This is a genomic window from Salinicola rhizosphaerae (assembly GCF_014652715.1).
GTDB classification, from domain to species: Bacteria; Pseudomonadota; Gammaproteobacteria; order Pseudomonadales; family Halomonadaceae; genus Salinicola; species Salinicola rhizosphaerae.
The window spans coordinates 192,934-246,759 of record NZ_BMZI01000002.1 but is presented as its reverse complement, the minus strand read 5'-3'; the positions used below and the strand labels follow the sequence as shown (position 1 = coordinate 246,759).

The window sequence follows — 53,826 nt, the reverse complement described above, 5'->3', positions numbered from 1 at the left end:
CGATGCCGAGCCGGACGCGATGTCCTATGGAGCTCTATGTCCACGACTCGTCAAATTCCCGTCAATGCTCCCATGCAGAGCCTCAAGGACTATTTCCTGCTGGCGCTGCCGCACCTGGAAGACCCCAACTTCGCGGGAACGCTGACCTATCTCTGCGACCACGATGACGACGGCACGCTCGGCGTGATCGTCAATCGCCCCTCCGAGATGACGCTGGATGGCCTGTTCGAACAGCTCGATATCGAGTCCGAACCCGGCCCTCACAATGAAGTGCTGGTCTATGACGGCGGCCCGACCTATCGCGATCGAGGTTTCATTCTGCACCGCGGTAACGCCAGCGACTGGGACTCGAGCATTCAGATTGCCGAAGGGCTGGCGCTGACCACTTCGATGGATATTCTGCAGGCGATCGCCCAGCGTCGCGGACCGGGGCACTACCTGGTGATGCTCGGCTGTGCGGGCTGGAAGTCCGGCCAGCTCGAGGACGAACTCAAGCAGAATAGCTGGCTGACCGTCGAGGGCGATGCCGCGATCCTCTTCGACCGCCCTTCGGAACAGCGGCTCTCCGCGGCGGCCGGCATTCTCGGTGTCGATCTCAATCTGATGACCCGCGACGCCGGGCACGCCTGATGGCCACGCTAGGTGGCAAGGCGGACGCCGAGATCGGTCAGCGCCTGATCATGGCGTTCGACTACGGTACACGGCGCATCGGGGTCGCGGTCGGCAACGAGATGCTTGGCTCGGCCAGCAGCCTCGAGCCGCTGACGGCGCGAGACGGCATACCGGACTGGAACGTCATCGAGCGGCTGTTGAACGAGTGGCGACCGGATCTGCTCGTCGTCGGCCTGCCGATCCACGACGACGGCAGCGAGTCGGATATGAGCACGCGCGCTCGCAAGTTCGGTAACCGCCTGCACGGGCGCTTCGGCAAACCGGTCGAGATGTTCGACGAGCGCGGCACCACCCGCGCCGCCAAGACTATCGCCCAGGCCCAACGCCACAGGGGCAACTACCGGGATCGCGGGGTCGACGGCATCGCCGCACAGCTGATTCTGGAGAACTGGTTCGCGCGGTAGTCAGCCGCGACGCGTTCTTCTTTCTTTCGCTCGCGATACTCGCTCCAACTGCCGCTTGCTCGGTAGGAGTGAGCTCTGCTCACGAAGATCAGCGTCGCCGAGTCCGCGGCATCATTCGCGAGCAAGCTCGCTCCAACGGGTGAGTTATTCAAATTGGGCGCGGATAACGTTTTTTCGCGTCTCTCTCCACTCCCGACGGGCTTGTCTGCCGTAGAAGTGAGCTCTGCTCACGAAGATCAACGTCGCCGAGCCCGCGGCATCATTCGCGAGCAAGCTCGCTCCAACGGGGGCGTATTGACGGCGTTACGGGTTGTCTCAATGGCCTTTTTCTTCGCAGGTGAGTCATTCGGATTGGGCGTCGGCACTTATGTTATTCCACGCCTTTCTCCACTTCTGTTGGGCTTGTCTGCCGTAGGAGTGAGCTCTGCTCACGAAGATCAGCGTCGCCGAGTCCGCGGCATCATTCGCGAGCAAGCTCGCTCCAACGGGTGAGTTATTCGAATTGGGCGCGGATAACGTTTTTTCGCGTCTTTCTCCACTCCTGTTGGGCTTGTCTGCCGTAGGAGTGAGCTCTGCTCACGAAGATCAACTAATGTTCTTCCACGCCTTTCTTCACTCCCGGCGGGCTTGTCTGCCGTAGGAGCTAGCTCTGCTCACGAATGTTTTGAAACCCCGCAGCGGCTCGCACTCAGTTCTCCACCTTCAGCTCTCGGTCGTCCACGCCGAAGCTCGCCGGCACGAACCAGCGCACGTCGCGCAGATCCTTCTCGATCAACGCTTCCACCTGCAGCAGGTGGGCGAAGATCGCCATGCGCATGGGAATGCCGTTGTCGGTCTGGCGGAATATCGCCAGGCGCGGATCGCCGTTGAGATCGGTGGAGAGGTCGTTGGCGCCGGCGCGGCTGTCGCGGGGTAGCGGGTGCATCACCACGGTAGTCGGCGCACAGCGGCGGTCGAGGAAGCCTTTGTCGACGACGAAGTCCGAGGTGAGTTCGGTGAAGTTCTCCGACATTTCGGCAGTGAAGCGCTCGCGCTGGATGCGCGTGGCGTAGATCACGTCGACATCGTCGAAGTTCTCGGCCAGGTTCGCGCGCGTGTCGACACGATGCCCCCGCGAGGCGACCAGATCGACCAGGTGCTGCGGCATCTCCAGCCCCGGCGGGGAGACCAGCGTGATACGCAGCGGATCGTAGAGCGAGAGCAGCTTGATCAGCGAGTGCACCGTGCGGCCGTGACGAAGGTCGCCGGTCAGCAACAGGTGCGCGCCAGCCAGCGGCTTGCCGAGCCGAGCGAACTCCTTGGTGATGGTGTAGATGTCGAGCAGCGCCTGACTGGGATGCTCGCCCGGGCCGTCGCCGCCGTTGATCACCGGCACCTGCGTCGCTTCGGCGAACTCCGCCACCGAGCCCTGCTCCGGGTGGCGCATGACGATGGCATCGACATAGCCGCCCATCACGCGGCTGGTATCGTAAAGCGACTCGCCTTTGGCCATCGACGAGAAGGTGAAGCCGGTGGTGTCGCAGACGCTGCCGCCGAGCCGGCAGAAGGCGGCATTGAAGCTGATGCGGGTCCGCGTACTGGCCTCGAAGAAAAGATTGCCGAGCACCGCGCCCTCGAGCACGCGAGTCACCTTGCGCCGCTGGGCGATCGGTTCCATGCGCTCGGCGATGCGGATCAGATGGTCGACGCCGTCGCGGGAGAGCGAATCGACGGTGAGCAGGTGCGAAGGCATGGGCAGGTCCTCGTTGGCGGCGGTGACGGAAGGCATCTGGGCCGAAGGGTGACCGGGGCATGGGCGACTGGGCCATGGGCACCAGGTGCGCGGCCTAGTCGCCCTTGACCCGTCGCGTCCGGTCCGGCCGGGCGACAGTGTAGCGTCGCTGGCGATTCGCTTCACGCTCTAAGCCACGAAGAGGAGGTGCCAAGTCGGCAGCGACGGCAAGCCCGTTGTTAACATAAGTTAATTTTTTAAACCTGGGTTTGCCTGAACGGCGAAACACTTTCTATGCTCATGAGAACGCTTCGGCCATGAAGTGTTTCTTGCGTCAGTTTCTGTCAGGCAGCTCGCTGTCGACAGACAGCCATTCGTCGATGTCATTCAGGAGGGAGTCGGAATGTCACAATCGCATTTTCCGCCGCAGCACCAGAACCATCAGCCTGGTGACGAGCACCGCATGCAGCCCGAGCCGGAATTCATTCGCGCCGACTATCAGGGCAGCGGCAAGCTTCAGGACAAGGTTGCACTGATCACTGGTGGCGATAGCGGCATCGGCCGCGCGGTGGCCCTGCACTTCGCCCGCGAGGGCGCCGACTGCGCCATCGTTTACCTCGATGAGCAGCGCGATGCCGAGGATACGAAAGCGCTGGTCGAGGCTGAAGGGCGTCGCTGCCTGCCGATTCAGGGCGACGTGGCCGACTCAGCCTTTTGTCGAGAGGCAGTCGAGCGCACGCGTCGCGAACTCGGCGGGCTGAACATTCTGGTCAACAACGCTGCCGAGCAGCACGACTGGAACGATGTCACCGAGATTACCGATGAGCAGCTTCAGCGCACTTTCGCGACCAACATTTTCAGCCACTTTTATCTGGTTCGCGAAGTGGTACCTCATCTCGGTGCCGGGGACACCATCATCGCCACCTCGTCGGTCAATGCTTTCAAGGGCAACAAGACACTGATCGACTACTCATCGACCAAGGGCGCGATCCAGGGCTTCGTGCGCTCGTTGGCGCAGTCGCTGGTGGAGCGAGAGATTCGCGTCAACGCGGTAGCGCCGGGGCCGGTGTGGACGCCGCTGATTCCGGCCAGCATGGATGACGAGAAGGTCGAAGGTTTCGGGGGGCAGGTGCCAATGCAGCGTGCTGGCCAGCCGAGCGAGATGGGGCCGGCCTATGTCTATCTGGCCAGCCAGGAGTCTTCTTACATGACGGGCCAGACGATTCATCTCAACGGAGGCGTGATCCTCAATACGTAAAGGGCTACGCCTACGCCGGCAGATCGGTCGGCAGCTTGCCGCCGATACGGGCGGTGATCTCGGCGGCGGTTTCGGCGACGAGCCGCGCCAGCTCCGGCAAGCGAGAGTCGTCGATACGCGCGACCGGGCCGGAGACGGAGATCGCCGCCAGTGGCAGGCCACTCTCGTCGTGCAGCGTGGCGGCGACGCAGTTGAGCCCGATGGCATGCTCCTCGCGGTCGACCGAATAGCCCTGCCGCCGCACTTCCTCCAGCTGACGCTTGAGGGTGGGAATATCGGTCAGGGTGTTGGGCGTTTCCCCTTCGAGTTCGCGATGACACATGATCGCCTCGAACTCGGCTGGCGGCATCCACGCCAGCAGCGCCTTGCCGATACCGGCGGCATGCAGCGGCGCGCGGGAGCCGAGCCGCGTGATCATGCGCATCATCTGCTTGGATTCGCTCTGGGCGAGATAGACCACCATGCCGTCGTCACGAATGCCGAGATTGGCGGTCTCGCCGGTGGTCGCCGCCAGCCGTCGCAGATAGGGGCGCGCGGTGGCGACGAAATCTCGCGCCTCGAGAAAGCTCTGCCCGATGCGGAAAGTCTTGACGTCGATCTTCCACAACCCGGATTCCAGGTCTTGAATGAGGAAGCCCTGCTGATGCAGCGCCTGCAGCAGCCGATGTGTGGTCGAGGGCGCAAGGTCGAGCGCTTCGGCGATATCGGAAAGCGCCATGCCTTCCGGCGCCGCGGCCAGCACTTCGAGAATCGTCAGCCCGCGCACCAGAGATTGACTGTGGCCGCCGCTGCTCTTGGCGTTGCCGGCCGGTCTGCCCACCGCGCGTCTTTTTGTGTCCGCCGAAGCCCGTCCTTTCGTGTCCGCCGAGGCCCGTTTCCTGGTGTCCGCAGAGGTCCGTCCTTTCGTATCCGCCGACACTCGTCGCTTGTTCTCCGCCACCTGTCGCTCCCCGCTACCTGGCTGTCCGTGCTCGGTCGGCATTGTGCCGTCTTCGATGCCGGTCAGGATAACGAGTTGGGCGCGCCATGTCTGCGCGCCTAAGGGTGGGGATCGTCGGCGCGCTCGCGCTGCTCGAGTCTAAGCCGGGCGATGCGATGGATCTGTTCGATGGCGGTACGTCGCTCGTCTTCCGGTGTGTGGTCGAGCCGGGTCTCGAAGGCGGTGAGAATATCGTGACGATCGAGGCCGCGCACGGCGATCACGAACGGGAAGCCGAAACGCTCGCGGTATTCGGCGTTGAGCCGCTCGAAGCGGGCGAACTCCGCCGCCGTGCACTGGTCGAGTCCGGCGCCGGCCTGTTCACTGCGCGAGTCTGCGGTCAGGTCGTCGGCGACGGCCGCCTTGCCGGCGAGGTCCGGGTGCGCGCGAATCAGCGTGAGCTGCGTGTCGGCACTGGCAGCATCGACCCGCTCACGCATCGCGGCGGCAAGGCCGGCCGGCGTGTCATGGTCGGTATCGAGCCCTCGCTCCCAGCACTGCTCGGCGACCCAGGCCGAATGTTCGTAGATCTCTCCATAGGCGGCGACGAACGCCTCTCGGTCGAGCTGGCTGGGGCGCGGTGAAAGCAGGGTGGAGGACATGGCAACTCCGGTTGACCTTTGTATACAAAAACAATTGAATGAGGCTAACGCCATCATGGCGAAGCAATCCACCTTTTTCGTCCATCGTCGGTGCGCATGGCCGAGCGATCAGGGAGAGAACGATGAGTGACGCCACCGGATATCTGACCACCCATGTGCTGGACACGGCGCTGGGCCGCCCCGCGGCCGGCCTGCGACTCGAGCTCTATCGCCTCGAGGGCGGCACACGATCGCGTCTGGCCGATGTCACCACCAACGAGGACGGCCGCTGCGAGGCTCCGCTGCTCGAGGGCAGCGACTTTCATGCCGGCGTCTACGAGCTGCTGTTTCATGCCGGGGACTATCTGAAAAAGGCCTCGACGGCGAGCGGCCATTTCCTCGATCGCATTCCGCTGCAGTTCGTCGTCGACTCGCCAGACGAGCACTATCACGTGCCGCTATTGCTCTCGCCATTCAGTTACTCGACTTACCGGGGAAGTTGATGATCACGCTGATCCGCGACGCCGAGCTGATCGCGACCTTCGACGATGCTCAGCGTGAGCTGCGCCATGCCAGCCTGTTGATCGAGGACGATCGAATTGCGGCAATCGGTTCGGCGACGGAGATAACCGCCGGGCTGCATAAGCCGGTCGACCGGATCATCGATGCGCGCGGCCACGTCATCTTGCCGGGGCTGGTCAACACCCACCACCACTTCTACCAGACGCTGACGCGTAACCTGCCGGCTGGACAGAACGCCGAGCTGTTCGACTGGCTGGTCACGCACTATCCGATCTGGGCGCGGCTCGATCCGGAGGCGATGTTCGCCGCGAGCCAGATCGCCGCCGCCGAACTGCTGCTTTCCGGCTGCACCACGGCGGCGGATCACACCTATCTCTGGCCCAATGGGGCGCGGATCGACGACCAGATCGCCGCCGTCTCTGAACTGGGACTGCGCTTTCACGCCTCGCGTGGTTCGATGTCGGTGGGCGAGTCCCAGGGCGGGCTGCCGCCGGACAGCGTGGTCGAGTCGGAATCGGCGATTCTCGAGGACACCCAACGCGCCATCGAGCGCTACCACGACGTGCGCGAGCGGGCGATGACGCGGGTGGTCGTCGCGCCCTGTTCGCCGTTCTCCGTCTCGCGCGATCTGATGCGCGAGAGCGCTGCGCTCGCACGCGAGTATGGCGTGCACCTGCACACCCATCTGGCCGAGACCCGCGACGAGGAAGCCTACTGCCGTGAGCAGTTCGGCTGCACGCCGGTGGAGTATGCCGAACAGGTCGGCTGGGTCGGTCGCGATGTCTGGTTCGCGCACATGGTGCACCCGCATAGTGAGGAGATCACCCGGCTTGGCGGTCACTGCTGCGGCGCGGCGCACTGCCCGAGTTCGAACATGCGGCTCGGCTCCGGCATCGCGCCGGTGATGGCGATGCATCGAGCCGGCATGCGCGTTGGCTTGGGCGTCGACGGCAGTGCCTCGAATGACGGCTCGCACCTGCTCGCGGAGACTCGCCAGGCGATGCTGCTCGGTCGGCTTCAGGGTGAAATGGATGACTTCAACGCCCGCCAGATGCTGTGGTTCGCCACTCGCGGCGGGGCGGCCGTGCTCGGGCGCGACGATATCGGCCAGCTCGCCGTCGGCAAGGCCGCCGACATCATCGGCTTCCGTATGGATTCACTGGCGCTCGCCGGCGGTGCGTTGCACGACCCGCTGGCTGCGCTGGTGTTCTGCCAGCCACCGCAGGTCGATCTCTCCTTCGTCAACGGCATTGCGCGGGTCGCAGGCGGTCGCCTGCTCGGCCATGACCTGAATGCAATGATCGCGCGCCACAATGCTAGCGCCAGACGGATCGTGGAGGCGTGAGCCGGCGGGCCATGGGGCCAACCTGGCTGTTATCTCGTAGCCAGGGATATACAATCGACAACGAATACGGTCGACCATGATCAGCAAGACGGTGACGCTGGGGAAGCAAACGACAATGGCAAAAGGCGCGAACGCAGCGAGCGAGAGCGAAATGCCCGCCAAGGCGAAACGCAGTCGCGGAGCGGGCAAGGCGGGGGATGGTGCCGAGCGCCACGAGACGATCTATCGGCAGATTCGCGAGGCGATCGTCGAGCATCGATTGAAGCCGGGGGCGCGGCTGCGTGAAGACGCGCTCGCCGATGTCTTCCGCGTCAGTCGCACCGGCATTCGCAAGATTCTGCAGCGGCTGTCGCTCGAATATCTGGTCACGCTGACCCCACGCCGCGGCGCGAGCGTCAGCCGCCCCACCATCGAAGAAGCTCGCGATGTCTTCGCCGCCCGCCAACTGGTCGAGTGCCAGCTGATGCCGTGGGTGTCGCGGCGGCTGAAGCCTGCCGACGCCGCCGAGCTGCGTGAGCTGGCGGAGCGCGAGCGCAAGGCGCTGCGCAGCGGTGAACAGAGCCAGGCGATACAGCTCTCCGCGCGTTTTCACCAGCGTCTGGCCGAGCTCTCCGGCAACACGCCGCTGGCGGAGTTCATCGAACGCCTCTGCTCACGCTCATCGCTGATCCTCGCCGTCTACGGCGGCCACGGCCATCTCGGCTGCGAATCCCATGACCACGACGAGCTGGTCGCGTTGCTCGAGACCGGCAAGGAAGATCGGGCGATGGCGTTCATGCAGCGCCATCTCAAGGCAATCGAAGCTTCCCTCTCGATCGAGGAGAGCGATGACGAAACGCCAGATCTTCAGACTATCTTTGGCTGATCTCGCCGCCTTTACTCTCCCCAATCCGCAAACTTGCCCGCAAACGGCTTCGGCCGCGGAAACGCCAGATCGCCGTGCTTGCTGGTGCCGAGCCCGAGTGAGGCGAGCGATTCGGCGAGCTTGACCGCGGCGCTGACGCCTTCGACCACCGGCAGCCCCAGGTCCTGGGCCAGCCGTTCGGTGAGATCGGCCATGCCACCGCAACCCAGCACGATGGCGCCGATGCCATCTTCGTCGCGGGCTCGCTGACACTCTGCCAGCAGCGCCTGATAGGCGTTACCCGCCGGGTTCTCCAGCTCCAATACCGGCAGGTCGGTGGCGCGCACCTGGCGGCAGTGATGGCGGAAACCATACTGATCGAGCAGGTGCTCGGCGATGATCGCGGTGCGCGCAAGCGTCGTCACCACCGAAAAGCGGGTGCTGATCATCGTCGCCAGATGGAAGCCGGCTTCGGCAATGCCGATCACCGGGGCGCGGGTCAGTTCACGTGCGGCGAGCAGGCCCGGATCGCCGAAACAGGCAATGACGTAGGCATCTGCGCCGAGGGCCTCGCCGCGACGAATCTCCTCGAGCACGCCAACGGCGCTGATCGCCTCATCGAAGTGGCTCTCGATGGAGACCGGGCCGCTTTCCGGCTGGCTGACGTGGATCTCGGTACCTGGCGCCGCGACACGGCTGGCGCAGTTGCCGATTTTGTCGGTCATGCTGGCGGTGGTGTTAGGGTTGATGACGTGAATCCGCATCGGTGGCGATACCTCTTGTTCGAACAGCTTGGCGAATCGTCGCATTCGCGGTACGGTTGTTTTGTCTACAAAAATAAACGACTTTGAATACAATATCGATGGCCTGATCGTTCTGGCCGTTCGAACAAGGAACGCCATCCATGCGATTCGACGACTCTGCTCCCAAAGACGCCTCTGTCGGGACGTATCCTAGAGATCTGGTTGGCTATGGCCGCACGCCAGTGCAGGCCAACTGGCCCGGTCAGGCCCGCGTGGCGGTGCAGTTCGTGCTCAACTACGAAGAGGGCGGCGAGAACAGTGTGCTGCATGGCGATACACACTCCGAGCAGTTTCTCTCCGAGATTGCAGGCGCCGAGGCGTATCCTGCACGTCATCTGAGCATGGAATCGATCTATGAATACGGCTCGCGAGCGGGTGTCTGGCGAGTGCTGAAAGAGTTCGAGCGCCGCGACTTGCCGCTGACCGTCTTCGGCGTGGCGATGGCGTTGGAACGCAATCCGGAAGTCGCCCGCGCTTTCCACGAGTTGGGCCACGAAATTGCCTGCCACGGCTATCGCTGGATCCATTACCAGAATGTGCCGGAAGCGCTGGAGCGCGAGCATCTCGAGCGCGCGCTGGCGATTTTCCAGCGCCTTTACGGTGAAGCGCCGCTGGGCTGGTACACCGGCCGTGACAGCCCCAACACCCGCCGCCTGCTGCTCGATCAGGGCGGCTTTCTGTATGACAGCGATTACTACGGTGACGATCTGCCGTTCTGGACCGACGCAATCGACAGTCGGGGCAAGACGCATCGCCACCTGATCGTGCCCTACACCCTCGATACCAACGACATGCGCTTTGCGTCCCCGACCGGCTTCGATCACGGCGAGCCGTTTTTTCAGTATCTGCGAGATGCTTTCGACGTGCTCTACGCAGAGGGCGCGGAAACACCGAAGATGCTCTCGATCGGCCTGCACTGCCGGCTGATCGGCCGCCCTGGACGCTTCCGCGCGCTGCAGCGATTCCTCGATCATCTCGAGGCGCACGACCGGGTGTGGATAACCCGGCGCGTGGATATCGCGCGACACTGGACGCGGGAGCATCCGGCCTGAACAAGTGACAGGCAGGTCGCCAGTGCGCCAGTGCTTTGGTGATCTCGCGCCGGGTTGTGCGACTCGCGCCATACGCTGGTGCGCGGGCGTTTTTCTACGCACCGTTTTTGAACGCCTCGCTGCTTGAGGTGCTCGGAAGATGGCTTGTCGATGCTTCTGGTTGTTTTTAACTCATTGAAAATTCTGAACCTCGACGGTTTCTGGCGCTAAATTTGCGAGCAGTATCGATGAAACGAATGTTTCTCGATGGCTGAGGAAGTCGCCAAACGTTTCTTTCGCGGCATCTTTCAGCCTGCTTGTTCAGTCATAACAATTTCGCCCACGAGAGGCTCGACATGTTCGCTTTTGCCAAGCATCTACCGCTTCGCCAGCTGGCGCTGGCCGCCGCGTGCACCGTCATGACCGCGACCGCGTTCTCCGCCATGGCCAGTGATCTAGACACCGTGCAGCAGCGCGGCACGCTACGTGTCGCCGTACCGCAGGACTTCCCGCCGTTCGGTTCGGTCGGCACCGACCTGCAGCCGCAGGGCTATGACATCGACATGGCGCAGTATCTCGCCGATGGCATGGGCGTGGATCTGAAGCTGGTGCCGGTCACGAGCGCCAACCGGATTCCTTTCCTGCAGACGGACAAGGTCGACCTGGTCATCTCGAGTCTCGGCAAGACGCCAGAACGCGCGGAAGTGATCGACTTCACCGACGCCTACGCGCCGTTCTTCCAGGGCGTGTTCGGCACGCCGGGTGCCGACGCCGTCGATGATGTTTCCGGCCTTTCCGGCATGACCATCGGCGCGACGCGCGGCGCGCTCGAAGACCTGACGCTGAGCGATATCGCACCGAGCGATACCACCATCAAGCGTTTCGAGGACAACGCCACGACGATCTCGGCGTTTCTCTCCGGCCAGGTGAACTACATCGCGACCGGTAACGTGGTGGCGGCTCAGATCGCTCGCCAGAACGAGGATCGCGCGCCGACGCTGGTGTTCAAGATCAAGAATTCGCCTTGCTACGTCGGCCTGAGCAAGGGCAACGAGGCGCTCAAGGCGAAGGTCAACGAACTGATCGAGCAGGCCAAGCAGGATGGCACGCTGGAGTCGATGTCCGAAAAGTGGTTCCAGGCGCCGCTGCCGGATGACCTATCCGCCTGATCGGAGCCGATCATGACGTTGGATTTCTCCTCGCTCCTGCCGTATACGGACCAGATTCTCGAGGGCCTGGTGACGACGGTCTGGCTGACCGTCGTCACCACCGTGGCCGGGATCGCCCTGGCCGTCGTCGTCGCCTATGTGCGCGACGGCGCGCGCGTGCGCGGTGCCAGTCTCGTCAGTCGCCTGCTCGGCGGCTATGTCGAAGTGATCCGTAACACGCCGTTCATCGTGCAGCTCTTCTTTCTGTTCTTCGGCCTGCCCGCCCTGGGCGTGCCGATCAGCGCCACGGTCGCGGCGTTGATCGCGATGATCCTCAATCTTGGCGCCTACACCGCCGAGATCCTTCGCGCGGGGATCGAGTCGACCACGCGGGGTCAGCACGAGGCGGCCCGCGCGTTGGGGCTTTCGCGACTGCAGAGCTTCCGCCACGTGGTGCTGGTGCCGGCGTTCTCGCGGGTTTATCCCTCGCTGATCAGCCAGTGCATCATTGTGATGCTGGGTTCGGCGGTGGTTTCGCAGATCTCGGTGTTCGATCTGACCTACGCGGCGAATTTCATTCAGTCGCGCAACTTTCGCGGCTTCGAGGTCTATCTGGTGGTGACGGCCATCTACCTGCTGCTGGCGGTCGGCCTGCGACTCGTCTTCGAGTTCGTCGGACGACGGCTGTTCGCCTTTCGTCAGGGGGGCTCGGCATGACCGACTTCACGACCTGGGACATCGTCCGCAACCTGCTGCTGGCGGCGCGCTGGACCGTGGTGCTCTCCTTGATCGCCTTCATCGGCGGTGCCGCTGTCGGCCTGGTGCTGACGCTATTGCGCATGGGCGGCCTGCGCCCGGTTCGCTGGCTGGTACGCGGCTATGTCGACCTGTTTCAGGGCACGCCGCTGTTGATGCAGCTCTTCCTGGCCTATTTCGGGGCGGCGGTCCTGGGCTTCGATGTTTCCGCCTGGACCGCCGCCAGCGTGGCGCTGACGCTCTTCACCAGCGCGTTTCTCTGCGACATCTGGCGGGGCTGCGTCGAGGCGGTGCCGAGCGGTCAATGGCAGGCGGCGCGAGTGCTGGGGCTCAACTATCTGCAGTCGATGCGCCACGTGATTCTGCCGCAGGCGCTGCGCCTGGCGGTGCCGCCCACCGTGGGCTTTTCGGTGCAGGTGATCAAGGGCACGGCATTGGCCTCAGTGATCGGCTTCGTCGAGTTGACCAAGGCCGGCACCATGCTCAACAACGCCACCTTCGAGCCTTTCACCATCTTCACCTTCGTCGCGCTCGGTTACTTCATTCTCTGCTATCCGCTGTCGCGCTACGCCCGTTATCTGGAGAGACGACTCTATGGCGCTGGTATCCGTTAAAGACCTGCACAAATCCTTCGGCGAGCTGGAGGTGCTCAAGGGGATCGATCTCGAGGTCGAGGCGGGCGAGGTAGTGGCGATCATCGGTCGCAGCGGGTCGGGCAAGAGCACCTTCCTGCGCTGTCTCAATCAACTCGAGCATCACGACTGGGGCACGATCCAACTGGCCGATCAGCGGCTCGACGGAACATCGATGACGCCGGGCGAGCTGAGCCAGAACGTCGGCATGGTGTTCCAGAGCTTCAATCTGTTCCCGCACAAGAGCGTGATCGACAACGTCATGCTGGCGCCGGTGGTGGTCAAGCAGACGCCGAAGAGCGAGGCGCGCAGGATCGCCGAGGAGGTGCTGGCCAAGGTCGGCATGTCGGACAAGATCGATTCCTACCCGGCGCAGCTCTCCGGCGGGCAGCAGCAGCGCGTGGCGATTGCCCGCGCGCTGGCCATGAACCCCAAGGTGCTGCTGTGCGACGAGGCGACCTCGGCGCTCGACCCTGAACTGGTCGGCGAGGTGCTGCGCGTGCTGGAGGATCTGGCGAAAGAGGGCATGACGCTGATTCTGGTCACCCACGAGATGAAGTTCGCGCGTGACGTGAGCCATCGGGTGGTGTTCATGCACCAGGGGCGGATTCACGAGTCCGGCCCGCCCGAGACGCTGTTCACCCGGCCGCAGACGCCGGAGCTCGCGCAGTTCATCGCCTCGGTGGTTTGAACGCGAAGGAGATTCGATGCCCGCCAGCCGCGATCAGACACCGATCGGTCGTCGCCTGCAGCACCACTTCGATGAGTTGGGGCCGCAGGAGCGCCGCGTGGCGGGTTTCGTTCTCGATCACCTCGAGGATCTGGCGATCTACAGCGCGGCGGATCTGGCGCGACTGTCGGGGGTCTCCAAGGCGACGGTCACGCGGCTGTTCCAGCGCCTGGGCTATGCCGACTTTCGGGCGGTCAAGACGCAGGTGCGGCGGCTGCGCCACTATGGCGTGCCGCTTGCCAGCTCGACGGCCCTGGGCGAGGGCGATGCGCCTTTTCATCGACACGCCGAGCGCGAGCGTGACAATCTGCGTCATTGCCTCGAGGCATTGACGCCGGCCCGCTTCGAGGCCGTGATCGCCGCGCTGGATGACGCGCCGGAGATCGTGATCGTCGGTTACCGCAACAGTTACCCGGTGGCACTGCATCTGCGTCAGCAGCTGCTGCAGGCGCGACCGGGCGTGCGCCTGGCACCGGCGCCGAACCAGTCGCTGGCCGAGGAGCTGGTCGCACTCGAGCCCGAAGCGCTGGTCGTGGCCGTCGGCTTTCGTCGGCGGCCGCGTCTGTTCGGGACCTTGATCGAGACGCTGGCGCAGCAGCCACAGCGAGTGTTGCTGATCGGCGACCCGACGACGACAAAATATGAGAGCCAGGTCGCGTGGCGTCTGGAGTGTCCATTGGAAACGATCTCGGCGTTCGACAGCTACGCGAGCGCGATGAGTCTGGTCAGCCTGATCGCCAACGCGCTCCTGCACCGCCGGCTGGCGGCCGGCCGCGCGCGAATCAGCGAAGTGAGTGAACTATACGAGGCGCTCGACGAGCTTGGCCAATGACCCTCGGTCGATGAAACCGAGCCGGTGAAGATCGAGCGCCAACGCCGACTGGAGAGAGCATGCCGCAAAGACCGCACGATTCGTCCCGTAGAACCTACTACGCCCCTCACGGCGGCCTGCCGCCGCAGAGCCAGCTGATCCACGACCGCGCGGTGTTCACCGAAGCTTACGCGGTCATTCCCAAGGGCGTGATGAGCGACATCGTCATGAGCTTTCTGCCGCATTGGGAGAAGACTCGGCTGTGGGTATTGTCGCGACCGCTTTCCGGTTTTGCCGAGACGTTCTCGCAGTACATCATGGAGGTCTCGCCCGGTGGTGGCAGCGAGCGCCCGGAACCGGATGGCGGCGCCGAGGGCGTTCTGTTCGTGGTCGAGGGCGAGATGACGCTGATCATCGACGGCGACCCACACGCGATGGCGCCGGGCGGCTATGCCTATCTGCCGCCGGGCGCGAGCTGGCAGTTGCGCAACGCGGGCAACGAGCCGGTGCGCTTCCACTGGATCCGCAAGGCGTACGCGTTCGTCGATGGCATCGAGGTACCGCCGGCGTTCGTCACCAACGAGCAGACGATCGAGCCGACGCCGATGCCGGATACCGAAGGGCGCTGGGCGACCACCCGCTTCGTCGAGCCCTCGGATCTGCGCCACGACATGCACGTCACCATCGTCACCTTTCAGCCTGGCGGCGTGATTCCTTTCGATGAGACGCATGTCATGGAACATGGCCTCTATGTACTCGAGGGCAAGGCGGTCTATCACCTCAATCAGGAGTGGGTCGAGGTCGAGGCCGGCGATTACATGTGGCTGCGCGCCTTCTGCCCGCAGTCCTGTTACGCCGCCGGCCCGGGGCCGTTCCGCTACCTGCTCTACAAGGACGTCAATCGGCATATGGCGCTCAACCTCTCCTCGCGCTGAAGTCTCCGAGGCGAAAAAAACCGGCGCTCGATGAGCGCCGGCAAGAGGGAGACAACAGGGGGCGCGGATAACGTCGCCCAAGTCGGGAGAGGCGCTTGCTCTATGAGGCGATCGCAGCGGCGGCCGTTGCGCGGCGCATGGCCATCGCGTAAAAGCCGGCGCCCAGCGCACCGCCGATGAACACCGAGAAGTGGCCGAGATCGCCGAGCGGCAGGAAATTGATCACGATCCCGATGACCGTTGCCGCGACGACCGCCTTCACCGCTGCCGGATTGACACCGTTGCGATACCAGTAGGGGCCGTGCGGGTCGTCGCTGAACAGGCCGTCGACATCGATCTCGCCGCGACGGATACGGTAGTAGTCCATGATGATGATGCCGTAGAGCGGACCGATGGCGGCGGCGAGCAGATCGACCGTGTAATGGATGATCTCCGGGTTGCTGAACAGGTTCCACGGGGTCAGGAAGATCGAGCCCACGGCCGCGATGAAGCCGCCCGCGCGGAAGCTGATCTTGTTCGGCGCCATGTTGGAGAAATCGAACGCGGGGGCGACGAAGTTGGCGACGATGTTGATGCCGATCGTCGTGGTCACGAAAGTAGCGGCACCCAGCACCGCGACGAAGGTGCTGTCGAGACGCGAAACGGTCTCGATCGGATCGTCGATCATCTCGCCAAAGACCGGCAGCGTGGCCGAGACCATCATGACGGAGGATGCTATAGTGGAGAAAACCACAGGCCACGGTGTCCCTTGCCATGGAAGCTTACGCATACGTCCGCTACTCAACCGCCCGTCAAAGCACTGGCGATAGTGTCGAGCGTCAGAAAAGCCCCCTATCACGCTTTGAGGACCGCTATGGTGTCCGAATCAAAGAAACCTTCGTGGACGCCGGGGTATCGTCCTTCCGTGGTGACAATATCAAAAAAGGACAGTTCAGGAGCCTTCTCGATAAGATAGAAAATAAAGAAATTGTTGCTGGCGATTTTATCGTCCTTGAAAGTATTGATAGGGTTTCGAGGCAAGAACTTAACAAAACCGCTAGTCAGCTTTATGCAATTCTTGAAAAAGGGATAAAGATTTACACAACAAATGACGAGAAACTGTATTCATTAGAAGACAAAAGCAGAGACTTAGAAAACTACCTTATGATTGGCTTGATAGCGAAACGAGCCAACGAAGAGAGTGAAACTAAGTCAAAACGCCGTAAATCAGCTTGGCGGAAGGTTCACAACGAAGCAAAAGAGTCAGGTAAGGCTTTTTCAAATAGTCGCGTTCATTATGGTTATAAATTAGTCGACGGAAAATATCAAATTGTTGAAGACGAAGCTGAAGAAATCAGACAGCTTTTTGACCTGATAATCAATGAAGGCGTCTACAACGCGGTTGCTGAGGTCAACAAAACCGCTAAGCGAAAGTGGACAGCTTCAAATGTTTACAAGCTTATGCGTAGCAAAGCTGTGGTTGGCTATCTACGAAGACAAGAAACCGTAGACGGTAAACGCGAGTTTCGCGAATACATTCCCGATTTCTACCCCGCAATTATCGACGAATTCACTTTTCGTCGTGCTGAACAGGCAATAGCAAGAAGAAAAACGAACAAAGTATCTGGCCGAAACACTGAAGCCTACACAAACATTTTTCGCCATACTGCTTATTGCGATAAATGTGGCTCAAAAATGATTTATACTAAAAAACAGAAAGCCAGCGGGAAATATAAATACTATTACCTGTTTTGCAACGAAGGAAAAGAAAAAGGCACAGGCTGTCGAAACACAATCGACTACGCTTATGTTCTTCACAAGTTTTGCGAAAAGATTTTCCTTGCTACCGCATTTAATGCCGAGGACATTCCTTCTCACGCTTCGCTTATCAATGCCCTAGCAAAATTGCTATCAAACAAGAAAGACATTGAGAAAGCCAAGCAACAAAGAGAGCTTGAAAACAAGCTTGCGAAAGAAGAAATGACGGAAGCAAATCTTCAGCGAATGATTGACAACCTTGAAGAGATTCCGCCTAACTATGTGTTGAAAAAGCTTTCGAACACTGAGAAAGAAATCGAAGGCCTAAAAACAAAGCTGACATTGATTGAAGAGCAGGTGGGCTTGGAAATGGATAGCCTATCCGACTTTATGACCATGCTTCGAAGCAAGAAAGGTCGAGCAGATATCAACAACTTTTTGATAGCAAACAATATCACTTTTAGCCTGACATCCGAAAAAGTCGACACCGTAGCAAGAGAATATAGCGACCCGGCCACTCAAAAGCTCTTCTACAAACTCGAAGGTAAAAGAGCCAAGAAAACAGAAATCACTATGAAAATCACCATAGAGGGTGAGACTTTCGTAGATAATTTCTACAAAGAAGACATTGATTTGGACGAATACGCACTAGCTGACATGAGCCAGCTTGAAAAAATATAAAAAACTTACTTCAAATACTGGATGACGCAAATTATCTCTGATATCTTTAACTTGTTCCCAAGCAAAACAGCACCCAGACCAGACCGTAAGGAATAGCACCAATGTCATCGCAACTTGCTAATTACATGCAGAAAGAAGCCCAGCTAGCCCGCCTACAAGCTGAGCTGAAGGAAATGGAAGGTAGCGAGCAATTGAAGCTTGCTAAAGAATACAAGCAAAAGCTCGAAGATCTAATGAAAAAATACGGCCATACAGTCGAAGAAACCATCGACGTACTGGACCCGGAATATAAGCTTCGCGGTCTCCCACCACTGGAATCAGCACCGAAGTCGACTGTTGGGACACGCCGGAAGCGTAAGCTGAAAGTCTACAAAAATCCGAATACTGGTGAAGTCATCGAAACTCGCGGTGGCAACCATAAAGAACTGAAAGCTTGGAAAGACGAACACGGTGCAGAAACCGTTGAAAGCTGGGTTCAAGAAGAAAAAGAGTAAGACCAGATCCAAAGCCCACCAAAGAGTGGGCTTTTTTTTTCGCACGGGGAACTAAAAAAATGAAAATTTTAAAGCTTACAGCCCTTTTTTTGCTGTCAATTCTGATCGTCTCAACTTCCGGCTGTGTCACTGTCACAGGTGAAATGAATCCAGAAAAGTCGTCCTATGAATCGGAGTCAAAAGCCACGCCAGACAACAAGCTTTTTCAGAATGTCAGAATAAACCAAGTCGAAGGATTCGTGGGAACCAGTGCTTTTGCTTTGGCCGGAAAGACTTCACCAAATCTGACGAATGAAACAGCACGCACAGCGGTCGAAAACACTTTGAAGACTGCTAATCTCTTCAATGACAAAGGTTCATATCTACTCGATATCAAGGTCGTTGAAGACGGATCACGAGGCTATTGGGCAGTTGGTGATCCCGGTTATAGGACCACCGAGATCAACTATAAACTAGTCAGTGATAGCCAAACGCTCTATGACAAAGATATTGAGACCGAGGGCAGAAGCGACGGAATGTTCGCTTACTACCTCATTGAAAGGGAAGCAGCAGAACAAGCTATGCGCCGAAATCTCAAAGAGCTTGTAGACGATTTGCTAGCAATCGATTGACAGCAACCACACCCCTAAACCCGCCACCAGTGCGGGTTTTCTGCTTTAGGTGGACTCATGGATAGACTAATCAAGATTGGTTTCGAGAAAGTTGGCAAGTGGATTATTGAAAACGACAAAATCTTTCCTGATCTAGAACGCTATTACACCGCGTCTAATGTCCTGTATGCCTTCATAGTAGACGGTGAGGTTCGATATGTCGGAAAGACTACTACGCCACTGAAGAAGCGTTTTTATGGCTATAGAAGCCCAAATGGAGACCAACCGACTAACAGTAAGAACAACGCCAATATCATGAAATGTCTGCTGGCTGGTGGAGAGGTCGATATCTATGTTTTACCTGATAACGGCCTCATGCACTACGGCATATTTCACTTGAACCTCGCTAGTGGACTTGAAGACAGCATAATCAAAACGCTTGATCCTCCATGGAACGGAAAGCAGAAATTAGTCGAACAGGTAGAAGAAGAAGCAGATTTACAGGTATCCGACTTCCCTACACCTGAAGCGAGCTTCAAGGTGAAGATTGGGACCACTTATTACAACAATGGTTTCATCAATGTACCAACTCAGGCGTCGAGCCTGATAGGTGCTCACAAAGACACTATTGAAATCTATGTCAAAGATTTTGCTCAACCGGTCTACGGGTATATCAACCGAAAAGCTCAGGTCAACGGAGCACCACGTATCTACGGACGCACAGAGCTTGCCAGCCTGTTCCAGCAGGCTTACAGCCTCGGTGACATGGCTACAGTTGAGATTTTATCAAAAGAGGCAATACGGTTCATATAGCACTGCGAGACCTAAATTCTGAGCGAGGTTGGTCGATAAAAGGTAAAACACGGGGGGGATAGAGAGTGGGACCAATCGTATCGCTATTAGAATTTGTCGTCGATAGTTGTAGGACAGAAGTCAAACCAGTAATTGGTAGCGTGGTCTATTGTGATTTGCACTATGGCTGGGCAGAACATTCAGGCATATATGTCGGAAACGGTAAGATTGTCCACCTTAATGGAAAAGGTAGAGTTGAAGCAGTCACGGCAAAACAATTCCTGAAAGGTAAGAGCGGATATAATATTTATGTTTCGTGTAAAGGAACAAAAGCTGTGGGAAGTGCTGAAGTTGCTAAGAGAGCCAAAAACAGGATCGGTAGCATCACGGACTACAACTTCATTTTAGACAACTGCCATGAATTCACTACTGGCTGTATCCTTGATGAGTTCCCAAATTCGAACAACTTTCTTTGGATGTTGAAACATGAAGTGAATCGACATTATGGAGCAGACAACTGGCGTTTCTGGATAAATTACTATCATGACAAACCATTCGACTGAGGCAGAGTTGTAGCAAAGACAACTCATTTTGTGTCCAAGCTGGACATTGAAAAGCAGAAACCAGCCATATTCCCCATAATCAATGACAAGGGGTTTTCTGTATACAGATAACCTACCCGAAAGAAATAAACAGACCTAGAATAGAACTTGCACAGTAAATGTTAACTTGGTCAATTAAACATGAGACAATAGACAGTATGGAAACACAAATCTGATACCCATGTTATAATAGACAATAGAAAGATACTTGAAAATATATTATTTGAAAAACCGACACGGCAATGTCGGTTTTTTTATTTCTCACCACATTTAAAGCACTTCTCCACATACCTCCTTGCCGTCAACGATTTCCACCCCTTGAAAACAAAAATAAATTAACCTATAAAAACTCGGCTATTTGCTAAGCAAGTGGCGATTATTCATGACCTTTAAATATTAAATTGCTAAAAAAGTAAACTTTTTAAGGGATAATATGATATAATTATAAAACAATAACCAAAAAGGAGAATCAAAATGGAAATTATACAAACTATAGCAGTATCAATATTATACGCATTGCTAACAATTCTACCATATCTCGCTGTTACGGTCGTATTAACAGTAGTAGCTTGTTTAGTTAATGAATTGATAAATAAAGCAAAAGCGAAGAAAAATATAGCCCCCTGAGTGGTGGGCTTTTGATAACAACAAAAAGGGGAAACAAGCAATGAATATACTACAAAAAATTGAATCCAAGCTAATACCTACGTTTTCAGATAAGGCAGTGGATAAAGAGCTTGAAGACTTTACAGTTAAGAAAATACAAAAGAAATTATCTTATCAACAACTCAAAATTGATCTCTTGAGTATTGGGTTTGCCATTTCGGGCATTTTAGCAATTTATTTCTTATTTAGAAATGCACATAGTTGGCTTATGCAAGGTATGTATTGCATGGGGTACTTAGTGCCAGCAGACTGCCGAAACCAAGCCGAAGCTCTTTTTCCTTATTATTCAGACCAAACATGGTTAGCTTTTGGTTTGGTCTTATTGGCTTTTGCGTTGGCTATTAAGGTTTATCAGAACTGCAGGATTGAGGAAGCTTTGGAATCAGGCTTGGAAAAAAAGGTGGCAAAGGAGAATATGAAATGAGCTTACAACAAAAAAAAGAAATCAATATAAGACCAAATTGTTCTAATAGCGAAATTGATAGGGAACTAGCAGGTTATACGGTCAATGAGATTGAAAGCAAGAATAAAGCTTACGAAAAAGAGATATTTTACTGTGATATCGGCATAATATTTGGTGGTGGATTAGCGTTTATGGCATTATGTGAAGTCGTTACACCTATACATAATTTAATGAGTAACCCCACTATACACTTAAACAGCAATAATGTACTCGACGCTTTGATATCGAATCCATTATGTTTGTTTTTTTCTTTACTGCTACAAACAATAATGACGGCTCTAATAGCAAAGAATATCAAGCTTAGGTCACTACAAGAGGCTTTGAGGTTAGGGTTAAAAAGAAAGATTGGGGATAGCAAGCAGGAAAGCTGTCCAGTTTCTGAAATAGATAAAGAACTGGCAAAACAAAAAACAGTAGTTCGAATATCTTATTGCTTGTGCATATCCCTTATTTTATTTATATGGAATGCTGATAACCTTTATTACATAGGAATTGCACTCCTAACTATGTTGACAATAGCGAGGTTTAACTCGTTTTTGGAATCTAGTCTGAAAAGGAAAATTGAAAACAATAAGGGGGAAACATCATGAAAATGATATACGCAAAAATAACCCTATGCTTAATAGTAACTGTAATGCTATTGATAGGTTTAATGTTCCTTGTCCTTCCAATAGATTACATTTTAGGTTTTACAATGTTCCTTCATTATTTTGTTAATTCATTACTTCCCGAAACTCATAAAGTCTTCAACTGGGTAAGAGCGATATTTTTATGTACTCTTGGAGTTGGGTGTTTTGTTGCATTAACATTGGACCAATTCCAAGCTTTGAAAGAGCAAAAAGAAATTGAAAATAATAAAGGTGAAAAATATGACTGACGAACAAATCCAACAATCATTCGGCCCCTACGGTGCCTTGGCAGTGTCAAAAGGATTGATAACAAGAGAAAGGCTTATCGAGCTTGCCCGCAAGTATCCGAACTCCCACATAAGCTTCGACCGCGAGAACGGCCACTATCACCTTCATATGCCCAGCCAACGAAGTGCAGGTGTGTTAATCCGAAACCTAAACACTGGACACACCGTCACAGGCCATGGACGTGCGTTGCTTGGCGACAAGAAGCGTAGCAAGGCTGTGAGCTTCAAGCTGACTGAAGGCCAGCACAGGGCGATTTTAGAGCTTGTTGGCAAAGAGGAATCCCCCGGCCAGTTGGCTCGAAGGCTGGTAAGCGAATACTTGGAACAGCACGCATAAAAAACCCCGCCGTAAAGCGGGGTTAAAACAACAACAATTGGAGAAATCTAATACCACCCGATAATTATAACACATAAATAAATAATTAAAACAAAAATTTTCCATTAAATTCATTGTCTGGTAGTGGTCTCCGCTTTTCTGCTATCAAACTGATTTCTTCGAAAACATCAATTCGTGCAACACCAGCTTGAACCAGCCACTCATTTTCGTGCTTTTCGATTGCCCATAATTCATGTGCGAAGTCAATATATTTTAAATCGTCGACCAGTTGAAGCCTGACACCCAAGTCGAACATAGCTAGTTTTGAAAGCTCTTGTTTATCTTGCTTAGTCAAGCAATAGGGCGATTTTTCACCGGGCTTCTGAATTGTCCGAATCATTGAGTTAAGACATTCTGCCGGACCTTTCTCGAAAACCCATTCATTCGATACTTCAATAGTGCGTGCGTATTCGTCTGCTACCATTGAGAAAACAGCACCTTCAAAAACACAATCAGAAGTCTCGACAGCTTCTTTAACCAAATCCATGACAAGCTCTTGGTTTTCTTTCGCACAGTTCAGAGCTTGTATTAGGTCACTTGCTAACTGCTGAAAAGCCCAGTGATCCGCACCACAGCGAGCTTTCAAGGTCTCTGAAGAAATCATATCGTCGTGCTGGTATATGGCGTCGAAAGAAAAGTTTGGATCGTCCATTTCTCGAAAAAATGAAAAACTGAATCCCGCAGATTGACTAAGCAACTCGAACATATCAAATTGCTGTTTACCGGTCATGGAAAGAATAGGCTCGCCATTCAGACAAAAGCCAAAAGCTGTGTGAAAACTCAAACCTTCTATGACAAGGTTTTTGGAATCACCCGCATTACAGAAACGATAGGGATCGTCTCGAAGCACAGTCGTAAACAATTCATTTAGATTATCGTCGAGAAACACAGGTATGACCGAATCGGCCTTATAGAAGCTCATCCCATCAACAATTTCGTTGATAGGAACAAGCTCGCGACCTTCGAGACGCTTAGCAAATCGAAATAATCGAAGCTCTTCGTCGTTCAAGCGGACAATCTGGCATAGAAGGTCTGGATTGCCGTAGATTTCAACATGAGCACTAGCAATCTCGTCTTCGATATCATTAGAGGTTTCGTCATATCTCAAGAAGACATTTCGAATCCGACCCACACGGCCCTTATCTAATCGCTTGTCGAGAGCCGAGGCAAAAACCTGTCTGGCTAATTTCGTGATAGGGTTATCGTTCGGCCCGAACACTTCAAGAGCCACATTCCCGGTGAAATCTGAGCCGGTGAAGGGGTTTTCAGTCAGGTAAAGAAGCTCTTTTCTAGAAAGCTCGTGAAGCCTTTTCCAAACATATGCCATAACCTTAACCCCTTTCGCCAAAGGACAAGCCTGAATACGCCCGTCTCTGCTCACGAAACGGCGTGGCTAGGTTGCCCGTTACGCTGTAAATCTCGTCCCGGATCTGGATACGGTGCTTATCGCCTGAAACGGCCCAGACCCCATCCTTTTTAACGATACCATCCACTGAAGGCGTATTGGCATTGAAATCGCTCAGAGCCTTCATGAGAGCGGTTGTGTGGTGGTTCTGCTCAGGAGCCAAAAGGTGAGCGATCTTGTGGATATCGGCGTCTTGAAGCCTTTCACGGCCATCGACTTCAAATGCGACATACGCGGTGTTCGTCAGGTCAGAAAAATTACGGTCCACATAGTCATTCAGCTTCTCGCGGAAACGCTCGAACACAGGCCCGGCAAGCTTCCCACCACCGATAGCTTCCCAGAGCGTCGAGCTTTCAGGCTCGACAAACTCTTTGACATAGAAGGACGAACGCAATGCACGCTCTGAAGCGTCAAACTCAATGGTGTGTTCTTGGTCGAAAAGCACAATCGCCTTGCCAGCAAACCCACCACCACCCGGCTTTGGCTCGATAGCCACGCTGTAGATTTCTAACTCGTCAACGTATGTGTCCACGCTAAACTTGAACACCTCGTCTTGGAAATCGAGTTCAGACATGCTCGTTTCAGCAATGAACCTATCCACATTGACGGCAATACCGCTGAAAATCCGTTCCACATCGTCAGGGTAACGACCAGCAATCAAGGCTTCGAGACCGTCTGTTTTGGCGAATGGTGTGTTCTTGTCGACAAGCATGAAATTGCCATGATCGTAGGCCAGCATTTCGGTTTCGTAGCTCTTACCCTGAAATTCGAGCCCCACGGCTATCTTGAAGGACTCGCCGTCAGGGATATACGAAGGCATTCGCAGTGATTCGACTCGAATCGAGTCGGTCAATTCTATAAATTGTGTATCTGTCATTTTTATTATTCTCCTAATTATTTTTTGGCTATCGCTAGCTCCTGTATTGAGTGAAAGAAAACCCGCCAGTGTGGCGGGTTAGAGTGTTTCAGTTGAAGCCAAGGCTTGAGCTTTTTCTATGCTTTGACGATTTTTGTGGCTTTTCCTCTTCTTTCTCAAAGCTGAAAGATTTGTGGACTACACCATACTCGTCAGCTTTCTCGACTCTAAATTTCTCTTGACTTTCTTGAAGCTTTTCTACAATTAAAGGTCTAATTACTGAAGTGATATAATCTTGAACAGCTAGCTTGAAGTCTTCCTCTCCTAAAGTGTTATATCGAAAATCTTTCCTTAGCTGATAATCAACCAATTCTGCTAACTGACTGTTCTCTTCGTCGATTAAACCTACAGCATTACCGTCACTGTCTAACGCAAGGTGTTTTTCAGCACCTTGAGAAATCACTTCAGTATCTAACCACACTTGGCACGAAGAGCTATCGACCTGAACCATCGGAGTAAATACAGGCTTCAGTGAACCCCCAGCGTCCACCATTTCGTACTCAGGCCAATACACTTCGATTTCGAAAGGGTGTGCGAATTCAATGTATGAATCCAAAAGCTTAGCTTCAACGGCCTTTTTCATGTTCACAACAGGCTGTTCACTTTCTGAGCTAACTGAAGGTAGGTTGTGCTCTTTTTGATACCAATTCGTTAAAGTGGTAAAAAACTCTGTTGGATTCGCCCCGGCTCTGACACCAGATTTAACTTTGGAGAAATCCAACTCAACTGTTTCAAAATCGAATTTATGAGGCATTTCAATATCCGCAATCATGGACTCGAACATAACAAATCCTGACTGTGGTGAACAATGTACCTCAAAGTCTACTAAATCGTCGTCACAATGTGCTTGTGTAACTTCGAATCTAATCTTATCAATATATTCTCTCATATTGTTAACTGTGAAATCTTCTACACTCATAGCATTCTCCTTTTTTTGTAATTGCTATTTTATTAGACATTCATTATATCATATAATTCAATTATTTTCAGAATTATTTCACATATTTATTGACTTTCTTTGTTTTCAATTTGCTCTCAATTTCGAAAGCACATTGAAAACAAAAACAGCCCCCGAGCCATAACGACTTGGGGAATTGCTGTCACTTCTACTTCACCAAGCTACTGCAACCAGTACCGCAGAAACCACGAAGAATGCACACCATAACCAATCCTTCCATAGCCAAGGCTTCCGCTTGATTCGCAACCAGACCAAGCCTAGGGCTATTGCTATCGAAATAGGCCAACCGTGACCTATCAGACCTGCAACACTGAACCCAGCAATAACTAAGAGACTCACCACCAAAATAGGGCTATGCATGGCTCACCTCACGAAAATCAGTAGCAGTGACCGGCCCTGAATTATCTGGCTCAATGCAAAACACCGTGCCCGGTTTCAGGTCAAGATTTCGCTTCATTCGAAGAAGCCAACCTAAGCAAGTGAGCACCAAAGCACGACTAGCGTCCCTGTCGTAATCACCCCATTTTTGCAAGGAACCGTAGTGCTCACCAGACATATCAAAATCACAAACCAACCGCGTGACTTTTGGACATGTGCCGTATATCCCACCAATCACATGCTCTTCTTCCCCATGCTCGACAGCTATCGTGACCGACCCCGTTTCTTTACCTTCTTCCACCGACCAAAAGAATCCTGAAGGGTGGAAATCCACTAAATCTTTGTAATCAATTTTGTTGGTATCCATATTTCACCCCCACAATGCGTCGACGAATTCGTCAACGAGTTCTTGGTAATCGTCAGGTTCCCCATGTTCAATGACATGCTTTTTCGCATAGTGAGAAAGTAGAAAAATTGAACTGGCTAATGTGTCTTCAAAATCCTTAAAGTCGTCTTCTTCCACACCTACCATGTTTGCCATAACTTCGAAAAAGGGACTTGGGCCTTCTCCGAAGGGTAAATCTGGTAAAAACAGCTTTTCTTCTTCAAACTGAAACATTTGGCGTACACCATTTATTTCAATTTTTGATACCCACTGGCCTTCGAAACCGCTGAGAGGATTCGGGCGACAGTAATCCATTTCTACATTCATTTTGTTTCTTTTAAATACGTTGCTCATGACATTTCTCCTATTAAAGTTATTTTGAGCGTTTTTCAGACACACCTTCCCCAGCCCATGTGTCAGAGGCAAAAATCAGTCAACTCACTTTGAAAGGGAACAGGCTCCAAGCCTGCTTACTGCAAGGTCCACCAGCACACGGCTGGTGAAACACTGGTTAGGCTACCGCTATGCGATTGCCTTCAACTTTCGAGTATCCACTGAAGCAATTTTCTCGAAATATATGTCGTCTAGCTTCTCACCATTTTCGCCAAGGTGGTCGGCTGTGAGCCGTTCTTTCAGAGCGAAAAGGAAGTCGCTGTGCTTAATGACATTGCCCGATTTTGCGATACGAGCCTCACCCCGGAGGTCTTCATACGCCAGAAGCACATAGCCTGCTTCGTCTGGCTTGGACACAAAGAGGGTGTCCCGTAGCTTCTGTAGCTTGGTTGCGTGCTTTGTGCTGGTAGATAGCGGGTAGCTCTTCTCTACGCACAGAGACCGTCGATTCTCGCGAACAAATGCTATAGAAAGGTCTGTCAGGTGCTTCTGAAGAAACGGATTTGGTAGGGCACCGGCTCGCGATTCGACCGTCACAGTGGGTCTATCGAATCCCGTTTGCCAACTGAAATGCAGGAGGAAGTCGGATAGGACTTTCTTGCTTTTGAGTTCAACAACAAGCGTGGCTTCAAACTGCTGAACAGCTTGATACTTGTCATTAGCCAACTCAATTTTTCGTACATATAGAGAAGTGTTGTTGTTGCTCTGATTATAGTCGATTACACCGATTGCTGTTGTTGTCATTTTTCACCTTTGTTTTTTGCATAGCCTCTCCTGAATTGAAGATTAGTAGCTAAAATACAGAGAATCCTTATTCCCTGTTGACAGACGCATTAGATCATGATTGGCATCCCGAGTCAACCCCTTTTCTCGCACAAAAGGGAAATGTCAACACCTGCAAGCCAGAAATCTTTAAAAAAATTAAGTTTTCGCTGCCACCTCGAAGAAAAAAGCTCACCATATCAACAGGATACGGAATTATAATTTATAAAAAATTGATTTCGATAACACATGGTTATGGCTAGAGGGATTATGCATCGTAAATGATAATGCGAAAAATCTTTGGATCACCACTAAAGCCATGATTTCACTGTCAATGACCACATTGATCACAAAACGACCACCGGCACAGCCCTAACCCCGGCTGAGCCGTAGATCCACAGGATAAGCGACAGGTGCCACGGCCATGATTCCGGCCAAGCCACCTATCGCGAACCACGAAACCCCAGAAAACGCCTTGAAACGCACCAAAGCGTTTTCTAGTACCAGAAAACACTTAAATGCGTTTCAAAACACTAGAAAGAACCACAATGCGTTTTAAAGCGTTTTAAAGTACCAGAAAACACCAAGCAAAAATAAAGCCCGCAACCAGCGGGCTTTATGGTGAGCAACCACTTACTAACCGTTATCGTAATAGCACCTGAATGGTCATCTCTGCGGTGCCATCACCGGTCTGATACGGCACATTGATAGCAACAGAAGACCTACCCCTTTCGCCAACGCGATACCCGGCACGGTTGAAGCCCTGAACATCGGCACCAGTCGTGAATTGACCGTCCACATTGTAGATATAGAGATAGCGACCTTCTGAAAGCTCTTTCACTACTGTTTGCGCATACAGGTAGCTTGGGACCACAAAATCTTGCTTGTTGTCGCGTTGGCTTGTGCAGGATACGTCTGCTATCCATTTTCCGTTTTGTTGCCTAAAATTGATCGAGTGTTCGGCACAGAGATACCCGTAATAGTTTTCGGGAAGTAGTGGCACAGATTCTACGCCTAAGCTTCCATTCGGAATGCGATATCGATAAGAAAGTATTCCTTTGTCATCAACATGCAGAATATCCACCACTGTTCTTTTTTTTGAGTGTCCTCTTTGTTCCTCATTTACGTAGTCGTTGAGGTCTATGGTCCTTGCTTTGGTTACTGCTCCGGCTTTGTAGCGGTCATCGTAGAGGTGACCTAACCCCGCATTGCTGGCAATCTGGTTGCTATCAATACGCGAAGCCACCAGTCCTTCAACGGTGTTCGGGTTCACCATAGACAGCACATCAGACCTATCGAAGCAGGACACTTCCCCCTGAAATGGATAGCGTGAGTAGGCGCCTGCAGTGATATAGCAGTGATTCCCCCACACAGAAGGCGTCGAGCCGTAGGGCTCGGGTGATTGCGGTGATAGAGCAGATCCAGCCGTGAGAAACTGGAAGCTTGTCTTGGCTACAAGGTCCGTATCCACATCACCTATCAAAGACTCAAGGCACAAGCCCGGTGAATCAGCCGGAAGCTCACGCCACTCGGTGGTTTCGTCGATTCTGACCCTAGCCAAGTGTTCCGGGCAAAACAGCCTAGCCCCCGCGTTGTTGACCGGTGAATTGAAGCTTGCATAGCTGATCTCCAGATTCTCACCTGTTGAGCTTGCTTCTGGCTCATAGCTCGAACGCTTGTAGCCAAAAAAGAAGGTCCACTCAACCACCTGTTTCGGCGCACGAACATAGACCCCCACACGGTTTCGACCGTCGAGCATGCCCCTGAAAGCCGACAGGTCGACTTCCTGATCCGTGGTGGTGTGAAGCACCCCATCCGAGATTTCACCCGCAACGGCCCCGGTAGGTTCGTCACCCGGTGATAGGTATAGAGCTTCACTACCCAGCACACCGCGAATGAACCCTTCATAGTGGCCGTCCCAGCCATATTTGCTAAGCAAGCCTGGGTTTGGGGCACCAGAAGTGGTTATGAGCAGGTCGATACGCTCTGGATCGTCCACAGCAGGGGCGTAAAGCGAAACTACCTGTTGCCCTAAGATATCAGTGCCAACCGGCCCCAAAGCGTTTCTATCGCGTAGCTCGTCAGCAGTAACCGTGCCGTTCGGCAACCAACCCAAACCAGAGACCGCTTGTAGATTCGCTTGAAGAATGTCTGAAAGCACTTGAGCGGAGCCATCCACGGTCAAAGCTCGCTCTTTGGTGTCGATTTCGCGTTGGTTGCTATCGAAAGCAAACACGGTGAGCGATAGTGCCATTACCGACACAGCCAGTGTAAGCAATAATGCGTATCCTTTTTGTTTTCTAAGATTTTTCATATTGTTGAATTCCTTTTTGTTTGTTGTTATCAATAATGGGGCCAGTCCTTGGCCCCGTTGATATCAAGATTTGTTATCGCTTTCTCTTTTCGCGTTAATCTTGTTGCCGATACTTGTGCCGACTGATTGACCGAAATTGCCCATTTTGCTATCACGATTGACTTCAGTTTGCATCTGACTAACTCTATCAGTCGAGATATTATCGATATTGTTGCCCATCGAGTAATCTTTACCGGCCACAAAGTCCAAGGCCACGTCAGCGAACACATTCGTAATCTTGAAACCTGTGTGAAGAAGAGTCACCAAACCACCGATATAGATTGTTGCCATGCCTACAATCGCGAAAGGATTAAAGGACCAAGCATCTTCACTAAATGACATGAAAAATATCTGGTTGTAGTAAACAAAAGCGATATTCACCACGAACATAGACAGAATGAAGCCTGTCACATGGAAAGGTGCTTTAAGTAGTAGCGTCCAAAAATAACCGATAGTTCTACCAAGATTTTGACCGCTCATTCCCTTGCCTTCAGGCTTGAAAGCAGTAGCAGGAACCAACCCGGATATGGTTATAGCTATTGAGGTCACAGTTAATGTTGCAAGGAAACCCATCGCGAACACTAATGTTGGAGCCATCGGAATTAGATAGCCAAGAGCCATACCGTATACGGACATTACACCATTCAGGATTTTAAGAATGGAAACCCAATACATGAGTCCGCCGATAACCGCACCGCCGAACCAAGAGATTGCAGAGTTGGAAACCGCTTCTACGGTAGCTTGAACACCCGAAAGGATTGTGTTGATTATGTTGGAACTCATAATCATGGATTGACCAAGGCTAGCACTGAACATAAGCGGATTGCCTATTTGAAGGCCCGTAGAAGCAATTTCACGGTTAGCAACACCACCTATGCCATCCTGCAAACCAACCATCCCTGTGCTTTGTGTGCCTGAATCACCGTCGCTCATGAATAGACCAAAGAACCAACCACCAGCCCCAAAGTGCATAGGCTGTGAAAAATGCCCGTACATTTTGATAAATGGACCTGACATAATATTGTTAAAAAGACTTTTGACATCCTTATCATCACAACCTTCCGTGGAGCAAGCTGTAGAAGCCTGAGCCAAGGTGTCGCCACTCAATCTTGCATTTGATTTTGCAGAATTGATAATGATATTCCCGACATTATAATCGGAAAGGAAGTTACAGTTATCTTTATTACCAAATATCATATCGATAAAACCACTACTCGACATGGCACAAGCTTTATTCATATTTAGGCTGAAAGAAACACTGTTGCTTGCAATGCTTATATTGTCGTTTATCTGCGAAAGCTTTTTGGACATAATACTGTAGTAAGGCCCAAGTAGACCCCAGCCGTAATGGTCCACCGATTCTTCGGTCATGCTTAAGGTGATTTGACCACCAACCATTTTGACTTCAAGACCTTTGCCCTCAACAGCTTTTCTCAATTCGTTGGCAACAATGGCTTTCAGCTTGGCATCGTATTCGTGTGCATATTGGTTGAATCGCTCACCCGCTCGATTTACGGCATTTACCACATCTGGGTTGCTGGCAGGTCTATTTATCCATTCTTCAAGCTGTCCGCTAGTATATCTACCGGCTCCAACTGCATTTGTTATATTGCTATGCACCTTTAATAGATATTCAAGATTCAGGTTTTTGACCTTCGGTGCAATAACCGCAGAAAGACTTTCAGATTCACCAAACTTCGTTGGATCGTCAACTTCAACTGAGGTGCCAATACTTCCACACATACCGGAAGGACCAAGCTCTACGATAGTGTCAGGATCGGTGAGAGTTACAGCATTATAGTCGCGAGTAAAAGGCGTAGACGTTCCGGCACCCCTGTTATAAAACTGCTCGGAATATACGTTTTCGTATCTTCTAGCAAAAGCATTCATGCACATGGATTGCTTGAGAAGCTTATCCATGACCAAGAAGCCATTGCCCTCAGATCCAATGTCCACACCACGCGACATTATGTTGTCCATGGCGAAGTAGGTGAACTTGTCGGCAATATTGCTACCAACACCAGCAACCCACACCGCTAGCACATTCACATACGAAACATAGGCACCATAAGGCAGAGAAGGCCCGAAAGTGATTGGCGACAATAGAGCTAGGCCAAACACCGTTCTCAAAGCAAACCAAGTTGGGTCAATTAAAGAGCCACCCCATTTGCCTTCGTTTGCTGAGCCAACGACACCCATTAAAATTCCGATACCCAAGCTGATAGCTACCATAAACCAACTAACCAAATTGAATGACCCCATAAACACAGTCATTATCGTATAGCTGGTGTCAGTGCCTTCCCATGGTGTGTTGATCCAACCACCAAATATCAATTCCAAAGCTTGCCAGTAAACACCACCCGGCTGATCCATTAGTCCGTCAAAAAACATAGCCATTCCTCCTTAGTTGATATCTTGAAGCATAAGAAGGAATTTCTCAGGACTGCTAAGACCTATCATAAACATATAGGCAAATAGCATCGCTATAGCGAAATAGACTATCTTCTTGCTTGAGACTATTGTTAAAAACTTCTGAAGAACAGGCAAATACTTTTCTGCTCTATCATTCCATTTCTTTTCATATTCTTTGTCGTCCATGACAATTCTCCTTTTGTTGTTATCAATAAAATCCGAAAATCAGACTCCAGCATTTTTTTTGAAATTGGAAATGTAGGCGTCTAGTTTTTCTTTGCTAATGAAATCATCTTGCTTCAATGTTTCTTCTAAAAGCGATACTGATCGTTTGCAATCAATACCTTCTTCATTCATTTCCGAGTAGGTGCATAAAGCTATAATATGTTTTTCCAAAGCCATATTTAGCTTAACAACTTTCTCGACTTCAGGGTTCATATTTTTGACTAATTCATACCCCTTTAAATAGCCGTATATACCACCACCGCCGAAAGCTACTGAAATCAAAAATGCCCATAAAAATAGCTTGCCTAAAATTGAAGATTCTTCTTTTTCGTTTTCCATTATCGCTCTCCTTTTTTGTTGTAATGGTTATCTAAAATTTCTCTTGCCTCGTTGTATATGTCTTCTATCTCTTTAAGCCTTTCTCGTTCACTCAAATAATTCTGATAGGCTTTCAACACTTCTTGTTTTGTCTTCATCAATGCCCCCTGATTTTTGTTGTTATCAATAAAGATTTCTCTCTTACATATACCTTAATTATCAATATTAGTTTCCACTTTATTATATTATTATAACATACTTTTAAAAAATGTGTTATAATATGTTTGTGGTTTTTAATTTAAGCGAGGATACACCATTCCCATAAAATCCTGGGAATGGTGATACTCGACAGGGTTCCACCCTGTACCCGGCAAGCTCAGCGAGCTTGTTCTTGATAACAATTAAAAACCACAAATGCCAAGGACGGCATTGATAACAAAAAAGGAGAAATTGATATGAAAAATTCAGAACGAAAAAATGTATTCAGGTCATCGCTAAATGTTTTGCGTGGACCCAGATACGACAAAAAGGTTTCAGGAAAAGGGGTGTCAGGTTTCGCAAAAAGACAGATTGTAAGTTATCTAAATTGGTTCGATTATCGTTCCGAATCACAAAATATTTTGGATGGATATTCAAGCCAAGTCGAAGACTACAAGAACGAAAAAACCATCCCTTTTGTTAACAACGAGGCTTACTTAGAAAGAGAAGAAATTAGAGATATCGACGCTCGAAACATAGGTCTCAATCCTCAGTTTTGGAAACTCGAATGTATGAAACGCTGTAGAGGTATGAGAGTCGGAATGTTTGGCTTGATGGCTTTATTTCTTTTCGTATTTTATAACGCCGTTACTCTCGTTTCAGAAAGCATTAGAACCGACTCTTTTGGTTTGATAGCAACCTTGGCACCTTTCTACATTGTCATGCCTATCACATTTGGACTGTTCTATATCTGGTTCAATTGGATGGAAATCACATACAGGCACAGCAGAAATATCAAGTTCTGGAGATACTTGAACATAATCAAATCTCACCCATCCGAACTGTTGCCCATCAGTAATTATGACGACACCTTAGAAGCCAGTTACGGCAAAACTGAAATGCAATATTTGATTTATGGTGGTGTCAGTAATAAACAGAGACGCTTAGCAAATAGAGAATTCGACGAAGCTCAGGCCAAAGCCAAAAGATTGAGAAAATAATAATAAAGGAGATAGAGGTATGAAAAAAGAATTTTTACAGTCTGAAGAATTGAAGTCACTGATGACCAAGGACGAGAAAGAGACTTTTAGAAAGGTTTGCTCAGGTGCTGGCTATTCAATGTCCCATATGGTCCGCACGCTAATGTATTCGTTTCACGCAATCAAGAAGTTCAATGTGTCGGAAAGAGCCTTTCTAGAAGAGATAGAAAACATACGCGACAGCAAGGGGTTAACCGTATTCAAACCTACCAAGCCACAGAAACAAGGAAAAGTAAAAGAGGTGGACCCGGAGCTTATCAATCACACCAACTATCTATGCTCTCAGTTTGACCGTATCGGGAACAATATCAATCAGATTGCCAAGCACCTTAATACCATGGCTTTAGAAGGTCAAAAAGCAGATTTGAATGATATCACTGACAAAATGTATGACGCCTTGTTTGACCTTGAGAGAAACGGTGAAAAGATTCAAGCACTGGTGGATATTCATGTGATCTATGACAAGGAGGGTAAGCCATGATTATCAAGTTCACGCCTCACAAGTCCAACCCTACGAACCCTATGAAAGCTATCAAAGGTGGTGTTAGATATGTTCAAGACGAAAAGGATTGGCAACACAATGAAAGGTCTGAAAAGCCAGAAGAGTTGATCGGTAACGGTGACGACTTCTTAAAGAAAATCTCGAATGCTGGTAAGCACTCTGGAAAATACACTCACGCCATTATCTCATTCACCGAACGCCAGCTATCGAAGGATTTCGTTAGAGACCGAGTTAACGAGGTCATAGACGGTCTCATGCCCGGTCTGGATACCGCTAGGGTTCCGGTCTACGCGAATATGCACAGGGACAAGGAGAACACGCTTCATGTCCACTTGTTCGTCGCAGGTGTGGATCTGCCAACAGGAAACCGCTTCAACGCCTATTTTGTCGGCAAAGATTTCAGACGTATCGATTGCCTACAAAACATGATCAATGCCAAGCATGGTCTGTCAGATCCCAAAGACCCCGCTTTCAGAAGGCTTATTGATACAGATAGAAAGAAGTGGCCTATCGGTCAGAAGCTTGTCACTGAAATTGACGAGCACATAAAAGATCAGATAGTCAATGGCAAAATCAAATCTAAACAGGACGTAATCAATGAATTAAAGGAAATAGGATTGGAGGTGAACCGTGTCACAGCAAAAAGAATATCAATCAAAAACCCTGCAAGAAAATCTGAAGAGAACGCAAGACCTATTGCACTTAAGGGACCAGTCTTCGAAGACGGATTCGATTTCGAATCAGCCCTTCATGAACTTCGAAAATCAAAAGAAGAGCAGTCAGCCGAATTCAAGGCAACAGCCGAACAGCGATATTTGGAGAACAAAAAGCTTTACGACGAACTTTACACAGCAAGAATCGAGACAAACGATAAACGCTACAGAATCAAGCCTAAAAGGCTTCGTAAGGGGCGTAGTCTATATGTGGGCAGTGGTATCGTTCCTCGCCTTGGTGGCTATGACGGCATTCGTGAAAGAGCAACGGCTGATCATTTCGATACCACACTCAGAAACCTCGACGTTCGTTCAATGTTCAGAAATCCAGCAACAAGGTGGAGAGTCCCTATGCAAGCCCGAAAATTTTTGGAAAACAATGAAAAAAAGGAGCAGTTAAATGGAACAGGAAAAGCAAACAATCAAGATGTTCAAGACATTAGTAAATCAGTTGACAGAATCACAGGACAGGTCGACGAACAAAATGAACGAATTGATAAGTGTATTAGCCGACAACGTGGATCTGATGGATGTCGTTTTGAACAGGCTAGACAACGACTCACAGCGGATTCAAGCACTGGAGAAAGATACGAAGGAATTAGCGAACAGCTTAGCCAAGTTGACCAATTTATTGCCGACTACCAAGAAATGATGGCACGCCAGAACAAGAAATCTGATTGGAGACCTTCGCTTTAAGGAGAAGCCATGGAAAAGGAATTGATTGATGGTGTGGTAAAGCAGGTGTCAGCACTCTTCAGGTGTTCAAATGAAGTAGTAGTGGAACCGGGGTTTGTCGCTAAACGCTATATCACCTTTTACACACGCGGTTTTTGGATATCGATGAAGCTTGACTTCGATATCTATGACCTTTGTTTTGCTGATGAGTCGTTCGATTGTGAAGACGAACTTTTGGAGTTGGTTTACCAGTGCATTGAAAACCGTTTAACGCTCCAAATGAAAGATCTTGGCATTGAAATACAAGATATTGTTTATCCGCTTTTTAAAGACTTGGTGGTAAGAGATGCTTATCTCATGCGAGTTAGGCAGAGAATATTGAAAGAACAAATGCAGTGGTTATGACATTGATTGAAAATAATTCAGTTAAAAGTCATTATTTATGTGCAATTTAAATTTAAATATGATATAATAGTGTTGTGGTTGATATGGGAAAGCTAACAGGATGGAGCATGTAATAGATAAATACTGCAGGATGAACGGGAAGGATTGAGATATGATAATAAAAAATGACATTGATAGTTATGTTGGTGAATTAGCAAGATTGGGGTTAGACACTCGAATCAGCATGATATCCAGAAATCGATACAGATTGTTTGTCGTTGATTCCGATAACAAGAAATTGACTAAAGGCTATGAGTTTTATTCGCCTGAACGTTTTCACCCAAGACAAGTTTACACGGGTGCGGACTTTCAGGGAAAAAAGTTTAGAGCATTGAAACACGCTTTTAGAGACCTACTATCTACACATTATATTTATAGACTGGCTCACGATACATATGGTGAGCTTCAACAGGAGAAGAAAAATGAAAAACGGCATTGACAGTAAAGTGAGCTTTGCTATTGGCTTTCTCGCCACACCGGTTTGCGTTTTGGTGATTGCATGCGTGAAATCATTCTTTATGTAAACAAGAAAGGCAACTTCATAGAAGAAACTATGAAGCAGTTGGCCGAACAAAAGATCGGTTTCGTTATCGATGGCAACATTTATGTCTGGCGTGGTGATAGGCACGGCATTGTTGGCAAGCTGAAACCGCTAAAGAACTACGACAACCTTATGGACTACGATTCTGCCTGCAGGACCGTCCTTAGCATTTACAGCGTCGTTAACTGTGTCGAGTTCAAAATAGAGGAAGAAGTGTTCAGCAGGTTCAATAAAGGAGATAACAAAAAGAACGGAGGTTCAAGATGATTAAGTTCAATAAACTATATGCAGTCTATTTTTTTGGAGTCTTGGGTTCACTGTTAATCATTGACGGTGTGTACAGACTCGTTTCAGGTTAAATATTTCATAAGGGCAAGGAAGCCCACAACAACAAAAAGGAGTAGTATATGAGCACAAAAGAAATTATCGATAAAGAAATGAAAGCAATGGATAGACAATATAAGCTTGATATGGCTGAGCTTGTGTTGGATACATTTGTTGCTGGAAATTGTTCCTTAACATTGAGCTTTGCGACTTACTTTATCGCAACCGGAGCTTTTCCCGATGAAACTACACCAGAGCTTATAGGCTTGTTTAGTTTATATATCGCTACCGGTATGGCTTTTGTTATTAGCAAGGCTGTGAGGAAAGATATCAACGAAAACAAAAAAGGAGAAAAATTATGAAAAACAAAATATTGACAACAACAATCGCGATTGCTTTAGCAACAGCAAGCTTGTCGGCAAATGCTGGTTTCATGGTCAGGTCGGAACTGCATGGTGTTAAAGCTAATGCAAGTTATGGCGAACCAGCTCAAAATGAAGATGAGAAGGAGTTTGAAGACTTTCATTTTTATATGTTTTATACCGAATACTTTACTGCGTTCGGACAGTCATATTACCGTGACATAGCCCAAGACAACTTAACTGACTCTGAATATCCTGCCTATGTTGACGGCTTAATAGAAGAAGCAACAGCAGAAATAGAAAGCAATGAAGCTTACTATAAAGCTGTAATTACCGACTATGATACAGGTCAAGTAATAGCTACTATTGGTTCAACCTTAAACTGATACTCCCGATGATAGTTCCAAGGAGCCTATAAGGCTCCTTTTTTGTCAGTACACTTCACAAGCTAAGAATAGGTTTTTTGTATACGAAAAACCCCTGTCATAGAAACTGAAAATCTTTGTCTTCCGCTTCAACAGTTATGCACTTTCCCGGCGAAGGTGGCTTATCCACCATATTCTTGTTTTTCAATGTCCACCTTGAAACCAACACAAAGCCAACAATACAGCAGAAAGTCACCTTCACCAAAAAAGTTGCTCTTGACTTTATAAATAAATTACCCCTATAGAAACTGTAAAACTGCTTAATGCTCAGCTTATTTTAGCCATTCGCTGTAATAAAGCTCATATATAAATCAACATTTAATGGAATTATATGATATAATATTAGTCATAAAGAAAGAATAACAAAAGGAGTTATCATGAACTACAAAAACTTAACCATACTAATACTTGCAGTGGCCTTACCAGAACTTTTAATGAAGTACCGTTTCATATCCGAAGAGAGCTACTGGTATGTAACCTTTTTAGCAGTAGGCTTTGGCCTTTGTGCAATCAGCAACTTAATGAATATGAAAAAAACAAGAAAAGGAGATTCAATATGAAAACAATACTATTAGCCACATTGCCATTTCTAGCGTTTGCGTTATTGCTTGCTTTCACAACTTTCACACCAGCACTGAGCATAGCGTTAGGTCTGACCCTAGTTTGTGGTGCTACTGCAAGCATTCCAAAACTCGCTGACTTTTTAACTGAAATATTTTAACAAGGAGAACAATAATGAAAAGCTTCAATTTCAAAAACAGAATAAATTTTGTCAAAGATAGGTCAAAACAAAAAGCCAAAGACGCTGTGTCTGTCAGCAAATGGAACTGGGTCACAAAGCTAAGAAGGCTGTTAATTTTTTACTTTGTCCTTTGCTTGGTCGCTCACATAGTTTCAATCATTCTTCAGTCAGTGGCCGGAATCCAATATTCCTTCATAGCGATGGCCTTGGTCATGTCCGCACTGATTATCACAACCCTAAGCATTTGGGCTTACAGCTTTGGCAAAGGCTTAGGCAAACTTGGCTACATGACAACCAAAAAAATCAAAGGAGAAAAATAATGGGCACAATCAGAACTTTTATCAATCAAGTTTCAATGTTTCTACTTCCATTCATAGCTTTTGGATTCTTAACAAGCTTCGATATGAGCCCAGTGGCTCAGGTCGTTATGGGTATCAGTGCAGTGGTCTCAGTCTTCCCGTTAGCTTCAAAAGTTATAGATTATGTGAGCTAAGGAGTAAGCCATGAAACTAAACATACACCAAATTATAAACATTATCGGAAAGCTGGAACTTAGACTGCTGTTCACCAAGTCTTCAACGACTGAACACAGAGTCTATATCGTTGACAGCCAAAATCAGAAGCTCAACAAAGCCAGAAAGGTATCTCAAAAAATAGAGAAGCTTGAAGCCGGTCTGTTTACACAAAAAACCGCTCAGACAATAAAAGACATTTTCAACGAAGTTATGGAAAACCATAAAGGCTACCAGATTGCGACTAAACAACTTATCGAACAAGGGAGGATATGATATGAACGAATACAGACAGTATGTGATAGCAGTTTTGATATTGATTGACGTATGCATTTACTTCTTAGCACCCAACATGGTTAAACCATTGCTTATGGTGCCGGTATCGTCAGTCATGCTTTTACTGCTCTACAAGGAAATCAAGGAAGGATAATTCTGCATAACAACAAAAAAGGAGAAACGCTATGCAAACAACAATCAAAAATATTACAGGCATTTTACTGGTATCAGCTTTCACAAGTGGCGTCACTTTCGTTCTGACTTACGACCACATGATTCACAAGATAAGCGAATTCGCTAGCGAAGGCTACAAAGCTAACAAGGCTCAGGAAGCCTTCAACGCTCGAATCCAGTATCAGTTAACGCAGAAACTCAACAATGCTCAGAAGCTTTCAGAAGTCCTTCAAGCTGAATTGATTTCACAGTGTGTGGCTAACAGCGACAAGCAAGCTATCAAGCCAACAGCCTGTTTGAATGCAAGTGCATATCTGCAACAAAATCTTGACTTCAACCAAGTTGAATACAATCCAAACTTCGTGGACGAATTCAATGCAAAAGCACAGCGTGAGTTTTTCTTCGAAGCCCAAAGGATTCAGCTTTACAAGGAGCTTCACGAAGAAGCAGAAGCCCTATCACAAAAACACAGAAACAAGGTCGGCACGGAAGCTGACTAAAAACAAGGAGAACAAAGATATGGATATCAACAAAATCAAACTAACCATGATACTTGCTTTTTACAGTGTTGAAGACACAGAAGAACTACTTGAGCTTATCGAATCCGAAGAGCTAGACCTTTCACGCTTTACAGTTGAGAAAGCCTACCAGCACTACGAAGAAGCCTGTTTTTACGAATCCCGAGTCTTGGAGCCAGTCGATGAAATCTACTTCGGCACCGACTCAGAGGACAGATGGGTTGAAGAATACGAACTAGCAAATTACTAAAACAAGAAAAGGAGAACAATAATGTTAATATTTAACAAAGACGGTAAGCCCCAAGCCTTCGTAACCACAGCCCCCACCAATGAGGACAAACGAACGGAAGCAAGCTTTCAGGCTGAAATGCTCATGAAATTCTTGCCTGTGTTCGTTGAGGTTTCCAAAACGCCAGACGGTCAGGTATCGGACCTTGCCGTAATCGACCACAGGGGCCACCTATTGTGTGCAACCCCAATATGCCCAGATATCCCATTTGAAGGCGAAACCGCTACAGGTGAGACATTCGACCAGCTAGCGTGCTACCCACGTTTAGAAGACGTTTTTGGCCGTGTGAGAAGGATTATAGGCCCACGCACCGTGGTCACATACAGCGAATGTGCTTTGGTCCCGGCTATCAACGCTTGTATCAATGACAGGTTCTCGATGGATGTGAGCCTAGACCTTGAAGCTCGCTGGTTCACAGGTGCCGGTCACTGCATTTCGCTCGTCGACGCGGTAGAGAGGTTCGGTCTGGAGGTGTTGGACCCGGATTCAGCCTATTGCCGTGCTGTGATGGCCAGATCCGTTTACCAGTGGATCGCAGGCTACAACGCCCGCGAGATGCGTGATGGTGTGGTTCCAGCCACAGTACTGAAGCAGTTGATGGCAATTGCCAACAAAAAAGGGAGCCATTGAAGGCTCCCCCATGTTGAAGGCAATGAACTCAGAACCGGCCTTCCGGCCCGCCAGTGTCAATGTCGATACAGACATCCACGATTTTGTCATGCGATTCTGCTGGAATCTCGACTTCACCCCGCCACATTTTCTTGCAGTAGGCTTGATCGACATACACACCGCCAACGGTTTCTTCGTAGCCGGTCAGTTCGTCGGATTCTTGAGCGTGGGCAGTGGTGGTGCTGATTGCCAGCAAAAAGGCTGTGAGAGCGAGTGTGCGTGTCTTCATGATTGTTCCCCTTGTTAGGTGTTCTGAGCTTCAGCCATTAGTGACCGTTCGACGCTTTGAAAGTAGCCACCGCCACCTTTGATGCCTCTGAACCCTATAATCAGGCTGACTATCGTGATGGGTATCGCACTTAGCACGCTAACCCCAAATCCAAACACCAACCCGAAATTGTAGTAAACCCAGCACAAAACCAAACTAAAGGAAAAAACATAAGCACACATGTGTTTATTAAGCTTGTCGATTTCAGGGCCATTGCCGGATTTTTTGTTAATGGCGAAAATGGTGAGCAAGCCGAAAATAGGTAGAAACGTAGCTAGAAGACATATGAAGCCACATTTGATGACTTCACCTTTCAGGTTTCCGTTAAAGCCGATTTCGCCCCGCATGCGGACAATTTCGCCAGTAGACTTGTTGTAGAACATGATTAGACCTTCTTCGTCGTAAGCCATGATTAACTCGTGGCCTTGCCAGAAGTCTAATTTTGTGTTGTTGAATGACCAAGTTCGTTGCCTGCCGGTTTTTATATTTTGCAACAGCACCTTTGTCACGATGCTACCGCTGTGTTCGGTTTTAATATCCTTGTATTCGCCAAACCCTTCACTATAAATAGTTGATGAGCGGTTGTCCTGCTCAACTACCTGTAGAATTTTGACATGATCGAAACGCATTCCCCAACCCTTCCCTTATCTATTTTTCAGGTCAAGAATTGATCGAATCGATATCGGTGTCAATAGCCAATCTCTTACAATTAGGAAAATGATTTATTTAGTAAAATATGATATAATATAAGCCATAACAAAAATGGAGAAAAACAATGATATATAACAACAACGAGATAGGAAGACAATCCAAAAAATACATTTACCAAGCTGTGCTTGGAACCACTGTTCTTACATACGGTGCAGGGGCAGTAGCTGACGGATGGGAACAGGTTGATTCAAGAGAATTTGTTGAAGCATATGTTGACTATGGTGATACAAGCTTCAACTTGAACAAATTCATTCAAGCAGGGAAAGTCAATATCAATAACGATTTCAGTATCGTTACAACCCAGCTTTCTCCAGAAGAAGTCGCTACTTCTAGCATAGTCTCTTTTACGAACAATCAACCCGTGGTCATGGGCATGTTTGATGGGGCAAACGACATGGGTACTATCGTTGTCGTTAACATGAAAAGACACCCCGATGGCTCTGCGACTTTGTATCAGCGTTTCGTGTCGCCGTATTATTTCGATAGCCGGGAAGATGGTGGCGAGATGTCTAAGGCGCAAATGGAAATTATCAATGACCGCTTTGGCGGAAACCCTTTTGAAAATTTCAAAACGACAGAAGACGAATATAAAAGGTCATTTGTTAAAATCAAACCTTACGGCCTTCAAACTGCTATGGGAATTTTTGCTCAGCATATGGGGGCTACCGTGGGAGTATTTTGTTATTTAGAGCCGAGGGTTAGAGTCTGGACAACTAGTTCTGGAGGACCATTTAGAAAAAAAATCACGACCCACGTAGAAGCTCGATTCAAACCCTCATGGGCTTTAATGACTCCGGCGGATATTGGCAATGATTTTGGCACCGTGGAAAAACCTTTCTACATTCTGAAAAATGGTAAAACTGTAATTTCTGGAATGAACATTCACCCCGTTGATGATGGAAAAAACCCGCATTACGGAGAGCCCGGAGAATCTAAATATATGTCAAGTTTCCCTCAAGAAGACATTGTGGTTTTTTATGACAAACGATCTAAATCCGGTTGGACTGGCATTACATTAATCGCAGTGTCTTTCGCTATAGGTTATGCGACGGGTGGCATTGGTTTAGCTTCTTCAGGTCTGTGGGGCGGTGCCATGGGTGCTATGGCTACTGCTGGTTTTGGTGCGATTAACGGTAATACCAATTTTACAGATGTTTCCACAACGAACCTCACACAAATAGACGCCATATCCGACACAGAATCGCTAAAAAAAGAAGGCGACTGGGCTATGAAGTGGAAAAATGTGATGAGAGACCTGGGTAACGAAGGTCCGCTAGGTAAGAATCTTGGCGATATAAACGCTGAGTTTGCTAAAGAAAAAAAGAACTGGGATAAGAGGTTTACCGAGCAGAATAAAGAATGGAATGAATTAAAATAACGGGAGAAAGATAATGAGAAAAACAACTATCGCAATTATAGCTTCAATTCTGTCAACAAGTGCTTTCGCAGACTTTTCACTTACAGCACAGGAAGCACGAAACACACCATTATCGATTTTACCTTACGGCTCAGGTGTTGCCGTATCGACAAGCCACGGCAAAACCATTGTCATTGAAAAGCAAGGAATTAACGCTCAAGGTCAGCAGATAGTTAAAGAAACAGTTTTCAATCTATCAATGTCAAAGATTTTGAAGTCTCAGGCAGTGGCTTACGGCATTGAGTGTGAACAACTGGATTGCACTGTTAGAACGGACACCGCTTCTCAAGCTGTAACTGTTTACACAACGGGGAAAGTTGATTCACTCGCAAAAGGCTGGGCGACTGGCCTTGTAGCCTTCAAGCCAAAGGATTCGGACCACTTCGACCTTCCTTTTTATCAGGCTAATTTCGTGTTCGGCAATCAAATCGCTCTAGGGCAAACTGATTATGTTCTCAGCCCTGAAGTCTCGAAAATAATTTCAAGAAGTAGTGTCGAAACAACAAAAGAAACTGAAAAAGAGGACAACTGGTCAAATCTAAAAAGGGGTTTAACAAACTCAGCAAAAGAACAGGCTTTTTATAGCTCAGGCGATTCAAAATCTGTTGAAGTCGACAAGTGGGGTGCGTTAAGTTCAGCCCGTTAAATATCAAGCTTTTCCCTAAAAAGGTTTACTTTTTTAGCAAATAATTGAAAAATAATTAACACTTTTAAGTTTTATATGATATAATAATAAAACACCCACAATTAAGTGGGTGAGTAATTAAGGATTTTAACAGAAGGCAATAAAACGAAGCTGAAAACCAAAAAATCTTAGAAGGAAACTTTTTGAACTCCGCTTTATTGACAACAAAAATATTATATCATAAATAATATTAAAGCGTCAACTTTTATTTGCCTCCTTTTATAATAAGTCATAACCAATACAAAAGGAGAACAATTATGACAGCTATATATAAGCAACAAGAGAAAAATTGGAAGTTTTTTGATATCGAAGGTGTCGGTAACTCTATCCCTGAACCCCTTGATTTTGTATTACCCGGTTTTGTTTCTGGAACCGTTGGTTCGTTAGTCGGTGCTGGTGGTGCTTCAAAATCTGCAATGGCCTTAGCAATTGCTTCTGAAATCTGCGGTGGCAGAAAAGCTATTGGTGCCAAGCAAAACCCTGAAGACCGCAATATCACCTACCTTGCGTTGGAAGACCCAGCATTGGCTCTCAGACACAGAATCAATGCTCTTTACCACGCCTCAAGTGAAGAAGAGCGTAAGGCGATATCGTCCGACAAGCTTCAAATCATGCCGTTAGCAAGTGAACCCTTCGATATTGAGAATCTGGCGACTCTCAACAGGCTGGAAGCCTTAGCCTGCAATTCCCGAATCATTATCCTTGATACCTTCAAAAAGGTTCACAATCTCAACGAGAACGATTCAGGCGACATGGGTCGAGTAATCGATAAGCTCTTGAAGATTGCTGATAAAAACGCTTGTGCCATTTTGTTTCTTCATCACATGAACAAAGGCTCTGCAGTCAATGATACGGCTGGTGAGCAACAGTCTTCGCGTGGCTCGTCAGTTCTTGTCGACAACATTCGATTCCAGTCCTACATGAAAACCATGAGCGTGAAGGACGCTACTGATTTCGGTATCGCTGAAGAAGATAGAAAGAGATATGTCGAATATGGCGTTAGCAAGGTCAATTTGGCAATGGAGCCACAGCCCGTATGGTTCAAGAGAGTGTCAGACCCCAGACCCGAGATTTTTGGCTACACGCTACAGCGTGTAGAGCTTGAAAAGAAACAGAAACCGACCAAGGCAAGGACGCCAAAGAAAGTCGAATCCAATAACAACAAGGAGAGTTCTAATGAAAAATTCGCAGATTTCTGAAATCACTTATGCCCAAAACGATACGGCTTCATTGTTGGCACCAATTTTTACGCATGTCAGCAACACGAAAGGTGAAAGAGACAAGGATATCGTTCACTACAACTACAATGGTGCTGATATCACTTTCAGAATGTTCGAAAAGCTTGACGCTATCGAGCAGTCCGTTTTGTTGGCAATCGTTGGATTGTCGGCAAAACAGGGGTTGTTGCTACCGCCTGAACCTAAGCCGGGCTCTATTTCTGAGAAGCTTTTGAGCCAGTTGAATAAGGGAGCCAGTGAGCTTTCTCCTTTCTCGAATCACCCGCGTGCTATCAAGACCAGCTACTACGGGATTCTTAAGGCTTCTGGTATGGGTAGGTCTAAACAAAGCAAGGAGAGGCTAATTGAAGCTTTGAAAAGGCTTTCTCAGGTCAATTATGAAATTGAGAATGTTAGATATATCACCTCTGAAAACATGATATCAATGGTAGTGGATAAGACAGAAGAAATGTTGTATATCGGCATTTCAAGCATTTTGTCTTATGCTTTTGAAAACCAGTATACCTATATAGACCTTATAGAAAGAAAACAGCTTGGTTCGCGTGCGGGTATTGTTCACTTGCTACACGCTAGGTTGAGTGCGAGCGTCAATGTCGGTAGCACTCATTCTTTCAATGCTGAGCGTATGGCTTTACTACTCAACGGCTTTGTTTCACGAAAAAAAGTGAATGGCGAGTGGGTTGAAATTTACGAAGATATTGACAGCTTGAAATTAAAGAACCTGAAAAGATTTGTTGTCTCCGCTTTCAGAAAAATCGGCGAACTGGAAGGATGGTCAATTTCTGAAAAGGGGAAAGGCAAGAGTCATGTTTTTAAGGTCAGCCGACTCGATATTAGCAATTCTTAATAATTCGCTTAGACAGCACCTTGTTAAATACAGGGTGCTTTTTTTTGTGCCTTCATAACCGGTAGAACTATCGCTTAAACAGCACTAACTATCGCTTAGACAGCACCAACTATCGCTTAGACAGCACCAAGCCATGTCTTTTTTTTGCTATATTTCGAGCAGTTTTGCTTCGTTTTAGCGGGTCACCATTTTTCCCTTTTAATACTCTTTAAAGAGTATTTTAATGAATCTTCAAAAACCGGTGCTTGGAGCACCGTTTTTTTGATTCGAATCTAAGTTTCAACTACTGTTCGCTCGCTGTGCTCACTCAATGGTCATTGAAAAGCAAACCTTTCTTGTTCTTCAGTTAATATGCTTACTATAGTAAAGCTATCTAAAAAAATGGGCTTAAAGGTAATAAATAGTTGCTGAAGTTAGATATTTAATGTTATAATGATTATGAAAACCAAAAACTATACGAGGGAACAAAAAATGAATACTTTCAAAAAATTATCTATCGCACTTATTTCTTCAAGTCTTATCTTGCTTCAAGGTTGTGCAGTTGTCACTGGTCCTTCAGATCCTTCAAAAAGTGCATACACTTCAGAAAACAAGGTATCTCAAGACCATAAATATCATAATGCTATTCGTGTTGGCAAAACGGAAGGTTTTGCAGGAACCAGTGCTATCGTTTTGATGGGGAAGGTCTCGCCTAATTTATCCAATGAATCTGCTAAGCAAGTTATCGAAAGCTCGCTTGATTCGGCAGGAATGTTAGCTTCTTCCGATTCTAACGCTAAATATGAATTAGACGCCAAAATGATCGAAGACGGAGCCATGGGTTATGCAGGTGGTGGCTCTACCTTCTCAGGACTATCAAGAGACATGCAAATTCAATTCGTTTTGAAGCAATTATCCAATCTTGTATCTCTTTACGACGAAGTTGTCGAATGTCATGGTGAGGCCAGCTTTTCAGACGGAAAAGTTTTTTACTACTTGCAAGAAAGAATTGCTTCTGAGCGTAGCTATTCAAACTGCATGAAATCTATGATTACTGACTTGGCTGGATAGGCCCCACACGGGGCGACGGAAACCCGCTTATGCCAGCTCTATAGAGCGATTCAAGATGAGGTAGGTAAAAGCGTGCGTTCGATTCATTCGGCTTGTGAAAGGCTTCTATGGCGTAGGGCTTGCATACTATATGGATAGCCTGTACCGGCAATGCCGAACTTACCTGCAAGTCCTAGAAACCCTAGCATTCAGCGCTTCTCTGGTAATGTGTTTACTATCATCAAGAGTGGGCCCGGAAAAATGGAACCTATGTCTGATTTAAGTTAGTTTAAAAAGGTTTTATCAGGCATTCGTTACGGTGATCAAACATCAAATTAACCGCTTTGTGTCTTTACAAAAAGCTGGTATTTTTATAAATAGTGCGCCCATACCATTGTGTTTTGTGTGCTTCCCTCTCCTTGTTTTACTTTTGTGATGTGTATTGTCGAGATCGACAGACTAAGCACATAGTTAGCCAGGGCATCCGAGTTTAAGTGGCAACCTCATTTTATCGTACCCCCTGCTAGCAGTAGTCCGACGCATTTTTTGGCGTTCCGGTCTACACCTCGGCCCCGAAAAGCTGTATTATTAGGCTCAATGGCTGTGTTATTACTGCGTGAGGCTAGAAATGGAAAAGCCCTATAAGCTTATAGACCTATTTTGTGGTGCCGGAGGAATGTCTTTGGGATTCCTCGGTGATAACTCTAAGAAAAACTTTAAAAGCATCTTAGCCATTGATAATGACGCATCAGCTTGCGCTACTTATAATGCCAACTTTGGTGATCATTGCATTACTACAAATGTAGAAAGCTGGTTATTGAATAATGAAGTCCCTGAAGCAGACGCGGTTATAGGTGGCCCGCCCTGCCAAGGATTTAGTCTCCTCAATAAAAATCGGGAAGGTGATTTTAGGCGAGCCCTTTGGGAACCTTATCTGGATATAGTTGAAAAGTCTCAAGCATCTGTATTTGTAATGGAAAATGTTCCAGGTCTTCTCAAGAGCCCTGAATTTCAAGATATTGTCATGAGGTCTAAGGATCATGGCTTTGAGGTGCTTAGTGCTAGTGTATTGAACACTGCTGATTATGGTGTTCCTCAGACACGACGGCGCACTATTATTATTGGCTATCGGCCGGATCACTTTCCAGCTGACTTTGAAACGCCAGCTTTTCCTCCGAGTCCCACACATCGCTCGCCAACGAATAGTAATCACAACCTACCTGAATGGCGGTCGGTGAAAGAGTTTATATCAGATTTGCCAGATCCAGAGGGTGTTCAAATCCGTAATATTGCCCCTCCTTTGGATTTACACTTTGGACGTACTCCTACCCCAGTCAGCCTCGAACGGTATCGGGCTGTTCCACCCGGTGGCAATCGGTTCGATTTACAAGAGCGTCGACCTGATATCACTCCAGCCTGCTGGATCAGGAAAAAATCTGGAGGTACGGACCTGTTCGGTAGGCTCTGGTGGAATCGTCCCTCAGTTACTATTCGGACGGAATTTTTCAAGCCTGAAAAAGGACGCTACCTGCATCCAGAGGCTGACCGCCCCATTACCCATCGGGAAGCAGCTCGGCTGATGTCTTTTCCTGATACTTTCGTTTTTGTTGGTTCCAAAATTGAAGTTGCTCGCCAAATTGGAAATGCTGTTCCTCCAATTTTCGCACAAAAAATAGCTGCTTACGTCCAGGAATTGTTGGGTAAAAGAGTGACAGTCGTCAAGCAGAAAGAAGATAAACCACTTAATTTTCAACTGGAATTGGAGAGGGGCTAAATGGCTCGTAGGTCCCAGCGTTCAGATCCGCATTTATTAAGACAACAGTTAATAACGCTTCTAACTGACTTTGATAAGAGACTTAACCAATCTGACTTAAGAGAGCAGGTTCAGGCTTTAGTGCCAGCCAATTATTTGCTACGAGATCTCGGTAGCTCTCTAATTCAAGGAGAGAATCTTGAAAATGCACGTGATCGCATCATCGCTTACCTCTGCAAGTATCATGGGAGCTTAATTAAAGGTGATGAGTTAATGGTTGTCGCAGGCATAAGCGAATATGCCAGACGTATCCGCGAACTTCGAGTTCAAGAAGGTTGGCCTATATTGTCCGGCGCGATGATTCGCCAAATGATAGATGAGGGAGAGTTGGGGGAGTCAGAATTAACGTCTGATAAGAATTTGGAGCTTAGCCCTGATAGCTATATTTTACTAGAGAACAGTCAGGATAGAGATGCTGCGTTCCGGTGGAATTCAGCCAATAGGATTAGAAAAAGCGAGAAAGGGATTAAAAGCAAAATACTCGAATATCTTCGTCTAAATGTAGGCGAGCACGTTACTGGGGAAGAGTTAAAGTACCTTGCTAATGATAAATCGGAGTGGCCTCGCAGAATTCGAGAACTTCGTACTGAAGAGGGCTGGCCCATATTAACTAAAGTGTCTGGAAATCCTGAGCTTCCTGTAGGTGTTTATGTGTTAGAGGAAGATAAACAGGCTCAACCTCATGATAGGAATATTCCTGATAGTGTTCGCGTGGATGTTCTAACGCGTGATAATCATAAATGTCGTAAATGTAACTGGGGGTACTCTAATCTTATTCCCGGTGATCCTAGGAGAATTTTAGAACTTCATCATATCATCCATCATGCGAATCGAGGGACTAATACCGCTGACAATCTTATCACTCTGTGTAATGTCCATCATGACCAGGTTCATAAAAATGAAATCACTCCTGAAGAGCTGATTTCTCTTATTAATGGTGTTTGAGTTCTAGAAATAATTATTGATATGAAATTTAGTTTCATTTAAATGCTGGGTATATTTTCGGGACGGTATTAATGGGTTTTCGAATCGTTTTCACCTCCGTACTTTTTCTACTAACGTGTTTACCGTCATCACCGTGGTCGCCGAGAACACCAGGAAATTGACCGGCAGGCCCCAGAAGTTGCCGCGTTTGACGTCGCCGAAGCTGCGCGCATAGCGGGTGAAATCGCCGAAGTTGAGCGTTGGCCCGGCGAAATAGCCGGCGACGATGGCAGCGGCAATCACCATCTGCCAGAGCTGCTCGCCGGGCGAGAGCTGGATATCGGAAAGCGTGAAGCTGATGTTCGCCCAGCCTGCCTGCCACACCAGCCAGGCGGCGAGGGCGAACATCACGATATAGACCGCCGGGCCCGACCAGTCGATGAAGCGGCGGATCGAATCCATGCCGCGCCAGAAGACGATCGCCTGCAGGCACCACAGCAGCATGAAGCTGATCCAGCCCAGATAGGAGAGGCCGAGGAAGCTGGGGCCGGCCAGCGACTCCATGCCCGGAAACAGACGCAGAATGACGATCGTCAGCGCGTTGGAGGCGAGATAGGTCTGGATGCCGTACCACACCACGGCGATGAGTCCGCGGATCATTGCCGGAATGTTGGCGCCGAAGACGCCGAAAGAGAGACGGCAGATCACCGGAAACGGCACTGCCGCCTTCTGGCTTGGCCGCGCCATCAGGTTGGCGAAAATCTGCACGATGCAGATCCCGACCAGCAGCGAAATCAGCACCTGCCAGCCGGCCAGGCCAAAAGCGAACAGGCTCGCCGCGACCACATAGCCGCCGACGCTGTGGACGTCCGAGAGCCAGAACGCGAGGATGTTGTACCAGTTCCAGTTCTGCTGCGTGGGCGCGAGATCGGCATTGTGTAGCCGTTCGCTGTAATGGGCGGGTCGTTTTGACATGGCGGCGCTCTCCGCGTGAGCTTTAGGGGTCGGTTTATATTTTTGTATACAAGATTTGTGCCATGACGCAGGGCTATTCCCCTATCGTCGTACTCTGGACATGACCTCACGGCAGATCAGCGATCGAAAAGCGCCGGAGATCAGAGAGTTGTCACCAAGCCTCTCGCGCCGCTCGATGACGGCTCATTTTCGAGGGGATGGGAGAATCTTTTCCGCAAGGCATCGGACGGGGGCATGACTTCCCAGCAGGTGCACGCGATTCGCTCAGCACCGTTAGATGGCGCACCTGGGTGGTGCATGGCTCTCTTTATTTTGTATACGAAGTGGCGGGCAGTCGACAGACATGAGCGGAGATCGGCGCGGACCGATCACTGGCCGCCCGGTCCTGATATAGATCGGGTCTGAAACGGATCGGTCCTGAACTAGATCAGTTCTGAAATAGCACAGTGAGAAATGCATGCTCGAATTGACCGCAAGACCACTGACCCGAGAGGCATTCGCGCCGTTCGGCGACGTCATCGATGCCCGTACCAGCGCGTCGTTCCCCATCAACAATGGCCGAACCCAGCGCCACCATGATCTGGCAGCGGTCGAGATCGTCGATGCGCCGTCGTCGCCGTTGATCAGTATTTTCGTCAGCCAGCCGATCACCCTGCCGCTGGAACTCGAACTGCTCGAGCGCCATCCGCTGGGCAGCCAGGCGTTCATGCCGCTGCACGAGGAGCGCTTCATCGTCGTCGTCGCACCGCCGGGCGATGAGATCGATACGCAGAAGATCTGCGCCTTCGTCACCGACGGCCGGCAAGGCGTCAACTATCGCGCGGGCACCTGGCACGCGATCCATTCGGTGCTGGGGCAGGAAGGCGAGTTCCTCGTCGTCGACCGCGGCGGCGCCGACAACCTCGACGAGCGGCCGATGGCGATTCGGATCACGCTGGCGAATTGACGATCTGGTCTGTGCCCGAAACGACGATGCCCCGCCTGGGCGCGGGGCATCGAAGTGATCTTACCGGCTCAGCGTCAGGCCGACTTGGCACCGATCGCTTCGGCCGGATCGGCCTCCAGCTCCATGCGCTCGCGTTCGTCATCGATGATCTTGAGTGCTTGTTCTGGCGTGACCTTCGAGGCCGGAGTGATCAGGCTGACGACGACGCCCACGATCAGCGCGACCAGCACCGCCGGAATGCTCGGGTTGCCCCAGAACATGCTCCAGCTGTCGACGTTGATCACCGCCAGCGAGGTCGCGGAGGCCGCGATCAGCGTGGCGATGGCGCCTTGCCAGTTGTAGCGGGGCCAGAAACGCCCCAGCACGCCGCACACGAACATGCCGGCCATCACCGTGGCGATCATGCTGGTGATATAGCTGATGACGTTATCGGAGGTCAGCGCGAAAAGCAGCGCCAGGCCGATGGTGGCGATGAGCGCCAGCCGTGAGAGTCCCACCACCTTTCGGGCCGACGGCGTGTGACCGGTAAACAGCACGTAGACGTCACGCAGCAGGATCGAAACACCGGCAATGGCATCCGAACTCGCGCTCGACATGGTGGCCGACAGCCCCGCGACCAGCAGCAGCAGGCCGAGCCACAGCGGCAGAATCTCAGTGGCGAGAAACGGGAAGGCGAAATTGCTGTTGTCGAGACCGGGATTGAGCGCATGAGTCGCCATGCCGATGATCGCCGGGATGATCGAGAAGAGCAGGTAGAGAATGCCGGTGATGACGAACGACTTGCGCACCGAGCCCACCGAGTTGCCGGAGTAGATGCGCTGACGATAGGAGGGCGTGGCGAGTACACCGACGGCGATGACCGCGGCGAGCGAGATGGCCGGTATCAGCCCGATCTTGTCGATACCCAGGAAGCTGGTGGCCGCGACGTCCATGTTGGCGCCGAGGCCGGAGAAGCCGCCGACTTCGAACAGGGCGATAATCGCCATCACGATGAAGCCGACGAACAGCACCACCGCCTGCACGGTGTCGGTCCAGATCACCGCCATGTAGCCGCCGATCACGCAGTAGATGCCGAAGCCCAGCGCAACCAGGACGCGCGCCGTGGTCAGATCGATTCCCGCCATCCACGACAGATAGAGCCCGCCGCCAAGAATGTGCGCGCCCAGCCAGCCGATACAGGCGATGTAGATCAGCACCGCAACGATATTGCGCACCCAGCGATTGGCGCCGACGTAGTAGGAGAGCTCCTCGCTCATGGTCATGAAGCGAAATCGGCGCACCGGCGCGAACCAGAACGCCAGCAGCAGCACGCCGATGGCGCCGCCGATGCCGTAGAGCGCACCGGCCCAGCCGTTGGCGTAACCGAAACCGACGGCGCCCATGCTCGAGCCGGTGCCGACCATGGTTGCCACCGTGGTGCCGATGGTCAGGAAAATCGGGACGCTACGTCCGCCGAGCAGGAAATCATCGCCGTTGCCGCGGCTCTTGCGCGAGACCCAGGCACCGAACACGATCATCACGATCACGTAGACGATGAAGGCCCCGAGGAAAACGTGACTGTTCATTTTGACCTCTTATAATTGTC

64 protein-coding genes are annotated in these 53,826 nt (G+C 49.8%); 45 read left to right on the top strand and 19 right to left on the bottom strand.

The genetic code is table 11. From position 1 onward, the window contains the following. Positions 1-72: 72 nt before the first annotated feature. Together IE125_RS04605 and ruvX are read left to right on the top strand one after the other, a co-directional pair. A complete protein-coding gene (locus tag IE125_RS04605) occupies positions 73-630 on the top strand; it encodes a YqgE/AlgH family protein (protein WP_189443797.1) in 558 nt (185 codons plus the stop codon). After that, positions 630-1,076: a Holliday junction resolvase RuvX gene (gene ruvX / locus IE125_RS04600; protein WP_189443465.1), complete on the top strand. Its 447-nt coding sequence runs from the start codon at positions 630-632 to the stop codon at positions 1,074-1,076. The genes IE125_RS04605 and ruvX overlap by 1 nt, the downstream gene beginning before the upstream one ends. A 688-nt stretch (positions 1,077-1,764) precedes the next feature. Here the strand turns inward: ruvX and pyrB are convergent. Continuing rightward, positions 1,765-2,808, bottom strand: coding sequence for an aspartate carbamoyltransferase (pyrB, locus tag IE125_RS04595; RefSeq protein WP_189443464.1), 1,044 nt, complete (start codon positions 2,806-2,808; stop codon positions 1,765-1,767). Positions 2,809-3,190: 382 nt separating this feature from the next. Here pyrB and IE125_RS04590 point away from each other — a divergent pair, with 382 nt between their 5' ends. Next, entirely contained in the window at positions 3,191-4,045 is an 855-nt protein-coding gene (locus IE125_RS04590; RefSeq protein WP_189443463.1) for an SDR family oxidoreductase, read from the top strand. A gap of 10 nt (positions 4,046-4,055) precedes the next feature. Here the strand turns inward: IE125_RS04590 and IE125_RS04585 are convergent, their stop codons facing one another. Beyond that, positions 4,056-4,865 carry an IclR family transcriptional regulator gene (locus tag IE125_RS04585; RefSeq protein ID WP_229808920.1) on the bottom strand — a complete coding sequence of 270 codons (810 nt, stop codon included), beginning with the start codon at positions 4,863-4,865 and terminating at the stop codon, positions 4,056-4,058. A gap of 218 nt (positions 4,866-5,083) precedes the next feature. Further along, the gene (gene uraD / locus IE125_RS04580) at positions 5,084-5,626 is read right to left on the bottom strand and encodes a 2-oxo-4-hydroxy-4-carboxy-5-ureidoimidazoline decarboxylase (protein ID WP_189443461.1); all 543 of its coding nucleotides are present in this window, start codon (positions 5,624-5,626) and stop codon (positions 5,084-5,086) included. Between the two features lie 122 nt (positions 5,627-5,748). Here uraD and uraH point away from each other — a divergent pair, with 122 nt between their 5' ends. The 3 genes from uraH to IE125_RS04565 all read left to right on the top strand — a co-directional run bounded on the left by uraH (position 5,749) and on the right by IE125_RS04565 (position 8,337). Beyond that, the gene (gene uraH, locus IE125_RS04575) at positions 5,749-6,108 is read left to right on the top strand and encodes a hydroxyisourate hydrolase (RefSeq protein WP_189443460.1); all 360 of its coding nucleotides are present in this window, start codon (positions 5,749-5,751) and stop codon (positions 6,106-6,108) included. After that, a complete protein-coding gene (locus tag IE125_RS04570; RefSeq protein ID WP_189443459.1) occupies positions 6,108-7,472 on the top strand; it encodes an 8-oxoguanine deaminase in 1,365 nt (454 codons plus the stop codon). The genes uraH and IE125_RS04570 overlap by 1 nt, the downstream gene beginning before the upstream one ends. Before the next feature lie 151 nt (positions 7,473-7,623). After that, positions 7,624-8,337 (top strand): GntR family transcriptional regulator, encoded by a 714-nt coding sequence (locus IE125_RS04565; RefSeq protein WP_229808952.1) that lies wholly within the window; start codon positions 7,624-7,626, stop codon positions 8,335-8,337. A gap of 11 nt (positions 8,338-8,348) precedes the next feature. On the opposite strand, the gene IE125_RS04560 is transcribed toward IE125_RS04565, so the two are convergent. Then, the gene (locus IE125_RS04560; protein ID WP_189443458.1) at positions 8,349-9,080 is read right to left on the bottom strand and encodes an aspartate/glutamate racemase family protein; all 732 of its coding nucleotides are present in this window, start codon (positions 9,078-9,080) and stop codon (positions 8,349-8,351) included. Between the two features lie 140 nt (positions 9,081-9,220). Between IE125_RS04560 and puuE the strand changes: the two genes are divergently transcribed. The 7 genes from puuE (at position 9,221) to IE125_RS04525 (ending at position 15,162) form a co-directional block, all read left to right on the top strand. Further along, a complete protein-coding gene (puuE, locus tag IE125_RS04555) occupies positions 9,221-10,171 on the top strand; it encodes an allantoinase PuuE (protein WP_189443457.1) in 951 nt (316 codons plus the stop codon). Between the two features lie 335 nt (positions 10,172-10,506). Continuing rightward, a complete protein-coding gene (locus tag IE125_RS04550) occupies positions 10,507-11,319 on the top strand; it encodes a transporter substrate-binding domain-containing protein (protein WP_189443456.1) in 813 nt (270 codons plus the stop codon). A 12-nt stretch (positions 11,320-11,331) separates the two neighbouring features. Further along, positions 11,332-12,015, top strand: a complete 684-nt coding sequence (locus IE125_RS04545; RefSeq protein ID WP_189443455.1) for an amino acid ABC transporter permease — start codon at positions 11,332-11,334, stop codon at positions 12,013-12,015. Further along, positions 12,012-12,668: an amino acid ABC transporter permease gene (locus IE125_RS04540; protein WP_189443454.1), complete on the top strand. Its 657-nt coding sequence runs from the start codon at positions 12,012-12,014 to the stop codon at positions 12,666-12,668. Before IE125_RS04545 ends, IE125_RS04540 begins: the two co-directional genes overlap by 4 nt. Then, the gene (locus IE125_RS04535; RefSeq protein WP_189443453.1) at positions 12,649-13,377 is read left to right on the top strand and encodes an amino acid ABC transporter ATP-binding protein; all 729 of its coding nucleotides are present in this window, start codon (positions 12,649-12,651) and stop codon (positions 13,375-13,377) included. The genes IE125_RS04540 and IE125_RS04535 overlap by 20 nt, the downstream gene beginning before the upstream one ends. Positions 13,378-13,393: 16 nt before the next feature. Beyond that, a complete protein-coding gene (locus IE125_RS04530) occupies positions 13,394-14,248 on the top strand; it encodes a MurR/RpiR family transcriptional regulator (protein WP_189443452.1) in 855 nt (284 codons plus the stop codon). 59 nt (positions 14,249-14,307) lie between these two features. Further along, positions 14,308-15,162, top strand: coding sequence for a bifunctional allantoicase/(S)-ureidoglycine aminohydrolase (locus IE125_RS04525; protein ID WP_189443451.1), 855 nt, complete (start codon positions 14,308-14,310; stop codon positions 15,160-15,162). A 100-nt stretch (positions 15,163-15,262) separates the two neighbouring features. Here the strand turns inward: IE125_RS04525 and IE125_RS04520 are convergent, their stop codons facing one another. Then, the gene (locus IE125_RS04520) at positions 15,263-15,931 is read right to left on the bottom strand and encodes a cytosine permease (RefSeq protein WP_189443450.1); all 669 of its coding nucleotides are present in this window, start codon (positions 15,929-15,931) and stop codon (positions 15,263-15,265) included. On the opposite strand from IE125_RS04520, the gene IE125_RS04515 reads away from it, so the two are divergent. The 9 genes from IE125_RS04515 (at position 15,916) to IE125_RS04475 (ending at position 22,440) form a co-directional block, all read left to right on the top strand. Beyond that, the gene (locus tag IE125_RS04515; RefSeq protein WP_189443449.1) at positions 15,916-17,580 is read left to right on the top strand and encodes a recombinase family protein; all 1,665 of its coding nucleotides are present in this window, start codon (positions 15,916-15,918) and stop codon (positions 17,578-17,580) included. The two genes, IE125_RS04520 and IE125_RS04515, sit on opposite strands and share 16 nt — an antisense overlap. A gap of 101 nt (positions 17,581-17,681) precedes the next feature. Next, entirely contained in the window at positions 17,682-18,074 is a 393-nt protein-coding gene (locus IE125_RS04510; RefSeq protein WP_189443448.1) for a histone-like nucleoid-structuring protein, MvaT/MvaU family, read from the top strand. 59 nt (positions 18,075-18,133) lie between these two features. Continuing rightward, entirely contained in the window at positions 18,134-18,685 is a 552-nt protein-coding gene (locus IE125_RS04505; protein WP_189443447.1) for a hypothetical protein, read from the top strand. 57 nt (positions 18,686-18,742) lie between these two features. Beyond that, on the top strand, positions 18,743-19,477 hold the full coding sequence (locus IE125_RS04500; RefSeq protein ID WP_189443446.1) for a GIY-YIG nuclease family protein: 735 nt from the start codon (positions 18,743-18,745) through the stop codon (positions 19,475-19,477). 65 nt (positions 19,478-19,542) lie between these two features. Next, a complete protein-coding gene (locus tag IE125_RS04495) occupies positions 19,543-20,019 on the top strand; it encodes a lecithin retinol acyltransferase family protein (protein WP_189443445.1) in 477 nt (158 codons plus the stop codon). 706 nt (positions 20,020-20,725) lie between these two features. Then, the gene (locus tag IE125_RS04490) at positions 20,726-21,148 is read left to right on the top strand and encodes a hypothetical protein (RefSeq protein WP_189443444.1); all 423 of its coding nucleotides are present in this window, start codon (positions 20,726-20,728) and stop codon (positions 21,146-21,148) included. Continuing rightward, positions 21,145-21,777: a hypothetical protein gene (locus IE125_RS04485; protein WP_189443443.1), complete on the top strand. Its 633-nt coding sequence runs from the start codon at positions 21,145-21,147 to the stop codon at positions 21,775-21,777. The genes IE125_RS04490 and IE125_RS04485 overlap by 4 nt, the downstream gene beginning before the upstream one ends. Then, positions 21,774-22,064, top strand: coding sequence for a hypothetical protein (locus IE125_RS04480; protein WP_189443442.1), 291 nt, complete (start codon positions 21,774-21,776; stop codon positions 22,062-22,064). The genes IE125_RS04485 and IE125_RS04480 overlap by 4 nt, the downstream gene beginning before the upstream one ends. After that, on the top strand, positions 22,057-22,440 hold the full coding sequence (locus tag IE125_RS04475; protein WP_189443441.1) for a hypothetical protein: 384 nt from the start codon (positions 22,057-22,059) through the stop codon (positions 22,438-22,440). The genes IE125_RS04480 and IE125_RS04475 overlap by 8 nt, the downstream gene beginning before the upstream one ends. Before the next feature lie 85 nt (positions 22,441-22,525). Here the strand turns inward: IE125_RS04475 and IE125_RS04470 are convergent, their stop codons facing one another. From IE125_RS04470 to IE125_RS04425, 10 genes are all read right to left on the bottom strand, one after another. Further along, positions 22,526-23,806, bottom strand: coding sequence for a hypothetical protein (locus IE125_RS04470; RefSeq protein WP_189443440.1), 1,281 nt, complete (start codon positions 23,804-23,806; stop codon positions 22,526-22,528). Positions 23,807-23,810: 4 nt separating this feature from the next. Then, on the bottom strand, positions 23,811-24,761 hold the full coding sequence (locus IE125_RS04465) for a hypothetical protein (RefSeq protein ID WP_189443439.1): 951 nt from the start codon (positions 24,759-24,761) through the stop codon (positions 23,811-23,813). Between the two features lie 88 nt (positions 24,762-24,849). Then, entirely contained in the window at positions 24,850-25,719 is an 870-nt protein-coding gene (locus tag IE125_RS04460) for a hypothetical protein (RefSeq protein WP_189443438.1), read from the bottom strand. Between the two features lie 391 nt (positions 25,720-26,110). Next, entirely contained in the window at positions 26,111-26,503 is a 393-nt protein-coding gene (locus IE125_RS04455) for a hypothetical protein (RefSeq protein WP_189443437.1), read from the bottom strand. A gap of 3 nt (positions 26,504-26,506) precedes the next feature. Beyond that, positions 26,507-26,875 carry a hypothetical protein gene (locus IE125_RS04450; protein ID WP_189443436.1) on the bottom strand — a complete coding sequence of 123 codons (369 nt, stop codon included), beginning with the start codon at positions 26,873-26,875 and terminating at the stop codon, positions 26,507-26,509. A 168-nt stretch (positions 26,876-27,043) separates the two neighbouring features. Next, positions 27,044-27,658 (bottom strand): hypothetical protein, encoded by a 615-nt coding sequence (locus IE125_RS04445; RefSeq protein ID WP_189443435.1) that lies wholly within the window; start codon positions 27,656-27,658, stop codon positions 27,044-27,046. 661 nt (positions 27,659-28,319) lie between these two features. After that, positions 28,320-29,990 (bottom strand): hypothetical protein, encoded by a 1,671-nt coding sequence (locus tag IE125_RS04440; protein ID WP_189443434.1) that lies wholly within the window; start codon positions 29,988-29,990, stop codon positions 28,320-28,322. Between the two features lie 63 nt (positions 29,991-30,053). After that, positions 30,054-32,420, bottom strand: a complete 2,367-nt coding sequence (locus tag IE125_RS04435) for a DotA/TraY family protein (protein WP_189443433.1) — start codon at positions 32,418-32,420, stop codon at positions 30,054-30,056. A gap of 12 nt (positions 32,421-32,432) precedes the next feature. Then, positions 32,433-32,627: a hypothetical protein gene (locus IE125_RS04430; protein WP_189443432.1), complete on the bottom strand. Its 195-nt coding sequence runs from the start codon at positions 32,625-32,627 to the stop codon at positions 32,433-32,435. 39 nt (positions 32,628-32,666) lie between these two features. Further along, positions 32,667-33,005, bottom strand: a complete 339-nt coding sequence (locus IE125_RS04425) for a hypothetical protein (protein WP_189443431.1) — start codon at positions 33,003-33,005, stop codon at positions 32,667-32,669. A 434-nt stretch (positions 33,006-33,439) separates the two neighbouring features. Here IE125_RS04425 and IE125_RS04420 point away from each other — a divergent pair, with 434 nt between their 5' ends. The 15 genes from IE125_RS04420 to IE125_RS04350 all read left to right on the top strand — a co-directional run bounded on the left by IE125_RS04420 (position 33,440) and on the right by IE125_RS04350 (position 41,349). Beyond that, a complete protein-coding gene (locus IE125_RS04420) occupies positions 33,440-34,183 on the top strand; it encodes a hypothetical protein (RefSeq protein WP_189443430.1) in 744 nt (247 codons plus the stop codon). A gap of 19 nt (positions 34,184-34,202) precedes the next feature. Beyond that, complete coding sequence (gene mobC, locus IE125_RS04415; protein WP_189443429.1) at positions 34,203-34,703, top strand: plasmid mobilization relaxosome protein MobC; 501 nt, start codon at positions 34,203-34,205, stop codon at positions 34,701-34,703. After that, positions 34,700-36,133, top strand: coding sequence for a relaxase/mobilization nuclease domain-containing protein (locus tag IE125_RS04410; RefSeq protein WP_189443428.1), 1,434 nt, complete (start codon positions 34,700-34,702; stop codon positions 36,131-36,133). The genes mobC and IE125_RS04410 overlap by 4 nt, the downstream gene beginning before the upstream one ends. Positions 36,134-36,142: 9 nt before the next feature. Beyond that, a complete protein-coding gene (locus IE125_RS04405; RefSeq protein WP_189443427.1) occupies positions 36,143-36,517 on the top strand; it encodes a hypothetical protein in 375 nt (124 codons plus the stop codon). Positions 36,518-36,668: 151 nt separating this feature from the next. Continuing rightward, the gene (locus IE125_RS04400; RefSeq protein ID WP_189443426.1) at positions 36,669-36,995 is read left to right on the top strand and encodes a hypothetical protein; all 327 of its coding nucleotides are present in this window, start codon (positions 36,669-36,671) and stop codon (positions 36,993-36,995) included. A 60-nt stretch (positions 36,996-37,055) separates the two neighbouring features. Continuing rightward, a complete protein-coding gene (locus IE125_RS04395) occupies positions 37,056-37,364 on the top strand; it encodes a hypothetical protein (RefSeq protein WP_189443425.1) in 309 nt (102 codons plus the stop codon). 140 nt (positions 37,365-37,504) lie between these two features. Beyond that, positions 37,505-37,783, top strand: a complete 279-nt coding sequence (locus tag IE125_RS04390; RefSeq protein ID WP_189443424.1) for a hypothetical protein — start codon at positions 37,505-37,507, stop codon at positions 37,781-37,783. After that, the gene (locus tag IE125_RS04385; RefSeq protein ID WP_189443423.1) at positions 37,780-38,169 is read left to right on the top strand and encodes a hypothetical protein; all 390 of its coding nucleotides are present in this window, start codon (positions 37,780-37,782) and stop codon (positions 38,167-38,169) included. Before IE125_RS04390 ends, IE125_RS04385 begins: the two co-directional genes overlap by 4 nt. A gap of 416 nt (positions 38,170-38,585) precedes the next feature. Beyond that, positions 38,586-38,768: a hypothetical protein gene (locus tag IE125_RS04380; RefSeq protein ID WP_189443422.1), complete on the top strand. Its 183-nt coding sequence runs from the start codon at positions 38,586-38,588 to the stop codon at positions 38,766-38,768. Then, entirely contained in the window at positions 38,765-38,929 is a 165-nt protein-coding gene (locus tag IE125_RS04375; RefSeq protein ID WP_189443421.1) for a hypothetical protein, read from the top strand. Before IE125_RS04380 ends, IE125_RS04375 begins: the two co-directional genes overlap by 4 nt. Before the next feature lie 14 nt (positions 38,930-38,943). Continuing rightward, complete coding sequence (locus IE125_RS04370) at positions 38,944-39,270, top strand: hypothetical protein (RefSeq protein WP_189443420.1); 327 nt, start codon at positions 38,944-38,946, stop codon at positions 39,268-39,270. A gap of 183 nt (positions 39,271-39,453) precedes the next feature. Next, on the top strand, positions 39,454-39,738 hold the full coding sequence (locus IE125_RS04365) for a hypothetical protein (protein WP_189443419.1): 285 nt from the start codon (positions 39,454-39,456) through the stop codon (positions 39,736-39,738). A gap of 185 nt (positions 39,739-39,923) precedes the next feature. After that, entirely contained in the window at positions 39,924-40,412 is a 489-nt protein-coding gene (locus IE125_RS04360; RefSeq protein ID WP_189443418.1) for a hypothetical protein, read from the top strand. 19 nt (positions 40,413-40,431) lie between these two features. Next, positions 40,432-40,680, top strand: a complete 249-nt coding sequence (locus IE125_RS04355) for a hypothetical protein (protein WP_189443417.1) — start codon at positions 40,432-40,434, stop codon at positions 40,678-40,680. Positions 40,681-40,701: 21 nt separating this feature from the next. Beyond that, a complete protein-coding gene (locus IE125_RS04350) occupies positions 40,702-41,349 on the top strand; it encodes a hypothetical protein (protein WP_189443416.1) in 648 nt (215 codons plus the stop codon). A gap of 28 nt (positions 41,350-41,377) precedes the next feature. Here the strand turns inward: IE125_RS04350 and IE125_RS04345 are convergent, their stop codons facing one another. Both IE125_RS04345 and IE125_RS04340 read right to left on the bottom strand, forming a co-directional pair. Beyond that, positions 41,378-41,617 carry a hypothetical protein gene (locus tag IE125_RS04345; protein WP_189443415.1) on the bottom strand — a complete coding sequence of 80 codons (240 nt, stop codon included), beginning with the start codon at positions 41,615-41,617 and terminating at the stop codon, positions 41,378-41,380. A gap of 14 nt (positions 41,618-41,631) precedes the next feature. After that, positions 41,632-42,285, bottom strand: a complete 654-nt coding sequence (locus IE125_RS04340; protein WP_189443414.1) for a hypothetical protein — start codon at positions 42,283-42,285, stop codon at positions 41,632-41,634. Between the two features lie 146 nt (positions 42,286-42,431). Here IE125_RS04340 and IE125_RS04335 point away from each other — a divergent pair, with 146 nt between their 5' ends. From IE125_RS04335 to IE125_RS04305, 7 genes are all read left to right on the top strand, one after another. After that, positions 42,432-43,745, top strand: coding sequence for a hypothetical protein (locus IE125_RS04335; RefSeq protein WP_189443413.1), 1,314 nt, complete (start codon positions 42,432-42,434; stop codon positions 43,743-43,745). 13 nt (positions 43,746-43,758) lie between these two features. Beyond that, entirely contained in the window at positions 43,759-44,430 is a 672-nt protein-coding gene (locus IE125_RS04330; RefSeq protein WP_189443412.1) for a hypothetical protein, read from the top strand. A gap of 296 nt (positions 44,431-44,726) precedes the next feature. Then, positions 44,727-45,668, top strand: coding sequence for a helicase RepA family protein (locus tag IE125_RS04325; protein WP_189443411.1), 942 nt, complete (start codon positions 44,727-44,729; stop codon positions 45,666-45,668). Beyond that, entirely contained in the window at positions 45,646-46,554 is a 909-nt protein-coding gene (gene repC / locus IE125_RS04320) for a replication protein C, IncQ-type (RefSeq protein WP_189443410.1), read from the top strand. The genes IE125_RS04325 and repC overlap by 23 nt, the downstream gene beginning before the upstream one ends. Before the next feature lie 471 nt (positions 46,555-47,025). Further along, on the top strand, positions 47,026-47,604 hold the full coding sequence (locus IE125_RS04315) for a hypothetical protein (RefSeq protein ID WP_189443409.1): 579 nt from the start codon (positions 47,026-47,028) through the stop codon (positions 47,602-47,604). 607 nt (positions 47,605-48,211) lie between these two features. Further along, entirely contained in the window at positions 48,212-49,357 is a 1,146-nt protein-coding gene (locus IE125_RS04310; protein WP_189443408.1) for a DNA cytosine methyltransferase, read from the top strand. After that, on the top strand, positions 49,358-50,341 hold the full coding sequence (locus IE125_RS04305) for an HNH endonuclease (protein WP_189443407.1): 984 nt from the start codon (positions 49,358-49,360) through the stop codon (positions 50,339-50,341). It begins immediately after the preceding gene. 90 nt (positions 50,342-50,431) lie between these two features. Here the strand turns inward: IE125_RS04305 and IE125_RS04300 are convergent, their stop codons facing one another. Beyond that, positions 50,432-51,295: a cytosine permease gene (locus IE125_RS04300; RefSeq protein ID WP_189443399.1), complete on the bottom strand. Its 864-nt coding sequence runs from the start codon at positions 51,293-51,295 to the stop codon at positions 50,432-50,434. Between the two features lie 457 nt (positions 51,296-51,752). Between IE125_RS04300 and IE125_RS04295 the strand changes: the two genes are divergently transcribed. After that, positions 51,753-52,241 carry an ureidoglycolate lyase gene (locus IE125_RS04295; protein WP_189443387.1) on the top strand — a complete coding sequence of 163 codons (489 nt, stop codon included), beginning with the start codon at positions 51,753-51,755 and terminating at the stop codon, positions 52,239-52,241. A 74-nt stretch (positions 52,242-52,315) separates the two neighbouring features. Here IE125_RS04295 and IE125_RS04290 read toward each other — a convergent pair whose 3' ends face one another. Then, a complete protein-coding gene (locus tag IE125_RS04290; protein ID WP_189443386.1) occupies positions 52,316-53,806 on the bottom strand; it encodes a sodium:solute symporter family protein in 1,491 nt (496 codons plus the stop codon). Between the last annotated feature and the right edge of the window lie 20 nt (positions 53,807-53,826).

Coding starts and splice junctions, on each gene's coding strand:
- IE125_RS04300 (WP_189443399.1), bottom strand. CDS start 51,295: ATGTCAAAACGACCCGCCCATTACAGCGAACGGCTACACAATGCCGAT.
- IE125_RS04570 (WP_189443459.1), top strand. CDS start 6,108: ATGATCACGCTGATCCGCGACGCCGAGCTGATCGCGACCTTCGACGAT.
- mobC (WP_189443429.1), top strand. CDS start 34,203: ATGAAAAAAGAATTTTTACAGTCTGAAGAATTGAAGTCACTGATGACC.
- IE125_RS04465 (WP_189443439.1), bottom strand. CDS start 24,761: ATGACAGATACACAATTTATAGAATTGACCGACTCGATTCGAGTCGAA.
- IE125_RS04590 (WP_189443463.1), top strand. CDS start 3,191: ATGTCACAATCGCATTTTCCGCCGCAGCACCAGAACCATCAGCCTGGT.
- IE125_RS04560 (WP_189443458.1), bottom strand. CDS start 9,080: ATGCGGATTCACGTCATCAACCCTAACACCACCGCCAGCATGACCGAC.
- IE125_RS04445 (WP_189443435.1), bottom strand. CDS start 27,658: ATGACAACAACAGCAATCGGTGTAATCGACTATAATCAGAGCAACAAC.
- IE125_RS04345 (WP_189443415.1), bottom strand. CDS start 41,617: ATGAAGACACGCACACTCGCTCTCACAGCCTTTTTGCTGGCAATCAGC.
- IE125_RS04405 (WP_189443427.1), top strand. CDS start 36,143: ATGGAAAAGGAATTGATTGATGGTGTGGTAAAGCAGGTGTCAGCACTC.
- IE125_RS04335 (WP_189443413.1), top strand. CDS start 42,432: ATGATATATAACAACAACGAGATAGGAAGACAATCCAAAAAATACATT.
- IE125_RS04330 (WP_189443412.1), top strand. CDS start 43,759: ATGAGAAAAACAACTATCGCAATTATAGCTTCAATTCTGTCAACAAGT.
- IE125_RS04360 (WP_189443418.1), top strand. CDS start 39,924: ATGCAAACAACAATCAAAAATATTACAGGCATTTTACTGGTATCAGCT.
- IE125_RS04325 (WP_189443411.1), top strand. CDS start 44,727: ATGACAGCTATATATAAGCAACAAGAGAAAAATTGGAAGTTTTTTGAT.
- puuE (WP_189443457.1), top strand. CDS start 9,221: ATGCGATTCGACGACTCTGCTCCCAAAGACGCCTCTGTCGGGACGTAT.
- IE125_RS04440 (WP_189443434.1), bottom strand. CDS start 29,990: ATGAAAAATCTTAGAAAACAAAAAGGATACGCATTATTGCTTACACTG.
- IE125_RS04460 (WP_189443438.1), bottom strand. CDS start 25,719: ATGAGTGTAGAAGATTTCACAGTTAACAATATGAGAGAATATATTGAT.
- IE125_RS04310 (WP_189443408.1), top strand. CDS start 48,212: ATGGAAAAGCCCTATAAGCTTATAGACCTATTTTGTGGTGCCGGAGGA.
- IE125_RS04305 (WP_189443407.1), top strand. CDS start 49,358: ATGGCTCGTAGGTCCCAGCGTTCAGATCCGCATTTATTAAGACAACAG.
- IE125_RS04315 (WP_189443409.1), top strand. CDS start 47,026: ATGAATACTTTCAAAAAATTATCTATCGCACTTATTTCTTCAAGTCTT.
- IE125_RS04485 (WP_189443443.1), top strand. CDS start 21,145: ATGAGCTTACAACAAAAAAAAGAAATCAATATAAGACCAAATTGTTCT.
- IE125_RS04480 (WP_189443442.1), top strand. CDS start 21,774: ATGAAAATGATATACGCAAAAATAACCCTATGCTTAATAGTAACTGTA.
- IE125_RS04425 (WP_189443431.1), bottom strand. CDS start 33,005: ATGGAAAACGAAAAAGAAGAATCTTCAATTTTAGGCAAGCTATTTTTA.
- IE125_RS04290 (WP_189443386.1), bottom strand. CDS start 53,806: ATGAACAGTCACGTTTTCCTCGGGGCCTTCATCGTCTACGTGATCGTG.
- IE125_RS04340 (WP_189443414.1), bottom strand. CDS start 42,285: ATGCGTTTCGATCATGTCAAAATTCTACAGGTAGTTGAGCAGGACAAC.
- IE125_RS04550 (WP_189443456.1), top strand. CDS start 10,507: ATGTTCGCTTTTGCCAAGCATCTACCGCTTCGCCAGCTGGCGCTGGCC.
- IE125_RS04375 (WP_189443421.1), top strand. CDS start 38,765: ATGAAAACAATACTATTAGCCACATTGCCATTTCTAGCGTTTGCGTTA.
- IE125_RS04515 (WP_189443449.1), top strand. CDS start 15,916: ATGGAAGCTTACGCATACGTCCGCTACTCAACCGCCCGTCAAAGCACT.
- ruvX (WP_189443465.1), top strand. CDS start 630: ATGGCCACGCTAGGTGGCAAGGCGGACGCCGAGATCGGTCAGCGCCTG.
- IE125_RS04350 (WP_189443416.1), top strand. CDS start 40,702: ATGTTAATATTTAACAAAGACGGTAAGCCCCAAGCCTTCGTAACCACA.
- uraD (WP_189443461.1), bottom strand. CDS start 5,626: ATGTCCTCCACCCTGCTTTCACCGCGCCCCAGCCAGCTCGACCGAGAG.
- IE125_RS04365 (WP_189443419.1), top strand. CDS start 39,454: ATGAAACTAAACATACACCAAATTATAAACATTATCGGAAAGCTGGAA.
- IE125_RS04450 (WP_189443436.1), bottom strand. CDS start 26,875: ATGAGCAACGTATTTAAAAGAAACAAAATGAATGTAGAAATGGATTAC.
- IE125_RS04400 (WP_189443426.1), top strand. CDS start 36,669: ATGATAATAAAAAATGACATTGATAGTTATGTTGGTGAATTAGCAAGA.
- IE125_RS04510 (WP_189443448.1), top strand. CDS start 17,682: ATGTCATCGCAACTTGCTAATTACATGCAGAAAGAAGCCCAGCTAGCC.
- repC (WP_189443410.1), top strand. CDS start 45,646: ATGAAAAATTCGCAGATTTCTGAAATCACTTATGCCCAAAACGATACG.
- IE125_RS04430 (WP_189443432.1), bottom strand. CDS start 32,627: ATGGACGACAAAGAATATGAAAAGAAATGGAATGATAGAGCAGAAAAG.
- IE125_RS04500 (WP_189443446.1), top strand. CDS start 18,743: ATGGATAGACTAATCAAGATTGGTTTCGAGAAAGTTGGCAAGTGGATT.
- IE125_RS04455 (WP_189443437.1), bottom strand. CDS start 26,503: ATGGATACCAACAAAATTGATTACAAAGATTTAGTGGATTTCCACCCT.
- IE125_RS04470 (WP_189443440.1), bottom strand. CDS start 23,806: ATGGCATATGTTTGGAAAAGGCTTCACGAGCTTTCTAGAAAAGAGCTT.
- IE125_RS04475 (WP_189443441.1), top strand. CDS start 22,057: ATGACTGACGAACAAATCCAACAATCATTCGGCCCCTACGGTGCCTTG.
- IE125_RS04490 (WP_189443444.1), top strand. CDS start 20,726: ATGAATATACTACAAAAAATTGAATCCAAGCTAATACCTACGTTTTCA.
- IE125_RS04385 (WP_189443423.1), top strand. CDS start 37,780: ATGAAAAACAAAATATTGACAACAACAATCGCGATTGCTTTAGCAACA.
- IE125_RS04540 (WP_189443454.1), top strand. CDS start 12,012: ATGACCGACTTCACGACCTGGGACATCGTCCGCAACCTGCTGCTGGCG.
- IE125_RS04565 (WP_229808952.1), top strand. CDS start 7,624: ATGCCCGCCAAGGCGAAACGCAGTCGCGGAGCGGGCAAGGCGGGGGAT.
- IE125_RS04410 (WP_189443428.1), top strand. CDS start 34,700: ATGATTATCAAGTTCACGCCTCACAAGTCCAACCCTACGAACCCTATG.
- IE125_RS04395 (WP_189443425.1), top strand. CDS start 37,056: ATGCGTGAAATCATTCTTTATGTAAACAAGAAAGGCAACTTCATAGAA.
- IE125_RS04525 (WP_189443451.1), top strand. CDS start 14,308: ATGCCGCAAAGACCGCACGATTCGTCCCGTAGAACCTACTACGCCCCT.
- IE125_RS04380 (WP_189443422.1), top strand. CDS start 38,586: ATGAACTACAAAAACTTAACCATACTAATACTTGCAGTGGCCTTACCA.
- IE125_RS04435 (WP_189443433.1), bottom strand. CDS start 32,420: ATGTTTTTTGACGGACTAATGGATCAGCCGGGTGGTGTTTACTGGCAA.
- IE125_RS04530 (WP_189443452.1), top strand. CDS start 13,394: ATGCCCGCCAGCCGCGATCAGACACCGATCGGTCGTCGCCTGCAGCAC.
- IE125_RS04295 (WP_189443387.1), top strand. CDS start 51,753: ATGCTCGAATTGACCGCAAGACCACTGACCCGAGAGGCATTCGCGCCG.
- IE125_RS04605 (WP_189443797.1), top strand. CDS start 73: ATGCAGAGCCTCAAGGACTATTTCCTGCTGGCGCTGCCGCACCTGGAA.
- IE125_RS04535 (WP_189443453.1), top strand. CDS start 12,649: ATGGCGCTGGTATCCGTTAAAGACCTGCACAAATCCTTCGGCGAGCTG.
- IE125_RS04545 (WP_189443455.1), top strand. CDS start 11,332: ATGACGTTGGATTTCTCCTCGCTCCTGCCGTATACGGACCAGATTCTC.
- IE125_RS04390 (WP_189443424.1), top strand. CDS start 37,505: ATGAGCACAAAAGAAATTATCGATAAAGAAATGAAAGCAATGGATAGA.
- IE125_RS04420 (WP_189443430.1), top strand. CDS start 33,440: ATGAAAAATTCAGAACGAAAAAATGTATTCAGGTCATCGCTAAATGTT.
- IE125_RS04505 (WP_189443447.1), top strand. CDS start 18,134: ATGAAAATTTTAAAGCTTACAGCCCTTTTTTTGCTGTCAATTCTGATC.
- pyrB (WP_189443464.1), bottom strand. CDS start 2,808: ATGCCTTCGCACCTGCTCACCGTCGATTCGCTCTCCCGCGACGGCGTC.
- uraH (WP_189443460.1), top strand. CDS start 5,749: ATGAGTGACGCCACCGGATATCTGACCACCCATGTGCTGGACACGGCG.
- IE125_RS04370 (WP_189443420.1), top strand. CDS start 38,944: ATGAAAAGCTTCAATTTCAAAAACAGAATAAATTTTGTCAAAGATAGG.
- IE125_RS04355 (WP_189443417.1), top strand. CDS start 40,432: ATGGATATCAACAAAATCAAACTAACCATGATACTTGCTTTTTACAGT.
- IE125_RS04520 (WP_189443450.1), bottom strand. CDS start 15,931: ATGCGTAAGCTTCCATGGCAAGGGACACCGTGGCCTGTGGTTTTCTCC.